The following is a 57,671-nucleotide window of genomic DNA, read 5'->3' as shown; positions in this document are numbered from 1 at the left end:
GTAGGCAGTTTATTTATACTACCTGCTTTGGGCTACTTATTTTACAGCTTCAGAGGGCATACAGATCACGACTAAAACCGAAATTATCAGTTTATCTTTTCATCTGTAACAACAACCGGTGTTGAAGCGGGAGGTACTTCGCAAGGGTAACCAAACAGGCACCGCTCCTTTATCATTACGGCAACCTCAGCTGGTACATAGTCTTCCCATCCTGATGCTCCTTGTTTAATCATCTGCAAAACTTTGTCCGTTTGCACATTAAGATTGCTTTCTCTGTAGTGCCTTATATCTTCAATCTTATTATTAGCTATAAGATAACGGTACAGGTCAATTAAATGTGGAGGCGGGTAAAAACGAAGACAATTCCATATAACGCCATCGCGTAAAGTCGGGTAAATAAACAATTTCACCTTACGGCTAAACAATGTTGCAAACGATTCTAAAATGCCACCTTGCAGATCCTGGTAATGCTCTTCTGCAAAAATATACTCCAGGTTAGGGTAACCTAACACCACTCCCAGCTTAAGCTTGGTGATTTTTGACATATAAGCCACCAGTTTGTAATACTCGTGGAAGTTAGATATCATTACAGTTTGCCCGAGTGAGCACAGGATGTCAACACGGTCAAGAAAGTCTTTTTCGTCAATTTCGGCAAGCGGATCAGCATCACGCTCCTTGAGCGACTGTAGGGTAAGTTCTGCAACAACCATCACATTCTCCTTATCTACATCCGCCTCCTGCAAAAACTGCTTCACACCAGTGTTCAACATGTCCATATGAACATTGATAACAGGTCTGAAGCGGCCTCTGATTACTACCGCGTGTTTTTTATAGAGCGCTTCCGAAGGTTGCAGGTTTTTACCGTCGGGACCAAACACGGCAGCATCTGAAAAACCATATTTCACCAGGTGTAAACTCATTAAACGATTATCAACTTTGGCAAAATCAGGTCCTTCAAACCTTACCATATCTATCTGTAAACGATCTCTGGAAAGATCGTCCATTAACGATTGAAGAAAAACGTTTGGATTTTCGTGGTAATAAAAAGATGCGTAAAGCAAGTTAACACCTAACACGCCTACAGCCTGCTGCTGCATAACGTTATCGTTATCTAACAAGTTAACATGTATCACAACTTCGTTATACTGCCCGTTGGGTTGTAGTTGAAAGCGTATGCCCATCCAGCCATGCCCTTCGTTGGTTTTATGGTAGTTAAGCGCTGAAATTGTATCGCATATTGCAAAAAATGTAGTGTTATCGCCGCGTTGACTGGCCAATCGTTCAACTATCAAACCATATTCATGATTAAGCATAGCTATTAAACGCGGTTCGCTTACATAACGCCTAACTTTCTGCGTACCGTAAATTGCATCAGAAACCACCATGTCATAAGCAGACATGGTTTTAGCTATAGTACCTGAAGATGCACCTGCTTTAAAAAAATTAGCAGCTACATCCTGCCCTGCCCCTATTTCCGCAAACGATCCATATATCTGAGGGTTAAGATTTATAGCGAGGGCTTTTTGTTTAGTCCCGAGGTCTTTGTTGTGGATAACAGCCATAGTATTAAACTTATTTAAGGGTGCCGTTACAGTATCTGCAAGTGGCATAAAAATACGGTTTTTTTAACAACCATCACCGTAATTTACTAAAAACGCAACAGGATAATTACTTTAATAATAAAATTATTACCCGGTAGAGATTGTTTAGCCCTTTAAAAAATTAGTCGCTTGTTTGACAACTAAACCAACAATAGGTTTATTTACAAATACTTAAAAACAGCACAAGCCGTGTTATTCAACACAGCTTGTGAAAAGAATATGAGCGGAAAATTATTTTACTTCAAAATATAAATAAGCCGAACCGCTTCGCCCATTGTTACTTATTCCCTGCAATACACCAACGTATTTACCGGGCATATCCGAAGTATAATATTCAAAGTTGGTTTTACCATCTGCCTGCGTAATTACCTTTGGATTCCAATAAAGCGCATTCCTGAAATCAGGCAATCTACTACCTTTCTGGTCTGCTGTATCATATACCGGCGAATAAAACTGCCGCTGTAACTGCAGTCCTTCGTAGTCAATTAATATTGCCTTGGGATTTAATTCAAACCCATTCATATCTCCTTTGTAGGTTACAAAACTTAGCACACCTTCAAAAATAGCCGGTCCATTGAACACTCTTTCCGGTTGCACATCCACCCTTTTTATTTTTAGCGGATCAAGTTCAAAAATTTTATTGTTATCAAACAAAGGCACGCCATCAACCATAATTAAAGGTTCATCATTAAGCACGCCTTGCTGATTGAACATTTTAACTGATAGTTTTTTATCTTTCTTTACAAGGAATATGTAAGAAACAAACTCGCGCAGCACCTCCTCCGTTGTTGTAAATCTGGTAAACTGATCAAGCACAAATGTTTTAGCAGGCTGTCCGTAAAAAGATATTGAATCAGTTTGAGGGCTATTGAACTGTCTCATGGCTGTAGCCTGATAATTATTTAACACCTGCATACTCAAGCTATAATCCGCAAGTAGTTGTTTTTGAGACGGTGTTATATTGAATGCTGAAAGTTTATTGTTAGTGTACTTGTCAAAGAAAGGACTCGCCAGATCAATTTTATAGCTTGTGCTGTCAATAGCATAATTAGTTTGCAAAACTGCCTCATTCGCACCATACACCAATCCGGAGTTAACAAAGAAACGACCCTGAGCGTCTGAGCGGGCTGCAAATAATCTGGCTTTAGCTCCAGGAACGGTTAGGTAAGCTAAAGCATTGGGCACTGCAGTTCCCGACTTACGATCTTTAACCGTGCCATATAACATCTCGCCCGCGTATTCAGGCAGAAACTGGAACGCCATTTTTTTTGATGATGTTGCATCAGCCCAATTAAAGGCTCTCCAACCCTGCGCCAGTAATAAGTTATCTAAAGCAGTATTTGTTTCGTGGTTGTTATTGTCAAAATAATACTCCGGAGACTCGATAAAGCCTTTTACATCCGCGGCTAGCCATAAATAGCTATTTATACCAGCGTTATCAATGTTTTGAAGCGAATCAACCTTGTATACAGACATTGACATTGTAGCGGCTTGAGGCTTTAAAGCTTCATCAGATGCGTTAATATCAACACTTACCTTCTGTCTCTTTTCATAAGCCGATGCATCCGTTTTGGCATTTATTTTTAACATTTGAACCGGCCGTTTAAATACCAGTCGCTCACAAACTGGTTGTCGCTGTGCATTAAATAAGGTAATTTGATTAACCCCGTCTGCCAGTTTACTTTTATCAATAGCATAATGACTGGCGTTTTCTGCCATTACAATCTCTGTAGCAAACTGCACGGCAGCGCTGTTATGCACAAGCAAATACAAACGTTCGTTAGTGCCAGTGTTTTTGCTGTTAACTGTTATATCCCAGGCCGCTCCTTTATCTTCTGCATGAAAAACATATCCTGATGTGTTTATCTTAGGGAGAGCATTGTTTACTGTTTTACCGTTCGTCTTTACAATTGCTTTATATGTTTTGCCGGTAGCAGGTGTAAAATTAAATGCTCCAATCCCCATTTTGTAAGGACTGAATCTGGCAACGGTGTCGTTGTTTTGATCAACTATTGCACCAGCATATAAAATTCCTTTGCCGTTTGAACCGGTTACCTTCACGGCAACCTTGTTATTCAAACCTTCAACTAAATTACCACCCTCCGGCATAAACTGAACGTCAAAATCAGTTGGTGTGGTTTGTAATTTTTCGGGCTGCTGAGCTATATTAACAATGGTTAAAGGTTTTTCAAAAAAAGTTTCCGGCCCAAAATTTTTCATCCAGGCAGTGTAGGCTCTGAATTTGTAACTTCCGTTAGTGACCGATGCCGGCAAAAATATTGAGCCATCTCCCTGCCCGTCTTTTAATTCCACTTTAGTTTGAAGCAGCGGCACATTATTGTTGTCTAATAGCTCAACATATGCAATTTTACTCAAGTTAAGCGGCACGTGCGAAGATGCTTCAACATTGTAAACCTTGAACCACAATATTTCCCCCGTCAAAAAAAACGTTTTGTTTAAATGCACGTAAAGTTTTTCCGTAACAACCTGTTTTTTATAATTGTTAACGTTTGCTTTTAGGTCATCAAGCATTTGTGCTTTTAGCGCGTTTGGCAAAGCAATTATTAGTGCTACCAAAGGAAGAAAATATATTTTTATCTTTTTCATTTTCAACTTTATAGTTTTTGTGATAGTGGTCAAATTATTTCGTTATAGTTTGTTATTACTTCCAATAAGAGGGTTTTTGAGTTGATCCGCCAAATAACCGGCAATCTGCACAAGATAATTTTTCTGTACCGCCACCAGCATCCAGGGGTATAAATTGCCTTCCTGTTGACCTAAGAAATGTTATTTTAGAAACTGCCTCTAAACACTCTGTTTTGTCTTCAACATTAAACCATGGACTTGGAAATTCTGAAACAATAAATAAAAGTCGTTTTTGCGTGACCGTTCCGGCGCTAACAAAACCAATAACGGTTTCATCCGCATTAGACGTTGACTTTATATTGCCGAACAATTGAGATGGCTGCGCGTCAAAAATGCTTCCCACTTTTTCGGTGTTATTTCTGAGTGTTTCCCAAAAAGCGAACGCTTCAGCAGTTAATACACTTTGTTTTACTAAAATACTATATTCAATATGCAGCTTTTGTGATTTACTTGGGATAGATAGAATTGGCCTGTCTGTAACCCGGCTTTCAGAAAGATTGGCTGTAGAGGTCAGCAAAATATTAGGCGAGGGTAAAACACGCCAACATGTATGGATATTCTCTGTTGATAGATTTCGTGGTAATATGTTACCATTCTCTATTTTAAACGACGAAAACAACTGACTTTCGTATTCCCAAGTTTCTTCATAATCATATTTATAATAAATGCTTTTCCCCGAGGCATCGTAAGTATCAAGGGTGAAATTTAACGCGTTATTATCAAAATTGTAATTAAGATTGAAGGGCGGTGATACTTTGCTTTCAACAAATTGAGAGACGTATTCCTTATTGTCTTTAGTGCGTATTCGTAATCTATATTTCTTAGCGGGGTCCAATCCCAAATTAGCGCCGTACTTGCCACCTTTAATCGTTTCGGGAAGCGCATAAACAGGTCCGTTTTCTGTTTCTACGCTAACAGTGGCTGTCTTTTCGGGCGTAACTATGGCTTTCCCGTCTAATTTAAATGTGTAGCTTAAATTAAATATGGTTGAATCAGCGCCTGTATTTATTAAACCCTCTACAACTAAAAAATTGGAATTTACATCTTTAACCGGCTGAACATATCTTTCTTTACAGCCGGACAGAGCAAAGCCCGTCAGCATTATTATAAAAAAAGAAATATGGTTAAACCTTGCCATGTTATCTCAAATAAAAATTTGTCTTTCCAGCTTTACGAACCTGTGGACGCGCTTCATCGAGACAGCACATTACGCTATTCTTAGCGCTATTTAATACCCCTAACTTCATATCTACTGTATCCAATAAGGAGGTGCTACATTAGTGCCACCCTGTAACCTGCAATCCACACAATAAAACTCAGGTGTAGCCGATATCCAAACCGGTTTGCCACGCGAGCTCGAATCGCCAACAGGTATTAATTGCGGCGGCACCGGATCAATTATGTATTTTTGCACTTCTCCTTTATTCACCCAAAACGTATCTAAACTTGCAATGCAATATTTATCATCAGCATTACCCTGATAATGAAAAGGAAAGTCTCTCGCTAATAGGGTTAAACGTTTTTGAGTTATTGTTCCTGCACTAACATAACCTATTACTACTTCGGCCGGATTAGAAACACTATGGATATTGCCGTACAACAAAGATGGCTGAGCATCAAAAATACTGCCCACGCTCTCTGTATTTTTTTTAAGATTAGATAAAAACTGAAAACCACCCTTCGTCAAGACATTTTGTTTCACCAATATACTGTACTGCTGACCTATTTTTTCTGAATTTTTTGGAATATTAACTAATTGAAAATCTGCAACCTTGTCATTTATAAGTGCATCGGTAGATGTAAGCACTATTTTACCGGATGTTAATGTATGATAACAGTAAAATATATTATCCTCAGGAAAGTGTCGTTGTCTGATTTCGCGGCCAACAACTTTCCAAAGCGATTTAAGTTTGGATTGATATTCCCATGTTTCAGTAAAAGTGTAATTGTAATATTTACTTTTACCGGATACATCTTCCGTATTGGCATAAATGTTTAATTGTTCGTGTCTGAAATCATAGGTAAGTTCAACAGGAGGTGAAACCTTACTCTCTACAAAATCAGATAGATACTGCTTACCTCCTTTAAGTATCACGCGCAACCTGTATTTTTTTGTATGATCCTGAGGAATAGCAGGTATGGCATAGCTACCCGGTTTTGCTGCAATTTCAGTTAAGGTGAAACTTGCTCCACCATCATTTTCCACCATAACAGTAGCTCCTTTTTCAACGGCCATAATCGCTTTACTTTCCAATTTGAAAGTTCTGCTTAAATTAATTATAGTAGAATCACCTCCGGTATTGATAAATCCGTCAATTACCAAATAATCAGGGTTTACATCGTTAGTTTGAGGAAAATATTTCTCTTTGCACGCATAAAACAAAAGGCATGCAAGTGACACACATGATATTAGCTTGAAATATTTAAATCTAAACACCATCATATTACTTTATAAAATAAGGGGGCATAGTGAGCGTTCCACCGCGCAAACGACAGTCTGCACATGGTTGCTGAGTCGCGTATAAATTAAACTGTTCGTCGTAGTATAAAGGCAAGTATTCAGGCGATGAGGGATTAGTTATCAAGTCCCTTATGTCTTGTCCTTGCAAAATATCTGCAGTACATCCGTATAAATTAACACCCTTAATAGAGAAAGGGAGTTCTTTAGCAAGCAACACTGTTCGTTTTTTTGTTACTGTACCGGCACTTACAAAGCCAATTACAGTTTCGTCGGGCGCGGTTGTGCAGTGGATGTTACCAAACAATTGCGATGGTTGACTATCAAAAATGCTACCTACCTGTTCGGTATTTTTTCTTAGTGTTTCAAAAAACTCAAAGCCGGCCTTAGTGAGTACTGTTTGCTCCACATAAATACTATACTGCCTTTGTATCTTTTCCGACGTCTCCGGTATAACTTCCAGGGTAAAATCAGCGACTTTATCCTCCGTTAATGATAGCGTACTCGCCAAGGCAATCCTTCCCGACTTTACATAGCGATAGCAATGGTAAATATCATCTTGCGGGTAAACCCTCGGCACTATAGCACGGTTTACTACCTTGTACTGAGAATTAAACGGCGCAACATACTCCCACGTTTCTTCATATGCAAATTTGTAATAACGGCTATTGCCGCCTGGGTCAGTTGAATTAGCGTACATGTTGAGATTACCATGCCTTACATCATAAGAGATACTAACCGGTTGAGCAACCTTACTTTCAACAAAATCAGAAAGATAAATTTTGCCATTATTCGTTCTTACCCGCAGCCTGTACTTCTTTGTATGATCTTGCACCAAAGACGGCACCGAATAGGTTCCGGGCTTTGAGGGCAGTTCCGGAAGCAAAACAGTTAAACCGCCATCACTCTCAACTGTAACAACTGCATTTCTTTCCGGTGACACGATAGCTTTACTATCAACTTTAAATGTACGGCTGATTTTGAAAATTGTAGAGTCGCCTCCTGTATTTATAAAACCGTCAATAACGAGATAGTTGGGATTAACATCCTTTAAAACAGGCACATACTTTTCTTTACAGGCACACAATAGCATGCCTATTAGTGTTATAGATGTTATCCAATTATTCGTTTTAACTCCCATTCTTGTCATATCACTGCCTCCAATAAGATGGTTTGGTGAGAATTCCACCACGCAATCGGCAATCTGCACATGGAGCAGCGGTTACAATTAAGCTATCATTATCATCATGGTCTTCGTATAGTGGCAGAAATTCAGGCGACGAGGGGTCAAGTATTAACTCTTTTACCAACCGTCCTTTTAATTTTCTTGTAACGCATCCATAGGTTAGAACAGGCTTGGGAGGAAAAGGAAGTTCTTTAGCCAATAATACTATTCTTTTTTTTGTTACTGTGCCGGCGCTTACAAAGCCTATAACGGTTTCGTTTGGCGCAGTTATACAACTTATATTGCCAAATAATTGCGAAGGTTGGCTATCGAATATACTGCCTACCTGCTCAGTGTTTTTTCTTAGCGCTTCAAAAAAATCAAAACCCGCTTTGGTAAGTACGTATTGCTCCACATATATGCTATACTGCATTCGTATCTTTTCAGATTCTTCCGGTATAACCTCCAAGGTATAGTCTGCGAGTTTATCTTCAGTTAAAGATTGTGTACTTGCCAAGGCAATTCTTCCTGATTTTACATAGCGGTAGCAATGATATATGTCATCCTGAGGGAAAACCCTATCGCGGAGTTGATGATCAACCACTTTAAGTGATGATAGAAATGGCGCTACATACTCCCACGTTTCCTCGTAGTTAAACCTGTAATAACGGCTTTTGCCGGTTGGATCAGATGAATTTGCATACATATTCAAAACATTGCCATGCCTTACTTCACAGGTAATATTCACCGGTTGTGATACCTTACTTTCCACAAAATCCGACAGATATTCTTTTCCTTCTTTAGTTTTTACCCTTAATCGGTACTTTTTTGTTTGGTCTTGTCCCAAAGATGGTATTGAATATGTTCCTGGCTTTGATGTTAACTCCGGAAGCATAACATTCAAACCGCCATCACTTTCAACTGTAACTATTGCACTCCGCTCAGGTGCGCTAACAGCCTTGTTATCAATCTTAAATGTGCGGCTAATCTTAAAAATCGTCGAGTCTCCGCCTGTATTTATAAAACCGTCAATAACCAAATAGTTGGGGTTAATATCTTTAAGTGTAGGAGTATACTTTTCCTTGCAAGCACATACCAATACCGTACAGGCAAGTGCGAAACTCGCTGACATTGATTTTATATGTGGCCTCAATACAATCACCTTAAAAACGGATATTATAATTTACAAATGGTATTGCAGCAGCAAAAATTGACAATTGATAACCGTTAACCTTGCCGCCCTCAGATACATAGTACGTTGAATATGGATTGTGTCGCCCGGTAAGGTTATAAACACCCAAGGTCCAAGAGCTATGGAAACGTTGGTTCACACGGTGGTTCGGCTCAAATGTTGCCGAAAGGTCAAACCGGAAATAATCAGGAATTCGGTATTGATTTCTGTCTGAATAATAGATACGCTCAGAGCCTGCATAATAAAAACGGGTAATAGGCAGGGTAATAGGTCTGCCTGTACTGTAAACACCATTAAAGGATATGCTGTAACGATGCGAGAACCGGTAATTACCAATTAAGTTAACCGAGTGGGGCTTATCATAATTAGCTGGATACCATTCGCCTCTGTTAATTAATTCACCTAAATTGGTATTGTTCTGTTGCAACAGAATGCGTGAGTAAGTGTAACTCAACCAGCCGTTCAATTTGCCGGTTGATTTTTTCAGAAAGAACTCAACACCATAAGACTTGCCTTTTACCGGTAACACATCATTTTCAATATTTTGATTTAATACCAGTTTAGCGCCGCTACGATAATCAAGATAATTATTTAGGGTTTTATAATACACTTCTACAGATGTTTCGATAGTATTGGATTTGAAGTTTCTATACAAACCAAGCGAAACCTGGCTGCCCATTTGCGGCTTAATGTTATTATCGCTCAGCTTCCATACATCTGTTGGCGATATTGCTGTTGTATTTGAAAGCAGGTGAATGTATTGACGCAGGGTGTTGAAACTTGCTTTAACTGAAAAATCTTCAGACAATATATACCGTATTGAAGTTCTGATCTCGGGCGCTCCGTAAGTTTTAATAACACTTCCGCTATTGTAGGTTTTGCTGCCAATAACATTAAATTCTGTAGTAGGCTGTCCGGGTGCATAAATATTAACTGTTTGCGGCCCCAAATAATTAAACATAGAAAACCTCATTCCTAAGCTCATGGATAGATTTTGCGTTACGTCCATCTTGTTGCCAATGTAAAGCGCGCTTTCTAAAGCTTGTTCTGCCGGCACAATGTCCGGTCTAACAAGTGATTTATCGCCCCATGGCAAATTGCTGCCCGGGTTGAGTTTATAAAGTATGCTGTTTAAACCTACATTGATTGTATTTTTAGGATTTAGGTAATAGGTAAAATCTGTACGGAAATTTAACTGCCTGATGTTGAAATTGAATTTGTAAGCATTGGTAGCACTCACATCGCTTTTAATACCATACTGATAATAATCATAGCCTCCTCCAAAAACACCATACAATTTATTATTGAAAGTGTGGCGCCATTTTAACGACAGGTTTGTATTTCCGTAATTATAACTGGTATCGCCATTGAGTTTAAAACCGTCGCTGCTGGTATATGCAGAAAGGTAAATCTGGTTCCTTTCATTAATTTGATGACTAATACCGAGGTTTAGATCATAAAATGAGGCACTGCTGTTTCTATACGAAGGCTGTTGAAGGCTTTTTAGTAACCAATCAGCATATGTAGTACGTCCGCCAAAAATAAATGAGGTTTTATTGGTGTCAATAGGGCCTTCTATGTAAAACCTGCTGGTAAGCAAACCTAATGAACCTGAACCTGTATATTTTTTTCGATTTCCCTCACGGTTGTTCACCTCAAGCACTGATGATAAACGGCCTCCGTATTTCTCCGGGATGGTGCTTTTATAGAGCTCTACATCCTTAACCAGATCCGGATCAAACGCAGAGAAGAAACCAAAAAAGTGTGCCGGATTATAAATGGTGGCGTCATTAAACAAAATAAGGTTTTGATCTGCAGCTCCTCCCCTAACGTTGAAACCTGTGCTGGCCTCACCCACACTTTGTACCCCTGGCAATGTTAACACAACACGCAAAACATCTGTTTCACCAAATACAGTAGGCACTTGTTTTATGCTTTTTATATCCAGTTTGGTTACCCCCATGTCTGTGCTACGTACATTAGCCACTTTTTCTGCAGATATTTTTACCTCCTTTAAGCTGGTTACCTGCTCCTGCATTTCAATATTGATGCGACCATCGCTAAAGACCATTAACTGCCTGCGGGTATCTTTCATACCCAATCCTTTAATTTGCAAAGTATTAGGCCCCTTAGGTAAACTAATTGAATAATAGCCAAACCCATCAGTTGCAACTCCTTGTTGGGTTGATGGTACGTAAATACTGGCACCAACAACAGGTTCTCCAGATTTTGCGTCTCTTACGTATCCGGCTACTGTGGCCTTGCCCGGCGTTATGGTGTTGGTAGGTATTCCTATATTATAGGTTTTATTTTCAGACAAAGCTTCAACAGCTTTGGGTTTTACCTCGTCGGTTACAGCAGCTGCAACAACCGGTGTAACATTGTTAACAGGCTGCGTGCCGGCTTGTACCGAACTAAAATATTGATCGGCCAGTTTTACATCAACCGCTCTACCTTTAGTTAAAAAAACCTGCCGGTTGTTAATTGCATATTTGTAAGGCGTATTTTTAAACGCCTCGTCTAATATTGCAGTTAGTGGTTTACGTTCAGCAACCATTGTTACGTGCAGGCTGTCAAACTGCAGTGCATCGTAATAAAAGTAATAGTCGCTTTGCGCCTCAATTGCCGTAACTACCTGTTTTACATTAGCTTGTTGAAAATTAACAGTAAGCAGTCTGTCCTGCGCAAAAGATGCAATGCTCAGTAGTAAAAAACCTGTGATAAGGTATAGTGATCTCATAAGGAAATTTGGTCATAATAGTTTGCCAGCTTAGCAAAAGCTTCTTCTTTTCCGGCACCGAAATTAAGTGCGGCTGATTTGATATATGCTTTGAGCGCATCCGCCTTGTTATTAAACAGTTTCAACATATCGCCGCGACTTTTAATTGGCATATACTGTCCATCCTTTTTTATATAAATGGCATCGTCGTTCTCGAAAGCTATTTTAAGACCTTCATCTTTCGTTAAAATCTCAGATCGTGTTTTTGACCGTTTAGCTATAACGCTGCTTTTTCCGGCGTATAGTTCTTCGTAAAATCTTTCTTTGGTGGCGTTTTTAACTTCAGAAGCAGATATGCGCACAAAATGATGGCTCCCTAAATGAAACGATGAAACTTTTTCCGGAATGATCACAAATTTTATGGGGCCATTTGGCCTTTTTGAAACAGTTAGGTCACTAAACGCATCATAAAGAAGTGGTACATTTTTGTACACATTTCCATTATATACCAGGGAGGCCATTGTCCATTCTTTGTTATCTTTAAAGAAAACACTTCCTATATTTACCCTTACCTCATGATATTCATAACCTGAAAACAACTCCGACTGCTCCCCTACTGATTCAGTGTAATAAGCTAACGTCGCGTTATATGCTGCGCTATCAGGCAATTGCTGAGCATTGCTGTAACTACACAATACAACTACAAAAAATGCAGTTAAAGGCAGATAAAATTTTGTCATAAAAGGTTTACATCAAAGATGGTATGCAGGAACTTTCTATCATAATAGTCGTTTCCTTGGTTTGAGGTTGCTAACACTAAGATACAAATCAACCCACTGTACCCTAAATTTTTAGGTAATTATTTTTAACTCATTAAAAAACACTTATTGACCGCCAGTTAATAAGCAATAACGTTTAACACCTGCGCATTAATCCATAATGTAGTTAGCTATTATGTTTTTTATCTATCATTGTGGCACTTCAATGAGTTACTTTAAAGAGCTTTTAAAATTACTATCAGCAGAGCGGGCCGCTGATGAGGCACAGTTTGAAACTATTACCAAAGGTACGGGCGCTGCACACCGCAGGTCTTTAGGCTTATGTTGGTATCCAATTGTAATAAGAAATACAGAGCCCACACGTGGCGATTACCTGAGTGTTGAGGTGGAGCGAACAACCCACAAAGAAATAACGCATCAGATACGTTTTGGCAGTTCAGTAGCGCTTTTTTCCAACCATGATAGTGCAGATAGAATTAACGGGACTGTAACGTATATAGGATCAGACCGGATGAGGATTACCGTACTTACCGAAGAACTTCCGGATTGGTCGCGGAATGGAAAATTAGGCGTTGATCTGCTATTTGACAGCCACAGCTACTCTGAAATGGAAGCTGCACTCAAACTGGCAGATAAAACAGAAAGCGATTTGATTAGCGTTTTAACAGGTGCTGCGGAAGCGGTTTCCATACCAGCTAAATATTTAGATAATGCGCTTAATCAATCACAACAGCATGCAGTAGCTAATGTATTAGGTGCCAAACAGCTGGCTATAATTCATGGCCCTCCGGGTACTGGCAAAACAACAACACTTGTAGCCGCCATTAAAGCAATGATACAACGAGGTGAGCCGCAAATACTGGTTGTTGCACCAAGCAACACCGCTGTTGATCTGCTAAGTGAAAAACTGGACGCGGTTGGTTTGAATGTGTTGCGAATAGGTAACCCCGTCAGGGTAAGTTCGCGGTTACAGCGTTTAACATTGGAAAGCCGCATGGCCGAACACAGTCAGATGAAAGATGCGAAGAAGCTAAAAAAGAATGCATCTGAGTTTAAAAACATGGCGCATAAATATAAGCGCAACTTTGGCAAGGCGGAACGCGAGCAGCGAAAGGCACTATTTAATGAGGCGCACAAAATAACCCGGGACGCCACTGCCATTGAAGATTTTATAGCCGAAGATATTATTATCAAAACCCAGGTAATAACCGCTACGCTGGTTGGAGCAAACCATTATACTGTTAAAAATTTAAAATACAATACGGTTATCATTGACGAGGCCGGACAGGCACTTGAGCCGGCCGCATGGATACCCATACTAAAAGCAAACCGCCTGATCATGGCGGGCGACCATTTGCAGTTGCCACCAACGGTAAAATCCAGTCAAAGGGAGTTGGCAGTAACATTGTTAGAAAAGTGTGTGAACCTGCAACCACAAACAGTTACTTTGCTTAATGAGCAATACCGTATGAATAGTGCCATAATGGGCTTTTCATCATTGAAGTTTTATAATAACAAACTAACAGCACACCCAAGCGTTGCCAACCGTGTATTAACAGATAAACACAAGCCTTTCACATTTATAGACACCGCCGGGGCAGGTTATGAAGAGCAAAGCGAAGGAACAAGTATTGCAAACCACGAAGAAGCGGCATTTATAGCCAAACATATAACATCCATGAATTATCCGGCTAACACCAGTTTGGCGGTGATTGCACCGTACAAAGAACAGGTAAATTTGCTTAAAAAAGTATTAGTTGATACTAATGCCGATGTAAATACCGTTGATGGATTTCAGGGCCAGGAGCGCGACGTTGTTTATATTTCACTAACGAGGAGTAATAATGACGGTAGCATAGGATTTTTGTCGGACTACCGGCGCATAAATGTTGCTCTTACAAGGGCTAAGCTTAAGCTGGTAATAATTGGCGATAGTGCTACATTAGCACAAACCCCCTTCTACGCTGAATTGATCAGTTATGCTGAAAATATTGATGGATATGAAAGTGTGTGGGATTATTAATGAAACAAAATTTATACCTTTAGGTTATAAACTATTCAAACAAAAATAATGGTTAAAATATTTTTTGGCGGTTTCCCGCTCGATATGACCGAGTTGGAAATTGTGCAACGGGTTGCCCTTTATGCAGATGTACAAACTATAAAAATTGTACGCGACAAAAAAACAAGGGTGTGTAAAGGATACGCCTTTTTAGAGGTTGCAGACAAAGCCGGCGCAGAGCAGGCTATTGAAGCATTGAGCGGTACTTATATTGCCGGCCGTGAATTATTATTAAATATTGTTCCTGACCAGCCTGCCGGAATGCGCCCAAAGCCTGCGCAAAAAACTTTTAGAAGGCCACGCTTACAGAGGAATTAACAGCCTATTTTCGTCTGCGTAAGCATTTCAGCAACATTCCAAATTAAAAAAGCTAAATAGTACGCAATAAAAAGAGCCGCTCTGTAAAACGGAGCGGCTCTTTAGTTATGAAAAGATTTAGTTGAGGTGAATGCCCGAGATGCTTTTCTCTAAAGCAATATCTTTAATGCCCGGTATAGCCGTACCTTCTACCCTGAATATGGTAACATCTGTCAGGCCAATATGGCCCAATACCGTTTTCAAGTATGGAGCTACAAAGTCATTAGCCTGCATTGGCCCTTCAGAGTAAATTCCACCGGTAGACTCGGCTATGTAAACCTTCTTGCGGTTATCTAATAAGCCATGTAACCCACTCTCGTCATATTTAAAAGTAACTCCTGCCCTTATAATATGGTCTAACCAGGCTTTCAAGCTTGAATGTATACTATAATTGTACATAGGTGCGCCTATAACAATTATGTCTGCATCGTTAATTGCCTGAATGGCTTCGTCTGAATGCTTCACTGCTTCCTGTAAAGCCGGGCTCCTATTTTCGGCAGGCGTAAAAAATGAGGTAATGTGAGCTTCCTCCAGATGCGGAAATTGTAGCTCAACTAAATTTACCTCGTTAACGGTGCTGCCCGGATAAGCCGTTCTCAACTTATCAATAATAGCATTACCCAGTTTTATGCTGAATGAAGCCTCACCACGTGGACTTGAAATAATATGCAATAGCTTTTTCATGGTTTCTATTTGTTTTTTTGTTACATCAAAATTAGGTACATTTACTTACAAAAGGTTAGCACTATACAAAAGGTAAGTACTTACCTTTTGTATAGTTAATTGATTATAAAATGGTTAAAGAGGAAAAGCATTTAACTGCTCAAGAATGTACAAAGCGCCTTACGGCTGTAGGCGACGCCTTATATGCAATAGGTGGTAAATGGAAGCTACGTGTTATAATTGCGCTGCGCGAGGGTAATAGTCGTTTTAATGAAATTCAACGTGCAATTGACGGTATCTCTGCCAAGGTGTTGGCAAGCGAGTTGAAAGACCTGGAGCTAAACGGCTTTATAAAACGCACTGTACACACCGGCACACCTGTTATAGTGGAATATGAACTTACGCCGTATGCAGATACCTTAAATGATGTACTTACAGCTTTATTTGCCTGGGGCGCGGCTCACCGTGAGCATATTAAAGCTGGTTTACGCTGATTACATTGTATGTGTCTTCAATTTTAAAAGAAGAAAAAATCAATTCATTTATAAGTGCGTCAATAATTTTTTAGGTAACAATTAAAAAAGCGTTGCTATTTTCAATACCGAGTATTAGATTTGTTAGGCAACGCCAGCCTTGTTACGTACAACGTATTCTTTAAAAAGGATATGTATTATTTGCTGTTACCAATATAACTTGGATGACCGTTTTCATCTAATCCCCTTAACAATGAAACGGATCTGATATAAATGTACCGTTAACGTTTTACGCTGAATGGTATACAACACCAATTTTTAAAACTATAATAAATTTAAAGCGGCTAAATAGTTTTAAGCCGTTTACCACCGCTTTTAAAATCTATGTCAGTAAAACAAAACGATATATCATCGGCTTTGGGAAAAACACTTGATGGCCAAATTTTCAAGCTGTTGGTAGCTAATATTGAAGATTACGGTATTTTTATGATTGATGCCAATGGTGTTATTCGTACCTGGAACCAGGGTGCCGGCTATATTTTCGGTTTTACCGATACCGAGATCATTGGCAAACATATATCTGCCTTTTATAAACCGGAAAGCGTTAACAACAACATTCCCAGGGAAAACCTTAATGAAGCGCTGAAAAACGGATCGTTTGAATGCGAAGGATGGCGGGTCCGTAAAAACGGAGATGTTTTTTGGGCAAACATAGTGCTCACTACGCTCTATAATGAAAAAGGGCATTTGATTGGTTTTGCCAAAATAGTAAAAGACATTACCGAACGTAAAAATGCGCAAGACAGGCAGCAAGCTGCAAGCGATGAATTGCAACAACAGGTTAAGGAAACAAAAGGAAAAGCAGCATCTACAGAAGTCAAGTTTCGTAAAATCATTGAGAATAGCTATGATGGCATAACACTGCTTGACGAAAAACTCAGTATTATCTACAGAAGTCTTTCTTCTGAACGCATAAATGGATACTCAACCGATGATTGGAGAAAACTTACTTTTGAAGATATTCTGCATCCAAATGACCTTGACAAATTCAATTCAACACTCAAAACGGTCTTTGCCAAGCCAGGCATTCCGGCATTGTTAACTTATCGAACCAAGCATAAGCAAGGGCATTACATCTGGCTGGAGTGTGCCTTTACCAATATGTTAGATAACATTAGTATTGGCGCCATTGTATGTAATTTCAGGGATGTTACGGAACGTAAAAATGCGCAGGACGAAATTGAACGCAAAACCGAACAGATCACCAATATTTTAGAAAGTATAGGCGAGGGTTTTATAGCGCTTGACAGAAATTTTAACTACACATACGCCAACAAACGGCTTGGACAAATGCTTGAACGGAACCCTGCTGATCTGTTGGGAAAAAACATTTGGGACGTATATCCGGATATAGTTAATTCAAAAACATATGATGCTCTTGTTAAAGCAATGACCGAGCGAACACATGTAACGAATGAAGACTATTATGCTCCGTTAAATCTGTGGCATGAAGTTGACATTTATCCTGCTGCCGAGGGTCTTTCAATTTTTATAAGAGATATATCTGAACGTAAGCTGGCCGAAATTGAGATCCAGGTACTCAACGAAACACTCGAAAAAAAGGTGGCAGAGCGTACTGCTCAATTTCAGGCTGCCAATAAAGAATTAGAATCATTCTCTTACTCCGTATCGCATGATCTACGTACTCCTCTACGCGCGGTAAACGGTTATGCCATGATGTTGAAAGAAGATTTTGAAGACCTTTTAGGTGGAGAAGGCAATCGAATTGTTGACACCATTATTAATAATGGAAAGTTGATGGGACAGCTGATTGACGACTTACTTGCTTTTTCGCGTATGGGCCGTAAAGAGGTAAATCTTCAACACACCGATGTGCATGCATTGATTAAAACCTGTTGGTTGCAGCTGACTGACCAAATGAAACAACAATACCGTTTGATATTACATGAACTCCCCCCCTGCTATGCCGACCCCAGTTTATTGAAACAGGTGTTCTTAAATATCTTGGGCAATGCAATAAAATACTGCGGCAAAAAGGGTAATCCTGTTATCGAGGTGGGTTTTACACAGGAAAAAATGCAATACATTTATTATGTTAAAGACAATGGCGCAGGGTTTGATATGAAATACAGCGATAAGCTGTTTGGTGTATTTCAGCGCTTGCATAGTAATGAAGAGTTTGAAGGGACAGGTGTTGGACTGGCCCTAACTAAACGTATTATTGACAAACACGGAGGAAAAATATGGGCAGAGGCCAAACCCGGTGAAGGAGCAACATTTTATTTGAGTATACCCGTTAAGAGTAAGGTGCCGAAACTGTAACTTTTGTTTTTTATGGAAATTGAATTACTATTAGTTGAAGACAACATATCTGATGCCGAACTCACTATCAGATCTTTAAAAAAAGTGGGATTGGCAAATACAATGCTTCATGTTAAAGATGGTGCAGAGGCACTTGATTATATTTTTAGTAAGGGCGAATATGTTGATCGGAACTCAATTAAAAATCCTAAACTTATTTTACTTGATATTAAAATGCCCAAGGTTGATGGAATTGAGGTTTTGCGGCAAATAAAAAACAACGAGGCTACACGAAACATCCCTGTAGTTATCATGACCTCGTCAAAAGAAGAGCAAGACATCATAACCAGTTATAGCTTAGGTGCGAATAGTTACATAGTTAAACCGGTAAATTTTGAAGGCTTTTGTAAAGCCGTAGCAGATCTTGGTTCATATTGGCTAATAAATAATCAGCCTCCTATCTCGTAGCACTTGAATAAATTGAGCATGTTTAACACAAAAAAGTTAAAAATACTGCATCTGGAGGATTTACCTACTGATGCTGAACTGATCAACCGAACACTACAGCGCTCGGGCTTGGTGTACGATAGACTTTTGGTAGACAATAAAGTTGATTACGTTAGAGCGCTTTCGGATTTCAACCCTGATATCATATTATCAGATCACTCTCTTCCATCATTCAATTCTTTTGAAGCGCTTTCATTGTTAAAAGAGAGCAGGCTTAATGTTCCTTTCATTCTAATAACTGCTACCATATCTGAAGAATTTGCGGTTGATGTAATGAAAGCCGGAGCCACAGATTATATACTGAAAGACCGCACGCAACGTTTGCCAAGTGCCATTACCAACGCGTTGGAGAAGTTTCAGTTAGAGAGCGAACATCATAAAGCCATTGCCCAGCAAACCGCTATCCTTAATGCGCTTGCTCCAAACATCACCTTACTTAATGAGCAGGGTAAAATAGTGGCTGTTAATGAATCGTGGCGGAAGTCGGCGTTACTTAACAACCTGGGAATGCCTAATTATGGTGTAGGTTACAGCTATATTGCTATTGCCGAGAAAGCTAATGCTGTTGATAAAGAAACCGCTTCAACAATTGCTGAAGGCATCAAAGATGTAATAAGCGGCAAAAAGAGCGAATTTACACTTGAGTTTAAAAGCAATTTACCCAATAACAAGAAATGGTTCCAGCTGGTGGTGGCTCAGCTTATTAACAGCGAAGAAAAAGGAGCAGTTATTTTACACATTGATATAACCGACCGTAAGCTGGCCGAACAGTCACTGGTAAAATCAGAAGCCAATTTACGCTCGGTTTTTGAAAATACAGACCTCGGCATTGTATTACTTGATGAACAGGGAAAAGTAATCTCATTTAATACCAACGCTAAGTTTTCCATGCAAAATCATTTTGGTAAAAAGCTTAAAGTTGGCGCTAATGGCGTTAACTATTTCCCGCAGAACCGCAGAGCGGATATAAAAAGAGCTATTGAGCGAGCAAACCATGGAGAAGTAGTGAACTACGAAACCGTTTACGAACTTGCTGATGGCAACACCGAGTGGTATGAAGTACGCTGGCGCAAGGTTTTTGATGAAAGTGTGCAAAGTCCGGGCGTTATACTCACGTTTAAAAATATCACCGAGAAAAAGAACCAGGAAAAGCAGAATAACAAGATCACCGCCGACCTGGTACAACGCAATAAGGACCTGGAGCAATTTGCTTATATAGTATCTCACAACCTGCGAGCGCCCGTAGCTAACATAAAAGGTTTACTTAATCTGAACGCCATAAATCCTGATGACAGCGATGGAATAGAAACGTTAAACGCGCTGAAAACTTCTGTTAATAACCTTGACAGGGTAATAGCCGATCTTAATCAGGTATTGCAGGTAAGCAGTCAGTTTAACCAAAAGCGCGAATTGGTTGTGCTTAGCGAGTTGGTTGAGGAAATAAAATCAAGCATTAGTCAAACGGTTTTGAAAACACGTGTGCGCATAAGTTGTAATTTTTCTAAGATAGATAGCATTTTTACGCTAAAGAGCTATATGCACAGCATATTTCAAAATTTAATAATCAACAGTATAAAGTACAGCAAGCCGGATGTTGATCCGGTGATCAATATTCACAGCGAAGTTGATGGAAAAACCATTTCAATGGTATTTGCCGATAATGGGAAAGGCATAGATCTGAACAAACATGGTCAATCTATTTTTGGTTTGTATAAACGCTTCGACAGCAGCGTTGAAGGCAAAGGAATGGGACTGTTCATGGTCAAATCTCAGGTGGAGAGTTTACGCGGAACCATACGCGTGCAAAGCGAAGTTAACAACGGCACACACTTCATTATCAATTTACCGCTGGGAGAATAAGATACATTAAAAACAATAAGGCTGAGAAATTTTCTCAGCCTTATTGTTTCAGCTTATTTTTTGGCAGGTGCCAAACTGAACACCCAATTCACTATTTGTTTAGCCTGTTCGGGCTTAAGTGCCGAGTGGGCAGGCATAATAACATCGCCCCAAACACCGCCGCCTCCGTTAATAATTTTTTGAGATAGCTTGGTTGTGTTGGTTGCATTGTGTTCATATTTCTTAGCAACTTCAACAAAAGCAGGGCCTATTGATTTCTCATCAACCTTATGGCATGAAGGACAATCCAAACTCATCATTAAAACACGGCCCGGATCATTTGCCTTAGCAGCATTCGCAGCAGCTACCGAAGCCTGACTTGCGCCGGCAACCAACGCAACAGTTTTGCTTTTGCCGGTACCTTTTGCATCGCTTGCTGTTACTGATGCTGTAAAGTTACCTTTGGCTGTATAGGTGTAAGTTAAAGTCGGCGTTGTTGTTACCTTTTTAACACCGTTGCCTAAGTTCCAGTTGTAACGTACAATCTTATCGTTTTCGGCATCTGTAGCTTTAGCCGTTAGCGTTACTGTAAACGGTGTAACTCCAGCAGTTTTATTGGCAGCAACTGACGTAACCTGAGGTGGAAGATTACCTTCACTGTAGTCTATTCTTGATAAAGCGGCATCGGGGTTTTTCGCAAACCATCCATTACCATACTCTAACACATATAATTTACCGTCCGGTCCTACTTCCATATCAACTGGCGAGTTAAATTTAGTGTTCTCCATAAATGGTTCCATGTTATCATAATCACCTTCAGGAGTTAATGTTACAGCTTTGATCCAACCTCTTATCCACTCGTAAATCAATAACTTACCGTTATAATAAGCCGGTAAGCCTGGCGTTTTGTACATATCGCCATGATAAACCGGGCCAGCCATAGCTGTACGGCCGCCTGTACCTACCTGAGGAAAATCAGGAGAAGCATCATACGGATACCAGATAAAAGCAGGTTGCCCTGGCGGCAGCTCTTTTAAACCTGTATTGTTACGCGAGTTATTAACCGGTTTAAGCGGATCAAACGCAGCGCCCGATGTGCCTGTAGCATAATTGTATTCGTGGTATGCCAAATTTGGACCTATTAAGTAAGGCCAGCCAAAATTGCCTGCTTTACGTGCCTGGTTCACCTCATCATAACCTTTAGGACCACGGGTTGCCATACTATCGGCACGGGCATCGGGACCAACCTCACCCCAATATAAGTATTGAGTTTTAGGGTCGATAGTGATGCGGTAAGGGTTACGGTTACCCATTACATAAATTTCAGGACGGGTACCTGCGGTGCCTTTGGCAAAAAGATTGCCTTCAGGTATTTCGTAAGTCCCGTCTGGTTTAATTTTTATACGTAATATCTTACCGCGAAGGTCATTTGAGTTACCGGCAGCACGGCGGTCATCATTAGTTTCAAAACCCGGACGATCATCCAGCGGTGCAAACGAGTTGGTGTTAGGCGCACCTTTTGGGACATTTTCCTCATCAAATGGCGACGTATTGTCGCCGGTTGAAAGGAAAAGTTCGTGGTCTTTACCAAACGCTATTGAACCACCTGTGTGGCAGCAGGTTTCGCGATCAGTTTTAACTTCTAAAATGCGTTTCTCGCTTTTAAGGTCAAACACATCGTTTTTAAAAGTAAAACGCGATAAGTAATTTACCGGCTTATTGTCCGGACTTGCAGGACTGTAATAAACGTAAACATAGTTATTGGTTTTGTAATCAGGATCGGCCTGAATGCCCAGCAAACCATCTTCAATTGGATGGGTAGCTTTTTTGAGCTCTTTAAAATATACATCCAGTTTGGCTACCTGTTTTAAAGTTTTGGTGGCCTGTGTATATTTTAATATCTCTCCCCTACGCTGAACGATCAGTATATCCAGATTAGGCAATATGGTCATTTCTGTAGGCTCGGTGAATTTACCAACTGCAAGCACACTTTTAGTAAAGCGGTTTTCATCAGGAGCGTGCTGCGCTTTTGCCTTGCTATAATTAAGCGCCGGGTGATCCATAGCGTATTTTATACCGCCTAAAATATGCTTAACCACCAGATCTTCACTGTATGATTCTTTGGTGTGACCCAAACCGGTATAGAATACTTTACCACCATCAAAGTCATGGTACCAGGCTATAGGGTGGTTAGGCCCCATTTTAAACCTGTCGGGATTGCCGCGATAAGTAAGGCTTGACTCCTCCAGGTTGATCAGCACCTTAACACTCTTGTTAAAATTCTTAAAATGATACCACTCATCAGTGCGTTTCCATTCAGTTGGTAACATGCTGGTTGAGGGGTGGTTCTTGTCAACAACCGTCATGGTAGCCGGTTGCGGCGTTGGGTGGTAAGCAAAGTACCCGCCTATCATTCTCCCGTACCATTTCCAGTCGTACAAGGCATCAGCGGCGGCATGAATACCTACAAAACCACCTCCGGCTTGCAGGTATCTTTGCAGATCTACACGTTGGTAAGGCGTAAGTAAGTCACCCGTTGTGCTTACAAAAATTACCGCGTCATAACGTTTTAAGTTATTTTCGGCAATCTTAGTAGCATCAGATGTGGTATCTACGCCAAAATTGTTCTCCTTCCCCATTTTCATAATGGCCTGTGCTGCTGCCGGTCGCGAATCATGAGGAAAAGCAGCTACCTTGGTAAAAACCAGCACACGTTTTTGTGCGGAGGCTGTAAATGCTGCACACAGCATACAGACCAGCGTGGCCCTGGCCACGCCAAAAAAGTTAATTCTCATACGTTTATTTCAGATATAATTCGGGTTGCAGCAAACAAATGCCGGAAGCAAATATAAACTTTCCAACATCTTTTTTACAAAGCAATACTACTAACTCAAGTATTAGTAAAAAGTTTACATCAAATTAAAAGTGGCATATTTGCACTATGATAATTAGCATTTTAGGCTGTGGTTGGTACGGTAAAGCGTTGGGCATAGCACTTTTAAACAGTAGCTATGATGTAAAAGGATCAACTACAAGCGCAGATAAAATTGATATTTTACGAGCTGAAGGGATAAAGCCTTACCTGATAGATCTGTCGCACGAAAAACAAGTTATTGACAATGATTTTTTTGCCTGCGATGTTTTATGGATATGCATTCCGCCAAGAGCAAGGGCAGGCAAAGGCGCCGAATATTTATTGCAGATCAATCAGCTTATCCCACTCATAAAACAAAATCAAATTAAACATGTAGTATTGATCAGCTCGACTGGTGTTTATGGCGATAATAACGCTACTGTAAACGAGTTAAATCATCCTGAACCTGACAGCGAAGCAGGTAAAATTTTGCTTGAGGCCGAACAGTTATTATCGGCGGAGACCGCATTTACAACAACCATCATCCGCTTTGGCGGTTTATTTGGCCCCGGTCGTGACCCGGGCAGATTTTTTGCCGGAAAGACAGACATTCCTAACGGCGATGCACCTGTTAACATGATCGACTTAACAGATTGCATTGGTGTAAGCTTATCATTGTTAGAAAAGAAAGCTTTTGGTAATATATTTAATGCAGTGAGTCCGCAGCACCCTACCCGCGCAGAATTTTATACGCAAGCTGCAAAAAGATCGGGCCTTGCGATGCCTCAGTTTATAGCAGAAAAGAAAAACTGGAAGATTGTTGAAAGTGTAAACGTGCCGACGCTGTTGCAGTACGCCTTCAGATGGATATAAGGGTTTAGTGGTCGGCTATCCAACCACTAAACCCATTTTAAATTTATCTGCTTGCGTTAACAATATTGATAGCCTCAATAGTAGCCTTTGTTAGTTCGGCATACTTTTTATCTTCCATCACTTCTTTGCTAACCAACTGGCTGCCCATACCTACGGCGCATACACCTGCTTTGAACCAGCCGCCAATGCTTGTTTTATTTAGCTCCACACCACCTGTCGGCATAAATAACAAATCAGGAAACAAAACTTTAACAGCATTTAAAAATGACGGACCTAATATATTGCCCGGAAACAATTTTACCAGCTTAGCGCCCATGTTTTCGGCTTTTATTATTTCCGAAGGCGTCATAGCGCCGGGCACCCACAGCAAACCGTTTTTATCAGACACTTCCACAACTTCCTCTACCAGTCCAGGGCTTATAATGTAATCAGCTCCGGCATCAGCAAAAGCCTGTGCCGCCCCGGCCGTTTTTATTGTACCTACGCCTAAGTACATGCCGCCCAGCTCCTTATCGCAAACCTCGCGCAGTTTAGCAAAGTTTCTTAAAGCGGCCTCGCCCCTGTTAGTATACTCAATGGTTTTTACACCCGCGGCATAAAGTGCACGTAAAACATTCACGCTCACTTCTTCATCCTGATGGAAATATAAAGGTAAAATACCTTGCTCCTGTATCAGGTTCAATATGGTGGTTTTCTTCTCCATAATTAGTTAAATTGATAATGTAAAATTAGCAAAAGATTACGTCGATACCTGCATAACGGCACATAAATGACAATTATCATTTACGCAAACGTTGGCGAAATTTTTAAAAAATGGAACTCCGTTTTTTGGCTTTAAAATGTAGCTTTGGCAAGCTTATCAATTACATTCTAAACAAAAAATACTCAATACCTGATGTCGAAAAAAGTGGTTACGCTTGGGGAGATCATGATGCGTTTGTCAACTCCTGATTATAAACGATTTGTACAGGCCGAAAGCTTAGATATTACCTACGGCGGCGGCGAGGCCAACGTATCCGCGGCGCTTTGCAATTATGGTTTGGAGAGCTCATTTGTATCAAAAGTACCCGATAATCCACTTGGCCAGGCTGCTATTAACCACTTACGCAGGTTTGGCGTTGACACACAGTTTGTTGCGCGTGGCGGTAACCGTTTGGGCCTTTATTTTTTAGAACCCGGTGCATCTATGCGTGCATCACAAGTAGTGTACGACCGTGCGGGCTCTTCAATTACCGAGGCTGAAGTAGATGAATTTGACTTCGACAAAATTTTTGAAGGGGCCGATTGGTTCCATACCAGCGGCATTACTCCTGCTATTAGTGACAAAGGCCTTGCGTTAACCGAAGCAGCGCTTAAAGCTGCAAAAGCCAAAGGCATAACCATCAGCATTGACGTTAATTACCGCAAAAAACTTTGGAGCTCGGAAAAAGCGCAGGAAGTAATGACCCGCCTGTGTGAGAACGCTGATGTTTGCATTGGCGCTGAAACCACTTTAGGCTTTAAGAGCGTTGAAAACAAGTATATTGACGGCAAGCGCGACCTGAGCGAATATCAAACCGCGTTTGAACAAATGACCGAGAAATTCGGCTTTAAATATATTGCCACTAATTTACGGGAGAGTCACAGCGCGTCTGACAATAGTTTTAGCGTGCTGGTATACGGCGAGAACAGAATGTATCAAACTAAGGAATATGATATCCGTATTGTTGACCGGGTAGGTACAGGCGACTCGTTTGCCAGCGGTTTTATTTACGGCCTGATAACCGGCATGTCTATGGATGATGCTGCCGAATTTGGCGCGGCAGCGGCAGCTTTAAAGCACACCATTCCCGGTGATCTGAACCACGCTACGGTAGCCGAAATAAAAACGCTTGTTGACGGCGATGGATCGGGCAAAGTGCAGCGGTAGGTTTTTAAGCCCATGGTCCATAGTCGATAGTCCATGTTCCATAGCCCGCAGTTTGTGAGTAGTATAATAACAAAGTCAACACAATTAATAACCATCATCTATGGTCTATTGACCATCGACTATCGACAAAAAAACAATGATAATAGACACCTTAAATAACGCCACCACATACCAAAGCCTGCATCCCGGCTTTAAAACCGCTTTTGATTACTTAAGGGCAACAGATTTAAACTCACTTGAAACCGGCATTATTGAGGTTGCCGAGGGTGTAAAAATTATTGTTGCTGAAGGCGAGGCGCGCAGCGCCGAAGCTGCGCTTAAAACATTTGAGTGCCACAACAAAAACATTGATATTCAACTATTGATAGGCGGCGTTGAAACAATGGGCTGGAAACCGCGCAAGGATTGCAGCAATGTACAGGGCGACGGTTACAGCGACGAGAACGACATATTGTTTTTTGAAGAAGAGGCCGACACCTTTTTTACCCTGCACCCAATGCAATTTGTTATTTTTTATCCGGAAGATGTACATGCGCCAATGATTGGTGAAGGCCTGATCAAAAAACTGGTTGTTAAAGTGGCTATCTAATCTCGGTTCACAACCGCACTTGTTTACATAGACCTGTTTAACTACATTTACCTGAACCAAAATTAGATCTATGAAGGAATTTGCCAACTTACTGCTGGCTGTATGTGCATTTGCAGTTGCCGCTTGTAATCAACCTGTTAAAGAAGGATCATCCGCCGCGGCTGTAGATACAACCGCTGAGAGAGTTGTTATTGAAAAACAGGTAAGCGACCTAACCGCTGCCCTGCTATCGGGTAGTCGCGACTCATTAAATAATCTTACATCAGATAATTTAAGTTATGGTCACTCCAACGGCGATATGCAGACCAAAAGCGGCTTTGTTGACTCATTGGCAACGGGCAACTGGGGATTTAATCAAATTAACATTGCCGACCAACAAGTTGTAAACATTGATGGCAATACAGCTATTGTTCGCCAAAAGCTATATGGCGAGGCTCAGAATAAAGGCAAAGACCCGGCAAAGCTTGCGCTGGGTGTTTTAATGGTTTGGAAAAAAGAAGGCGATAAATGGCTGCTGTATGCAAGGCAGGCGTTTAAGCTGCTGTCGCCAAATGATGTGCCGTCGGTGAAATAGTATCAGAATTTAAACCTGCTATAATAAACTCTCTTTTCAAGCAAATTTTATAATGGTACAAGACATTGCTAACTTCCAATTTCATTTGCAGTGTCCCACAGTTAACGGGGTTATTTTTCCTGATGGAAAGATTCAATTATTTGATATAACGGTAAATTATTGTACCCCTATCAATTATAAGATTTCAAAAGACACAGAAACTTCCATTAATTCGCTTAACGAGCAAGGTGAATTAAACTGGAATTCATGCACGGCTTTGGTGAGCATTACTAATGAGAACAATTCCTTTAAAGTTACAGCCGGAGAAGGAAATTGGGGTGATGATGGTTTTGTTAGTGTAATTGATTTAACTACCAATAGAATATTGTGGATAGCTTTTTTTACATGCTCTACCCCCTTTTACCAAGTAAAAATAGTTGACGGCCAAGTTTATGCTAAAAGCACGCTTGACTATATCTGGAAATTTGATGTGCAAAATCCTGTTAATTTTTCAGTTGACCATTTACATTCAAGCTTGTAGTCTAACAATTAGCATCTCCCTGCCGTTGGTAATGGGCCCCTCAGGGTATCCCGAAAGGGACCCCTGAGGAACTCATTACCAACCAAATTCAAGGCTTTAGCAGATAACGTTTTAAGGCCTTCTCCCAAATTGCGTAGCCCTCGGGTTTCATGTGTAAGCGATCTTCTATAAACAGTTCGGGGCGCAACTTACCATCTTTTAACATAAGGTTATAAACATCAACAAACACTACATTTTTCTCCTTATTCAAAAACGCCTGTATTTTTTGGTTCGCCTCAATTGTTTTATCCAGATACTTTTCACGGCTTGGGCTCGGCTTAAGCGAAATGTAAACAATCGGAACATCCGGCAGCTTTTCTCTTATCAAGGTGTACAGCTTAACGGTTTTATTTACTATTGAATCTGCCGTATTTTTCGCAATAGGTATATCGTTCTCTCCAACATATATTACTACCTGCCTCGGCTTATAAGCAAAAACCATATCGTCAAGGTAATATATAGCATCGTCAATTACCTCTCCCCCTACTCCCCGGTTCAATACATTGTATTTTCCAAATGCCTGTTGTAAACCCGTCCATCTGCGTATAGATGAACTTCCCATAAAAACAATTGGATGCTCTGCAGGCGCGTATATTTTATCGTATGCTTTTATTGTTTGCACGTCATCCCAAAAGGCATGTTTGGTTTGAGCCAGCAACGCGTCAACAGAAAGACAGATCAGGCTGCAAAGGATAATAATTTTTTTCATTACAACTGAATAAAAGGTTTACATAAGTAATTATAACTATTTATTGTCAATAAAATTTTAAAAAATCGGTTCACTCGTTTCATTTTCGTTTCACTTATTTTTATTAAAAAATTAACTATCAGCAACTTATAAAAAATGTCGTTTCAAGTCGTCTCACATACGCAGTGAGACGATGAGACGAAACCGCAATCTTGACCGCCTGCAATCCACATTTATGTAACTTTTCAACAATGCCGCTAAAGCAAAGGCAATGCATTAACTTTACGGGTTCAGTAAAAAAGGAGTAACCGCTTGGCTAAAGACGCTACCAAAGAAACGCCCTTAATGCAGCAGTATAATGCCATTAAGATCAAATATCCCGGCGCATTGCTGTTGTTTCGCGTAGGCGACTTCTACGAAACCTTTGGCGAAGATGCCATTAAGGCCTCGGGTATATTGGGCATTACCCTCACCCGTAGGGCAAACGGCTCGGCTTCGCATATTGAGCTGGCAGGCTTTCCTCACCACTCATTAGACACGTATCTGCCTAAGTTGGTACGTGCCGGTCAGCGGGTAGCCATCTGCGACCAGTTAGAAGACCCAAAAGCAACTAAAAGTATTGTAAAACGCGGCGTTACCGAGTTGGTAACACCTGGCGTATCCACTAATGATAATATACTTCAGCAAAAAAGCAATAACTACCTGGCTTCCTTATACTTTGAGAAGAACAGCATAGGCGTTGCATTTATTGATATATCTACCGGCGAGTTCCTCACCGCGCAAGGCAACAGCGACTATATTGACAAGTTGCTGCAAGGCTTTAGTCCGAGTGAGGTGATCTTCCCTAAAACCCGTCAGGCCGAATTCAAGGAAAACTACGGCGACCGCTACTACACCTACATGCTTGACGAGTGGCCCTACAGCGGTGACTATGCCTACGAGACCATGCTTAAACACTTTGGTGTAAAATCGCTTAAAGGGTATGGTATTGAAAAACTTAACCTGGGCATTGTTGCAGCTGGCGTAGCCTTACACTATCTCAATGAGACGGAACACCGTAACCTGCAGCATATATCGTCGATCAGTCGTATTGAGGAAGACCGCTATTTATGGTTGGACAGGTTCAGTGTACGTAACCTGGAGTTGATAGGCTCCAACAGCGAAAATGCCCGCACGCTGGTTGACGTATTGGATAATACCTGCTCACCTATGGGCGCCAGACTGCTGCGCCGTTGGATAGTAATGCCGTTAAAGGAACTGAAACCTATCAATGATCGCCTTGGCGTAGTTGAATACCTGATAAGCAACGAAGAAGTACGCGAAACCCTCCAACAGCACATCAGGCAGATCGGTGACCTGGAGCGGCTAATATCAAAGATTGGTCTGCAAAAAGCCAACCCACGCGAGGTATGCCAGCTTAAGAAAGCGCTTACTGCCATATCCGACATTAAAAAGATGTGCGAGGGATCAGAGAGCTTGCCGCTGAGGTCTATTGGTGAGCAGCTTAACCCCTGCGGCCTCATCTGTGAGCGCATTAATCGAGAATTGCACCCCGAGCCTCCGGTAATGCTGGTAAAAGGCTCGGTAATGAATGATGGCATTGATGAGGAATTGGACAGGCTGCGCAAAATAGCCTTTGGTGGCAAAGGATACCTGTTGGAGATACAGAAACGGGAAGCGGAACTAACAGGGATCCCCTCTTTGAAAGTATCATTCAATAACGTTTTTGGGTACTATTTAGAAGTAACCCATGTCCATCGCGATAAGGTGCCCTCCGAGTGGATACGCAAGCAAACGCTGGTAAACGCCGAGCGCTATGTAACCCCTGAGCTAAAGGAATACGAGGAGCAGATATTAGGTGCAGAAGAGAAAATACTCGCGCTTGAAACTCGTCTTTATAACGAATTGCTCTATGCCGTTGCCGAGTTTATTAAACCGGTACAGCTCAACGCTCAACTAATAGCACACCTGGATGTGTTGTTAAACTTTGCCGACATCTCCATCAAAAACTACTACGTAAAACCGCAGCTGAACGACAGCCGCGTTATAGATATTAAAGGCGGCCGCCACCCGGTTATTGAGAAAACCCTACCGGTTGGTGAAGACTACATAACCAATGATGTTTTCCTGGATTCGGAAAGCCAGCAGATCATTATCATAACAGGTCCGAATATGGCGGGTAAATCGGCATTGTTACGCCAAACCGGGCTAATTGTATTGATGGCCCAGATGGGTTGCTTTGTTCCGGCAAAGTCGGCTACGCTGGGTATTATAGATAAGATATTTACCCGCGTGGGTGCGTCAGACAATCTATCGTCAGGCGAGTCAACGTTCATGGTAGAGATGAACGAAACGGCAAGCATCCTCAACAACATCTCCGACAGAAGTTTGATACTACTGGATGAGATCGGTCGGGGTACATCTACGTATGATGGTATATCCATAGCCTGGTCAATAGCTGAGTTTTTGCACAATCATCCATCAGCAAAAGCTAAAACACTTTTTGCTACCCACTACCACGAGTTAAATGAACTGAGCAACAGCTTTAACCGCGTTAAAAATTACAATGTGAGTGTGAAGGAAGTTGGCAACCAGATCATCTTTTTGCGCAAGCTGGTACCCGGCGGCAGTGAGCACAGTTTCGGTATACATGTAGCCAAACTGGCTGGGATGCCGCCAAAAGTATTGAGTCGTGCTAATGAGATATTGAAAAAACTGGAGAACGAGCGCACCGGCGGCGAACATATAAAAGAAAGCATACGCAAGGTGCAAAAGCAAGCTGTACAAATGCAAATGTTCAGTATTGACGACCCGGTACTGGTTAAAATACGCGACACTCTTAATAACCTCGATGTTAATACCCTTACCCCTGTTGAGGCTTTGATGAAACTTGACGAAATACAGCGTTTAATAAAAAGCTGATTGGATTTAAGTGTCACGGTTTTACGGGATGTTAATATGTTAAAAATATCGACATCCTTGCTTTATATTTAGGCACTACATTTATGGCATGAAGTTGCGCATCTACATTAAATACGTCCTGATACTATTTTTTGGCATTCTTGTCTTGTCTTCCTGCCACACCAGCAAAGTAGCCATGAAAGGGAAACCTGGCCAAATTGTGGAACCTCAGGCTGATGTTGCCGAGAAATATGCTGCTGTGATGGGTGTCAAAAACCGAGACATTCAAAATGGCAGGCTTTACGCTTTTATTGAACAATGGGCCGGTACACCTTATAAATTTGGCGGCCAAGATAAAGATGGTATAGATTGCTCGGGGCTTACTCAACTTTTGCAGCAGGAGGTTTATGGCATTAAAGTGCCACGCATGACATCTCAACAGGTAACCATCATTAAACGAAAATACGAGGAAGAACTGAAAGAAGGCGACCTGGTTTTCTTTGACTTTGATGGTAAGCAATTCAGCCATGTTGGCGTTTATCTGCAAAACGGATATTTCGTACATGCAAGCACCCGCAAAGGTGTTATGGTAGCCAGACTGCGCGATAACGGCATTTATAAATTCTTTTCCCGGGCGGGTTCTATTAACATAGATCAGGCTATTACATCTTTACCCAATTGATGATTGATATAGCAAATCGCTTATGTGAAGCGGTAGAAGAATTTATTAAGTTACACTCCAAGGAAGTAAACTGGAAACACAGGTCAGCACCAGGAAAATGGTCGGCTATTGAAATCATAGGCCATTTAACAGATAGTGCGGTTGTTAATTTACATCGTTTTGTTCGTTGTAACTATGATGATGACTTCACCCTAAATTACCTGCAAAACGATTGGGTTAAAGCACAGCACTATCATGAGGCAGACATTGATGAATTGCTCTCTTTATGGCAACTTCTTAACCACCGGATAATAATTGTATGGCGCAAATTTCCTGTAGAAAGACTTCAAGCTAAATGCAATGGACAGACAGTTGAAAATTTAGGAAAAGACTATCTGGCCCACCTTCGTCATCATCTTAATCAGATTGTGCATTTAAAAGCTGGCAATTAGTACCTTTGCGTTGTTATGAGTAAGCAAAAAGAAGACTATTCTTTCTGGACAAAATATAAGCGCTTCGCTGTAAATGAGATAATGCTTTATGTAATTATGATAGTTGGCATTGCGCTGGGTATCTGGATATTCAGCTGATCATTTTTTGCTGAGCACGGCGCTGTAAGCATCTGCATCTGCAACCCTGCGATAAAAGTCAACAAAGTCATTATATAGTGCTTTATCGTAAGTCCCGGCTAAAAGCGTAATTTTTCTATGATACACTAATTGCTGTCCTTTAAGTTCCATTGTAGCATTATAACTACCAAAAGGCCTGGTTATAGAAACATTCAAAGGCATTTTCTCGCTACGATAATTATCAGCAGGCAATGTGTAAACTATTTCATCCTCATCTGCATACCCATCATTAATATATAAATTTGTTAACCGTGTGCGCAGCTCAGCCGGCGCCCTCCCGGTACGATTAATAGCATTGATCAAAAAAATCAGCTTATCCTCAACAGTTGAAGCATAAGACGGTGCAGAAAAGCTCAATACCTCTTTAGTAAGTGGCTTATCTGTTTTACTTTGTGTTAAACCATATTTATTTACAGCGAGGTTATTAATTGCATAAATGCGCGGCACAAGTTTAAGACGCTCGGTCTCTGATTTTTCCATCAGTTCTTCCCTGTTCTCATATTGCGTTCCGCTGAATGAGGTTTCAATACTGCCCGACAGTTCTCCCTCCCCTTCTATCTTGAATGCGGCTGTACGAACCTGCAAATTAGCTATGCTGTTATATTTAGGAGTATGCAACAACTTTCCTCCTTGCGGAGTACATGCCAACACATTCCTGTCGTCAGTGAAGTTACTCAAAAAACCGAATGGGATTTTCTGACTGGTGCACTCCAGCCAGGTTGTATCATTAGCAAACGGGATACACAAAATAACGTGATTGGCTTGGCCCATGCTGGCAAAGTCAGGTAATAAGCTTGTTTTATAACTATATCCGGCAGCTACAGCACAATACCATGATTCTATATCGGCAACCTTTAAAAGTGCCTGCATGTAATTAACAAGCGCTTTACAATCACCATAGTTTAGCCTATCAACATCGGATGCCAGCATTGGCTGATAACCTCCAATGCCAATTTGAATACTAACGTAATGCGTTTTCCTCTGCATGTAATCATAGATCCTTCTCGCTTTTTCTTTTGGATCAGTTACTCCGGCAATTAGTGTTTTTACAGCGCCAATAGTTTCAGGAGATAAATTCTGCCTGCCATTAATAAGTTTATCGTAATTCCATTTCCCTAAATCGCTCCAGTTAGCGTAAGTGCCACTTATCCCACCATAAGAAAACTTCTCCAAGGCAATTTTTACGCCTGGCCGGTAAAGGTCCGGATCAGGGCTGTAGGGTTCACTACGCATAGCCTTTATGTTTGATGCCTTCCAGTTATATACTTTAGCGCCACCCTCACCGCTTGTGATTGTAACAGCATCTGTTAAATTGCTCTCCTTGTACGTTATTTTAAAATCAGACCTGGCAATAACAGTAAATGAACTTTTTTGTACAGCCACGCCAGTGGATTGAACAGGCTGCCAGTCGTGTAAATTGAGCGACTGTTTGGAGCGTACCTCATATTCATAACTTATTGTGTATGGATAAGCAACAGCTTGAGGCTGATAATATTTGATGCGCGAATCTTCAAACAATGAATAGTTAGATACAGCACTGCGGTCCTGAAAATTGCCTGTAGAGAACTTACTTATTTGCTTTCCAAATTCATCATATACAACACCGCGTATGTCTTTAATGGAATTAGCCTTGTCATGAAAAATTGTTATTTCAGCCTCATCATCTCCATTATTGTTCAATATTGTAATGGTGCGTCTCACATTATAAATTACGTTATCAACCGCTTTAATATCTGTTGTAACAATTTCTTCTCTAACCACAGCGCTGGCGTAAGGCAGCATCTCCTTGGGTATAGTCGATGCTGTGTAGACGTCCTGCCCATAAGTAGTAAGAAAGAAAAAGCAAAAAACGCTCAGTAGAAAAAAACGCCTCATATTTTCTTTTTGAATATCATTTCGCTTTTTTCAGACAGGATGATCTTATTATATAACTCTTTTAGGTAGGGGTACTCTTGAGGCATATAAATTGATTTTCTGAACTGTGTTACGTGCGACAAAGAAAATGTGTTGTCAACTGCCGAGTACACAACAGCAAACAATCCTCCCTGATTAGGCAACGCTACTGTGGTATTTTGAGGCGGGTTTTCTATTGTATATCCATCAGGCAACTTTACATTTAATATAAATCTCTCGTCTGACGGCATTCCCCAGTCAACCGGGTAACTACGCTCATTGAGTTTGAAAGGGTTGGTGGTAATTTGTCCGAATATAAACGGATTAAAGCTCAACTTTTCATGGTTCATGCTTTCATAGGCGTCAATCTCTACTTCGTATACTTCGCTTATTGTTGCATCAAGCGTGTCTACCCCACTGACAGTGAAATTTTTGATCTTTATTTTAGGGAGCTTCTCATCCATATTCTCTACATACTCATCAACAGAGTTAAATTTTTTTATAGCCTGTCTTTTTTGATAGCCTGAATATCCTTTTGAGTAGAACGTTATTTTACCTTTGAGCTTACCGTCTGTATTAAGAGCCAGATCAAGCACGCGTGTAATGCTTTGCGAATTTGGTGTTTTTATATCGATCCAGTACGACGGCTTATCAAGACTCATTACCCTACCCTGGTCGTTTAAACAACGCATAGGTAACATCCCGAACGCTAATAACGGATCTGTAGCATCCAGCAAATAACTTTTGCCGTCAATATTAGCTTTAGCCAATACGTAGTTAAATTCTGTAATAACCGGATATAGCTTATTAACTTCGCCGTGGCTACGGGTAGAGATCAACACGGCTTCCACATTTATATTGGCTGAGGCCAGCGCGGCAACCAATGCCAGGTTAATATCTCCGGATGTGCCGGTGTGGGCGTCAAATGCTTTCCGTACACTTTCGCTACCAAAACCTATAAAATCGTTCCACTTCATATTTTTTTGTATGAAGGCATAAACAGCTTTTGCCCTACCCAATTCATCTGGTTGCCCTGCAATTATAGCGGCTATTTTATCTTTGAAAATGTCTTTCTTTTTTATCTGCAGCCCAAAATATTCATCTCTCTTAAGTTGGTTATCAACATCCTTCCATTCTTTAGCTAATCTTGTTTTCACGCCATCATACGGATTTGAATACTCATAGAGCTCAAAATAAATTGCGGATATGAAATTTTTTGGCGCCGTCATGTAGTCCTCCTCTATAAAAGCAGGGATGTCTTTCATACCGTAAACAAAATGGGCACAATCAGCCTTTGATCCACGTACCGAAAAACACTCTCTATCTATAGATGATTGATTAGTTGTTAGTTCTAAGTAACCACGCTTTAAAGCGTTAAATTGCCAGAACCCCGGTATATGTGCTTCATATTGTGATTTCACTTTCGGTATATCACTTTGAAATTGCCAATCATGAAAGTCTTCAAAATATGGTGTTGTTACCGTGTATCTGTACTCTATTATACTGCCGGCAACCAAAGCCGGCATTGCAAATCTTACAGCTTTATACGTTTTATTGAGGTCAACAGTAAAAATTTGTGCTTTTTTTAATTCCTGCGTTTTTACAGCACCAGAAGCATCAGTTGATATAGTTATCCCTTCAATGTCATCAACCTCCTCCCACACCTGCTTTCCAATATAAAGTGGTATTTCAACCGTACCGTGCTTTAAACCCTCATTATCGAATATTTTTATTCTTACATGGTATTTATAAACCAGCCTTATATCATCATTGCTGGTCATGGTTATGCGGGCATCGCCAAATTCATTCAACACCACTGCATGTGCCGAGGTGTCTTTGGCGTATTTTTTCATATTAAACTCGTCCTGGTTGGAATTGCCAAATTGAAAATCCTGAGCGTTAAGCGCTAATGAACTGATTAGAAACAGGATAAATGTAAAGAGAGCAGACTTCATTAATACTACAATTGTGATACTTGTTTTAAGCGGGATGAATATAGCTCATTTAGCATAAATAATACACTTGCGTGAGGCATTTTTGAGGATTTTTCGTGACTTTTGCATAATTACTACCAAAGAAAAATATGAAATTAAACCTTATACGCCCACTTGCCTTTTTTGACCTTGAAGCTACGGGTATAAATATTGGTGCCGACCGGATAGTTGAAATATCGGTTATAAAACTATACCCAGACGGATCAGAAGAAGCTAAAATCTGGCGCGTTAATCCGGGTATACCAATGCCGTTAGAGGCATCGCTTATTCATGGTATTTATGATGAGCATATTAAAGATGAACCTTTTTTTGAAGCGTTAGCTGTCGACATAAGCGAGTTTATTGGCGATAGCGACCTTGCAGGTTATAACTCTAACAAGTTTGATATACCCATGCTAATGGAAGAGTTTTTACGCTGTGGTGTTGCCTTTGACCTTGATAACAGGCATTTTATTGATGTGCAAAACATTTTCCATCAAATGGAGCAACGCACCTTAAAGGCCGCGTATAAGTTTTATTGCGAAAAAGAAATTATCAACGCCCACTCTGCCGAGGCTGATACACGCGCTACTATGGAAGTTTTACTTGCGCAGTTAGAACGCTACGCCAATGTAGAATGGGAAGATAAAAAAGGCAATAAAAGTGTTCCGGTTGTTAATGATGTAGCCGCGCTACATAAATTTACCAACCTGCATCGCCCGGTTGATTTTGCAGGACGTTTAGCTTATAACGATGCCGGCGAAGAGGTTTTTAACTTCGGCAAACATAAAGGCAAAAAGGTAGAAGACATTTTTAATATTGAACCAAGTTACTATTCATGGATGATGCAGGGCGATTTCCCGCTTTACACCAAACGTAAACTGGAAGAAATTTATGCCCGCATGAATGCTAAGAAACAGGCGGAACGCCAGCAAAAACATATTCAGCCCAAACCGGCACAAACAACGCCTAACGGTAACGTGCATCAAAATACGGGTCAAGCTTTTAAAAAACCAGACAATCAGCATACTAACTACAATCAACCTTACAAGAAAAAGGATGAGCCGGCCAAGCCCGTTGATGATGATATGTTAAAGTTGCTGGCTAACAAATTTAAAAAGGGTTAAGAGCCATAAGTTATGTGGTATTATAAGAAGTGAAAATCATTACTTACTTTCACTTCTTATAATTTGATATGGCATTAAACTACATCTGGGTATCGTTTTTTATTATAGCTTTTATTATCGCTTTAGTAAAGTTGTTTTTTTTAGGCGATACGGATGCTTTCAGCTTGCTGGTTGACGGAATGTTTAATTCGTCGAAATCATCCGTGATGGATATTGCCCTTCCACTTGTAGGCAATATGGCGCTTTGGCTGGGCATAATGAACATCGGCGAAAAAGCTGGTGCTATCAATCTGATGTCTCGAATTGTTGGGCCTTTCTTATCCAGGCTTTTTCCTGAAGTCCCGAAAGAGCATCCGGCAACAGGGCAAATGATGATGAACTTTTCTGCTAACATGCTGGGTTTAGATAACGCAGCCACCCCGTTAGGTTTAAGGGCTATGGACAGCCTACAAACTTTAAATCCCAACAAAGAAACAGCATCTAATGCTCAAATAATGTTTTTGGTATTACATACCTCGGGCTTGCAATTATTACCGGTTACAATTATAGCGCAACGTTTCATTTTAAATGCCAAAGACCCTGCGGATGTATTTTTGCCATGTGTTATTGCAACTTATGTAGCTACGGTTGTTGGTATGATAGCGGTAGCCATAAAGCAAAAAATAAACCTGTTTGATAGGGTAATTATGGCCTGGCTTGGCGGCTTAACCGGATTTATTTTTTTACTGGTTTGGTATTTCAACACCTTTTTAACTAAAGACGAAATTAGCCTTGTATCTAAAATTATAAGCAATACTTTACTTTATGCAATACCTGTAATATTTATATTAGGAGGATTAAGAAAAAAAATAAATGTATTTGAAGCTTTTATAGACGGCGCTAAAAACGCTTTCGACGTTTCGGTAAAGATCATTCCCTACCTTGTTGCTATGTTAGTCGCAATAAGCGTTTTCAGAGCCAGCGGAGCATTAGATTATTTAAACGATGGTTTGAGGTGGATGGTTGCGGGCTTAGGATTAGATACACGTTTTGTTGATGCTATGCCTGTTGCTTACATGAAACCCCTAAGTGGATCAGGGTCTAAGGCTATGATGATAGATACTATGAAAACTTTTGGCCCTGATAGTTTTGCCGGACGTTTGGGAAGTATTTTTAACGGATCGGCGGATACAACCTTTTATATAGTGGCATTATATTTCGGGTCAGTTGGGATAAAAAACTCACGATATGCCATACCGGCGGGGCTAATTGCTGACCTGGCTGGTGTGATAGCCGCAATTTTTGTTGCTTACCTCTTTTTTGCGTAATAAGTTTAACGCAAATATCTTTTGCTTGATTAGGTATTTTTAGAATTATTTTTAATTTTAACGAATATTATTTACCCTAATTAATGCCTGAGAATAAATTCCTGAACGAAAAAGCCGATAAAAAGAAAAGGGCTGGTAAGGCTGTTTGGCTTTTACTTTTCTTTTCGGCAATTGCCATAGCAATGGTAGTAAAAATTGCAGTAACAGGTTCTTTAAAACCCGATTTTCACAAAGGTCTCCCCTCCCGGGAAGAAGCTTATGAAATTGCAAAAGAGTTTGTAAGACCAACACTAAAGTCACCAAGCGTAAACTTTTCTGATGAAGGGTTTCAAGCCGGCAAGACATCCGATTCGGTTTATGTTATTAAATCAAGTTTGGAGACAGAGGGCACTACCATGGATTTTAAGATAACGCTGCAATACAAAGGCGGAGAGCCAAACAAACAAAAAAACTGGTCGGTTATTGACTTGAGCAACTATTAAAGAAAAAAAGCAGGCCGATCAATAAATTGATCAACCTGCTAATCACTCTAAAACAATCACCTCTTAACTTTAGAAGTATCTTTATATAAGCTAACAATGGTTAGCATTTATATTACAGTACAAATATAGCCATCATCTATGTGTTTAAACACACTTGAGGCTTTTTTTACTGAAACCTGACAGTGTAAATATTTGCTAATTAAGCCCTTTAATAAATATTTCAGCTAACAATAATCGCTTACTTCTTATCTCTTCCAGGTGCTCTTTTTTGGGAAAGGTATTTTTCTTATATGATGCTGATCTTACCCTTACACCATGCAACGCATCCAATAAAAGGTCAATAACAGCTTCAGGATTTTCAACAGGCTTTATTCTACCCTTTTCTACTTCAGCCCTTATAGCTGATGTGAGCAGGTCCGTTTCCGCGTTGTGTATCTCTCCTATTATATCCCAAATGGTCTCGGGTAAATTTTGTTCATTCACCCTGAAGTAGTCAAAGAAGTTATAGTTATCAACTATAAAATTATGTTGAATATTTATTTGATAAACAAAAGCGCTTTTCAGATCATCAAATCCGTGGATTTGGCTCGCAAGCTTGTCTAAATAGTCAGTTGCCAGCTTGCGCATAACGGCTATATATAGCTGGCTTTTGTCGGGAAAGTAATAATATAACAGTGCTTTTGAAAAAGAAAGATCACCCGCAATTTCATTCATGGTTGTTTTAGCGTAACCATAATGCAAAAATCGTTGATAAGCTGCTTCTAATATCTTTTCCCGCTTTATATCCTGCTGATCAATTGCTGAACTCATTCAATACCTTTTACTTAAACTGACTTTTTAAACAAAAGTATCAAATATTCTGTGGCATATAACAAAATGCGCGTTATAACTCATAAATATTACACACAAATTATGCAGACTGAGCCAACTTAATGCCTGCGCTTACAACAAAAGCATCTTCAACTATACCTGATATAAAATTTCCGGCACCTGTGCGAGAAAGAGCTTTTCGTAAATAAAAACTACTAAAAGTAGAGAGTCCGGCTGCTACACAACCTAAAACGGCTCCTGTTAAGGCCTTTTTACCCGCGGCTTCAAAGATGCCTGCACCAGCCAGCGCGCCCGACAAGCAGCGAACAGCAACCGACACTGGTTTTGTACGTTTGGGTGTAAAAGGCAATTTATCAACTAAAAACTCTCCTAAAGCCATAATCTTCAAAACGTCGGCAATAGCTATAGAAGAGAAAGATCCGACAGGGTGCTGTCTGAATCTCCTTCCCCTGTGTTCGCTCAATATGTGTCCGGCTATCGCCGGCGCAGCTGCCGAACGCATGCCTGCCAATATACCTATACCGAATACCTGTTTTAACGGTTTAATTGTACTGTGTTTTGCCATGGTTAATGCTTTGGCGAGTAGTTGCAATAATCATTCCTAAAACAAAAGAACCATCTTCTGATATGGAAGATGGTTCTTTTTAATTGCTATTACTTATGTCAGCCTAAACTGCTAACTCTGCTTTGGTAACTTCTTTCTTTTTACCGAACAGTCTTTGTTTAAGCCTGTAGTGAAGTATATACAAACATGGTACAAGTATTAATGTGATGAGGGTGGCAAAACCCAAACCAAATATCATTGTCCATGATAACGGCCCCCAGAATGCAACGTTATCACCACCAAAGTGAATGTGCGGTTGAAAATGAGTAAACAAACCGGCAAAATCAATATTAAAACCGACAGCCAACGGTATTAAACCCAATATAGCAGCGGTTGCGGTAAGTATTACAGGGGTCATACGTGTACGGCCGGCTTCTACTACAGCATCATGTAGGTTTTGTCCCTGTGACATTAACAGATCTGTAAACTCAACAAGTAATATACCATTACGCACAACCACACCGGCCAGCGCCACTATACCAACACCGGTCATCAATACAGAGATGGTCATACCAAAAATACTTACGCCTAACAACACCCCAATAATACTGAACAAAATCTCGCTGATGATGATGAACGTTTTACCTACGGAGTTGAACTGCATCATCAAAATTATCAGGATGAGCATAAATGATACACCCAAAGCTGACAGTAAGAATACTGCTGCTTCTGTTTGATCTTCCTGACCGCCGCCCATGCGTAACGTAACACCGGCAGGAGTCTTGAAGTTCTTCATAGCAGTAGCTATCTGCGCATTTACATCATTTGCATTGTAACCACCTGTTTTTAAAACGTTTGATCCGAGCGTAATTACACGAATTTGCTGTTTGTGTTTAATATTGCTGAATGTATTGGCATAACGTACATCACTAAATGCAGATATAGGTACTTGCCTAACAGCGCCACCTGTCGCCATGTCGCGATACGTAATTTTAAGGTTACGTATTGCGTCCAGATCATAGCGTTGCTCTTCGCGGGCACGAACGTTTATTTCATAATCGTCCTCAGTAGTGTTTCTAAAATCCGCTGCTTTCCAGCCATAAAGCGTTGTAGCTAATGCCTGACTTATTTGAGCACTACTTATACCCTCGCGATTTGCACGTTCGCGGTTAATATCAAATACTATCTGTGGTTTATCATCCTGTACATCTGCAGAAAGCTCTTCAATACCGCCGATGTTTTGTTTTTCAATATATTTTTTAAGATTGTTGGCAGTTCTTACCAAAGTATCAAGGTTGTCGCCGGCAATTTCAATACTGATATCCTTCTGCGTTGGCGGGCCACCGCTCTCCTGGTCAACAGTTATTTTTGCACCCGGTACAATACCCACTACCGCTTTCCGGATATTCTGCATTATTATCTTGGTATCTTTGCCTTTACGCTCACCAAACTTCACAAACGCCACAGCAATTTTACCCTTGTTTGGATAGTTGCCCTGATCCTCATCCTGAGGGTCGGTAACACTCACCGTTACGTTGGATATGATTGATGACACCACGTCTTTATCAGGTTCAACAGCGGCGGCTACCTTTTTCTCCAAAATTTTGGTAACCTCGTTGGTATAAGCCTGATCAGTACCCTTTGGCAATGTAATGTATACAAACGCAAAGTTAGGATCGGCTTGAGGGAAGAACTCCACCTTAGGGCTACGTACTACAGTAAAGAATATACTGAATATAAATAAGCCTATGGTACCAACCAGCACCCATCCGGGTACTTTAACCGCTTTTTCAAGCAAATTGGCGTATCCGGTTTGAATTTTGGGCCATGCTTTGTTTTGGAAAGCATCAATCCATTTTACAAACACAAAATGGTTAAGCAGATACAAAACAGCCGCAAATACTACAAAGTTACCCATGCCAAAATTCACCAGGTATGCGATTACAGCCACTATACCAAAGCCTATCATTGCACGTTTAACCGACTTGTCGAATTTAGGGTGATCGTGCTCACCTTTAACGTGAGGCTTCATAAAATCAACTGCGAAAACCGGGTTAATGATATAAGCTACCACCAGCGACGCTAATAACGTAATGATCAACGTTATTGGTAGGAAGAACATGAACTTACCTATCAAGCTATTCCAGAATGCCAACGGCACAAATGGTGCAAGGGTGGTCATGGTACCTGATAACACAGGTAAGAACACCTCTCCGGCTGCCATCTTAGCTGCTTTTTGAATAGGCACTTTACCATTATCAAAAATACGGTGGGTGTTTTCTATTACCACAATAGCATCATCCACCACTATACCCAAAGCCAGCAGGAACGAGAACAGAACGATCATGTTCAGCGTAAAGCCAATGGCAGGCATCACTAAAAATGCTATAAAGCATGATAATGGTACAGAAAGCGCCACAAACAAAGCGTTAGTAGTCCCCATAAAGAACATCAGAATGATGGTTACCAATACGAAACCAATAATAATGGTATTAACCAAGTCATCAACAGTTGTACGGGTTTTATCACTCTGGTCACCTGTAACGGTTACATCTAATCCTTTAGGAAACTCATTAGCTTTTTTCTCTTTGATCAATTCAAATATCTTATCGGATGCACCGATAAGGTTTTCCCCGGTACGTTTACTTACGTTAAGTGTAATTACGTTTTTAAACTCTGTATCCTTATTTGTTTTTAAACGGGCGTAGCTCTCCTGTTCGTGAAAAGCGTCTTTCACCTCTGCAATATCGCGCAGGTAAACCGCTTTACCAGTAGGATTACGTATCACCATCGCGGCAACTTCATCAGCAGTTTTAAAATCCTGACGAATGTCTAAACTACGGCGCATACCGTCAACCTTCAAACCACCGGCAGATGTAATGATATTTTCATACCCTATTGCGTTGGTAATATCAGTATAGCTTATTTGGGCTGCTCCCATTTTATTCAGGTCAACATTGATCTGAATTTCCGGTTTAAGTGCACCAACCATATCTACCTTTGAAATTTCTTTCATGCTTTCAATGGCATCCTTCAGGTTATCGGCATACTCTTTCAATTTCTTCAGGTCGTAGTTGCCTGATATATTAACATAAAGAATAGGCAGGTCGGCTACGTTAATATCAGAGACGGTTGGTTCCTTCAGGTTGTTATCATTTTGAGGCAGATCGGGCTTTGCCTTATCAACCGCTTCTTTAACATCATCCTTAGCATCTTCAATTTTAACGTTACCGTTAAATTCGGCTGTAATAATTGAAATGTTATCACGCGAATCTGAAGTTACCTTTTTTAAACCTTTTAGAGATTTCAGTCGTTTCTCTATCTGGCGTGTAACCAATATTTCAATATTCTGCGGAGATTGTCCGATGTATTGCGTCTGCACATACACTTTTGATTGAGCTATATCCGGGAAGTTCTCTTTCGGCAGATTGTTATAGCTTACCAAACCTAAGATGGTAAGCAGCACAACCAGCGCATATATAGCCGTCTTATTGTCTATAGACCAACTTGATGGCTTAAATTCTTTTTCAATATCTTTCATAAAGGGATTTCTTTAAAATGCCACTTATTTAATTCCTTGTAATACACGCACTTTATCACCCTCTTCAATATCTGCAGCACCATCAACTATTACCTGGTCGCCAGCTTTTAGGCCCGATTTGATCTCAGCCATACCGCCTGAAATAGAACCCTCGGTTACAACCGCGCGTTTAGCTACTCCGTTCTCGTTCAGAAAAACATAATCGCCTGTTTCTGACTGCTGGATGGCTTTAAGCGGTATTGCGATTGCTTTATTGTTAGTGTAGTCGGCTATTTTCAATACTGCAGTCATGTTAGGACGTAACGAAGCACGGGTGGGCAACTTCACTTCAACCGGGAAGCTACGTGAAACCGGATCTATCGCTTTAGCAGCAAAGTTGATAGTTGTTGTAACTGAATCTTTAGCATCAGGTACAACAACCTTAACACTGTTTCCTGTACGAACGCTTGCCGCGTATGATTCAGGAACGTTTGCTTTAACTTTTAAGCTGTTATCATTCACTATGTTGATACCTGTGATACCAGGGCCGGCAACCTGACCTAACTTTAGATCCATAGTTTCTACCGAACCATTAATTGGCGACTTAATACTGTAAAGTGCAGCCTGTTGCTTAAGCGCGTCTAACTGTTTTTGTGTGGTTTGCAGGTTTGTTTTAGCTTGCAAGAACTGCACCTCGGTACCGATTTTTTGATCCCACAGGTTTTTCTGACGCTGATAAAGTGTGTTCGTTAATTCAACCTGTGCCTCAGCTTGCGCCAATTGTTGTTTTAGCACGCTGTTGTCTAACTGAACCAACGTTTGGCCTTTGCTAACACGCTGTCCGGCTTTTACATAAATAGCAGTAATTGTGCCCTGAGCCTGCGGATAAGCGGTAACGTTCTCTTCAGCGTCAATTTTGCCTTGTACTTCTACATAATTGCTGAATTTACCTGCCTCAACTTTAAATACAGATACATCAGAAGTTTTCACAGAATCTGTTGAACCTACTTCGGCTTGTAATTTCGCAACCTTCTCGTTTAATTCAGCCTGTTGCTTTTTTAGTTCAGCAAGCTCGGTTTTTTTGTCTTTTTGCTGTGAGCAGGCAGCCAAAAGCAATAATGCGGGTATGTATAATGTTTTTTTCATTGTATGTTGTGTAAGTGTGATTTAGTTTAATTAATACGTGCGTAAGCTTTATCGGCATCAACCTTGCTGATCAGAGCTGTGTACAAAGCTTGAATATATTGGTTGTCGGCATTTTCCAATTCTGTTTGCGCCTGAGTCACCTCAACACTTGAGCCAACACCTTGCTCATACTTTATCTTTGCAACCCTCAGCACTTCCTGCGCCAATTCGCGGCTACGTTTTTGATTGTTAAGCGACTGCAAGCTATTAAGGTAAGTAACATTGGCAGCATTAGCCATTAATTTAAATCCGTTTGCAGCATTACTCAAATCGTTTTTTGCTTTGAGCACACTAATTTGTGTTTGACGCAACCGGTTTAAACGTTGGCCTCCACTAAAGATCGGGATATTTAAGCTTAGGCCTATATAACTATTGTAGTAAACGTTATCATACAGAAACTTGGTTTGATTTTCCTGAAACACACCGGCAATACCTGCGTTAAAAGCAAACGTAGGTAAAAACTCAGCTTTACGGCTTTTTACATCCAACTCATTTAACGTAATGTTGGTTTGCAATAACTTATACTCTATACGATTACGATAAAATGTTGTGTCAACTGTGTTAGGCCCTACCTGTGCAGCAATGTTGATACTTTCAAGTTTGTCTGTCAACAATAGCTCATCTTCTACAGGCATTCCCATTTGAAACTTGAGCATCTGATTATACAGAACCAACGCCCTAACCACATTTTCTCTATTGGTAACCAAATTGTTGTACTGCACATCTAAACGATCAACATCAATTTTTTCAACAAAACCTTGCTTGTTGCGTTGGGCAGTCTGCTCAAATTGTTGTTTAAGTTGGGCTATGTTTGCATCGAGTAATTTGATCTGCTCGCCACTTACCAAAACCTGATAGTATGCTTTAGTTACGTTAACATTAGTTTCGATTTTTGAACGGATTAAACTACGTTCTGACAGTTCCTTAAAAGTTTTAACAGCCTGCAAACCCACTATGAAGGTGCCGCTGAACAACAATTGAGTTGCTTGCAAAGAGTAAGTGTTATTATATTTAATTGGTCCGAAAGGAAAAGTTACTAACCTTGCTTTAGGATCAATAGGTTGCCCGCTAAGGAAGTTAGGCCCTACAGATACGGGAGGTTTGATAAAGTCCTGAAATGTAGCTGAACCATTAATCTGTGGCAATCCGATCCCAATAGTTTCTTTAACTTTATACTCTGCGCTTTGTACATCTAACTGCGCGTTTTTCACAGAATCCTGATGCTGATAAGCATAGTTAATGCAGTCCGCCAGCGAAAAACTGTGCGTTTGCGGTGCCTGCTGCGCATAGCCAGTATAACCCAGACCGAGCGCTAAAGACATTATAATAAGTAAATGTTTCATGTATATATGTTGTGTGTGATTATGTTTTAGTTTCAAAATAACTTGTGATAGGTGACAGCCCTATGTCAGCAGCCATTATTCTTCTTCGATATTTTTGTATTTATTTAAAAGTTTATATCCTTTTAGTGTACAAATACCATAATTGAAATGCTCTAAAAACTGGCTTTGCACCTTCCATGGATTAAACTCGGCCATGGGGAAAATTTGCGTATTGAAACCTGTCTCTACCTGGCTTACCCGCATGCGAGCTATTATCTTTACATCAATATCCGGGCGTATATATCCTTGTTTAACACCTTTGCTTAATAATTCTTCCAATGTGTGGATGATCACATCTGCTTTAAAATTCTGAAATACGTCCCACGCCCCGGGATGATACTTTTGCATATCATGTATAACTATTGGATTGATGCGCGAAAACACTTCTTCTGAGCATTTCATCATGTTGATCATTTCTTCTATAACATTGGTTGACTTTGCAATAATATCTTTGATCATGAACTCATCTTCTTCCAGCTTTTTCCTCACCAATGCTATTACCAGTTCGTTTTTGTCTTTAAAAAACTGGTAGATGGTTTTTTTTGACATACCAACCTGCCTGGCAATGTCATCCATGGTAACGCTTTTAATTCCTGCTTTTAAAAACAGTTCCTCTCCGCCCTGTAAAATTCTATCTATTTGAACCATTTGTTTGATTGGTCAAAACTATGGAAACATTTTTAGACTCCAAAGTTTCCTGATAAAATATTTATCCACTTATGTCAGCCGCTCGTCAAAAAGGAATTTTGGGTGGGTTAAAAAATGTTACCTTTGCACCAAAATTTAAAAATCAATGAATCTTACTGCACTTTCAGCTATATCACCTATTGACGGACGCTATCGTAATACCACAGCTAAACTGGCTGAATATTTTTCGGAGTTTGCCTTAATTAAGTATCGTGTATATGTTGAAATTGAGTACTTTATAGCTTTATCCCAGCATCCGCTACCCCAGCTTCAAGGTTTAGATAAAAACACACCCGAAAAGTTACGCGGTGTTTATCTGGACTTTAATGAGGCTGATGCGCAAAGCATTAAGGATATTGAGAAGGTAACTAATCATGATGTTAAAGCGGTAGAATATTTTATCAAGCAAAAATTTGATGAACTGGGTTTACAAGCACATAAAGAGTTTATTCACTTCGGGCTTACGTCTCAGGATATCAATAACACGGCTGTCCCGTTTTCATTTAAGCTTGCTTTGGAAGAGGTTTACTATCCAGCGTTGGATGAGTTGCTGACTATATTAAAAAGTTACGCAGCCGACTGGGCCAATATACCAATGCTGGCACACACCCATGGTCAGCCGGCCTCTCCTACCCGTTTAGGCAAAGAGATACAGGTATTTGTTGAGCGTCTTGAAAAACAATTATCGCTATTGAAGCAGGTGCCGCATGCCGCTAAATTTGGTGGAGCTACCGGCAACTTTAATGCCCACAATGTGGCTTACCCCGTAATTAACTGGATAGACTTTGGAAACAACTTTGTTAACCAAACACTTGGCCTAAGCCGTTCGCAGTACACTACACAAATTGAGCACTATGATAATTTTGCCGCCCAGTTAGATGCCTTAAAACGCATCAATAACATCATAATGGATCTAGATAGGGATATGTGGACCTACATATCAATGAACTACTTCAAGCAAAAAATAAAAGCCGGAGAAGTTGGTTCATCTGCCATGCCGCACAAGGTTAACCCGATTGATTTTGAAAATTCTGAAGGCAACCTGGGTATCGCCAACGCTTTGTTTGAGCACCTGGCGGCTAAGTTACCGGTATCACGCTTACAACGCGACTTAACGGATTCAACCGTATTGCGTAATATTGGTGTACCTGTAGCGCATTCGTTAATAGCAATCAAATCAACCATAAAAGGTTTGAATAAATTATTGCTTAACCTAGACGCTCTAAATAATCATTTAGAAGCTAATTGGGCGGTTGTTGCAGAGGCTATTCAAACTATACTGCGCCGTGAAGCGTACCCTAATCCATACGAAGCACTCAAAGAGTTAACCCGTACTAATACTCAGGTCAACGCGCAAACCATTGCTGAATTTGTAGATACCCTACAAGTTACTGACGAGGTTAAAGCGGAGATAAAAGCTATTACACCGTCTAATTATACTGGTGTTTAAGATTGGGCAATAAAGATTAAAGATTGGTTGCCTTGCATTGCCTGCTAATCTTTAATCTTCAATAACTAATCTTATAAAAGCCCGTCATTTATCAGTCATATCAAAACTGTGGGGTACAATTAACCAAAAACCTGTTTAACTTTGTTTATTCAATTTAAATAAGATTAAGATGACCATCAACGTATATACCGAAAGCACGCCCAACCCGGCAACCATGAAGTTTATAGTTAACAAACTACTTATAAACGGAAGTGTTGACTACGCAACTAAAGAAAGTGCAGAAAAATCGCCGTTTGCCAAGGAGTTGTACAAATTTTCGTTTGTAAATGGTGTTTTCTTCGCCAGCAACTTTGTTACTGTTACTAAAACTGATGATGCTGACTGGAACGATATTGAGCCGATATTAAAAGAATTTGTAAAAGGCGCGGTTGAATCTGAATACAAAGTTCAGTTAGAGGAGCAGGAAGATGTGGCTTTTGAGGGCACTGATACCGAAATTAAAATACAACAGATATTAAATGACTACGTGCGCCCGGCTGTTGAGCAGGATGGCGGAGCAATTACTTACCGCTCGTTTGACGAGGGTGTAGTAACTGTTGAGTTACGCGGATCATGCAGCGGCTGCCCATCATCAACTGTTACACTTAAAGCAGGTATTGAAAACTTGCTTAAACGCATGGTGCCTGAAGTTACCGAAGTAGTATCGGAGGCGCTGTAATAGTTGATTACAGATTAGTTAATTAGAGATTGGTTTTACATTACATTAATCAATGCTAATTAACTAATCTCTAATCACAATTCAACTAATTTTGAAGTACTCCTCTATCACTCCCAACATTTCTTCTGTTAGCTTGCCGTTAGTAGCCAGCAACTCCCTCGAGTTTAATATTTCATTGCCACCACTGTAATTAACCACATGCCCACCAGCCTGGCGCACTATTACTATACCGGCAGCAACATCCCATGGGTTTAAATTATATTCGTAATAAGCGTCAAAACGCCCGCAGGCTGTGTAAGCCAGATCAACCGCAGCCGAACCTAACCTGCGTAAGCCGTGACAGCTTTTCATCAAGTGCGTAAATAAAGCAATATATTGCGGCTGCTTGCTAAAATCATAATAAGGAAAACCGGTAGCCAGTAAGCTATCAGAAATTTTTGAAGCCGCGCTTACTTTAATTTCCTTTCCGTTCAGATACGCCGCCGAGTCTTTCCAGGCGTAGAAGCATTCATCCAAATTCACTTCATACACCACTCCCATAACCAGTTCCTCATGTTCTTTCAACGCGATGCTTACGGAAAAAACCGGCAGGCCGTGAATGAAATTAGTGGTACCATCTAACGGATCTATTATCCAGTTATAACGCTCGCTAACGATAGTGTTGGTTTGTTCTTCGGTAATGAAGCCTGCCTCGGGCAGTATGGTTTGTAAGCCTTTCACAATAATTTGTTCGGCGGTTTTATCAACGTACGATACAAGGTCATTTAAGCCTTTATATTCTATTTTATCAGCGCCAAACGTTTCGCGCTCTTTTCTAATGAAAGCCCCAGCTTCCTTTGCAACCTCAATTACTTGTTGAGTTATCTTCTCCAGCATGATGACGTAATGATAAACTAAATGAAAAAATTTTATGTACAAAAAAGCTTGTGAAGAATAAGCTTAAAGCGGCTGTTATACGCGCCACAGGCGGATACATATCAAGCGTTTGAACGAAAAAGTCAAGCAAAGCCAAATTGGCAAAAAAGCCAACGACAGCCACAGCACTAAAACGAATAAATTGCTTTAAAGGTGTTGATGCTGACTTGTTAAAAACAAAATAGCGCGTGATCAAAAAATTAACAATCACTCCCATAAAGAATGATACACCTAAAGACAGCTTGTAATTATTAAGCGCGTATCCAAATACAGAGTAAAACGGACGCTCAAAAAAGTTATGGTATAACAGGTAAAAAGCACAAATATCCACTACAAACCCTGCCCCTGCAGATAGTATAAATCTAACAACCTGATTTTTAAAAAATTTATTTGCCGTTACTGCACTACCCATGCTTTAACTTAGGGTTTGTTTGTTGGTTTTTTGATGTAACAATTAATGCCGTACCGCCTATAACCAATATAATAGAGATCAACTCGGCTTGCGTAAATGGAATACCAAATAGATTATACTTCGTATTCACGCGTATTAATTCAACAAGGAAACGCTCAACGCCGGCCATTATCATGTAAATGCCGAACATCATGCCCGGTAGTTTGATTTTGTGACGTATGCTCCATAAAACGGCGAATAATATTAAACAAATTACACACTCATAAAATGGCGTAGGATAAACTGGCGGAATCAATTCAAAACAATATTTACCCTCGCAACCCGGAATGCGTACGCCTTCTGAGCTTACATTATGTGGGTAACCGAATGACCACACCCAATCTGGCGCCCAACTTAACCATGAAGGTTTTGGTGCAGTATTAACAATTCCCCAATCGCCATCGCCGGCCATTTGGCAGCCTATGCGGCCAGCGCCATACGCAAGCATCATACCCGGACCGCCAATATCTAACATGTTACGCCAGTGTATCCCGTGTTTATTAGCGATATAAAGAACCGCGCCCCCCCCGCAAATCAATCCGCCATAAAAAGTTAAACCGCTAAAGCCAATTAACATCTCTACAGGATTAGCCATAAAGGCATCCCAATTTTCTAAGGCGTTAAATAGCTTTGCACCGGCAAAACCGAAAACAGCAGCCCACAATAATAGTGTGCCCATTAATTCATGCGGTTGTACCTTAACTCTTTTTGTTATTGGTTTAGATAAAACCTGCTTTTTATTTTCGGCATAAGCCCAGTAAATAAATGCTGCTGCTGCGATAATACCACCTGCCCAGTTACCACGGCCTGATATTAAAAATGCCTGCGTATCATCAACAAAAGCCTGGTAGTTGAATATCATATCAACCACCTTAAAGCCAAAGATGAAACCAAATATACCGTTACCTACAAATTCGGCTGTGGAAATTGGCTTACCAACGGTTATCTGTTTTTCAAAAGGATGTATTACGCCTAATTTTTCTTTACGTTTAAATTCTGCCAGGAAAGCCTGGTAAGCAACTAAAAAAGCAAGGGCTACAAAAAAACCAAATGTTTGTATGGGTAAAGCAATACTCCAACCAAAGAGGTATTCAATAAGCGAACTTAGGCTTGGGAACATAGATATTTATTTGAAGCGAATATATGCTTTTAATGTACTAAAACTTCTTCGCTTTCGGTTATTTCCACATCACCATCGGGTGAAACTTGCGTTAACTGTATGGTTTTTAACTCATTAATCAAAACCGGATCATACTTGGTTTTTACTTTAACATAGTTTCGGGTAAAGCCGTGCATAAAGCCATCCTTTATATCGCCTTCAAATAAAACCTCGGCAGTTTTACCTAACTGTGTATCATAAAATGCGCGGCGTTTCTTGTCCGATAATATATGGAGCATTTTGCTTCTTTCAGCTCGCATTGAGCCGGGCACTACGCCGCTCATTTCGGCAGCAAGTGTATTTTCACGCTCAGAGTAGGTGAACACATGCAGATATGAAACATTCAATTCGTTAAGGAAATTGTAGGTATCTATAAAATCTTCTCTCGTTTCGCCGGGAAAGCCTACAATAACATCAACGCCGATGCAGCAATCAGGCATTATTTGTTTGATCTTCTCCACCCTGTCAACATAGAGTTCGCGCTTATAACGGCGACGCATCAAACCCAATATTTTATTGGAGCCTGACTGTAGAGGAATATGAAAATGAGGTACAAACTTTTTGGAGGTGGCAACAAACTCAATTATCTCGTCGGTTAAAAGATTAGGCTCTATAGATGATATGCGTATACGGTCAATACCTTCAACATCGTCTAAAGCTTGCACCATATCAAAGAATTTATTTTCGCGCCGGCCATTTATTATGCCAAAATCGCCCAGGTTTACACCTGTTAAAACAATCTCACGCACACCCGATTGGGCTATTTTTTTAGCTTGTTTCAATACACTTTCAATGGTATCACTCCTACTGGCTCCGCGTGCTAATGGTATTGTACAGAAAGTACACGAATAATCACAACCATCCTGTACCTTCAAAAAAGTACGGGTACGATCTCCGATGGAAAACGCGGACACAAATTCATTAGCCTCAGAAACGGGCTGATTTAAAACAAGGGCTTTTTCTTTCTTGGTAAGATCTGTTATGTGATCAACTATCTGGAATTTTTCAGCGGCACCTAAAACCATGTCAACTCCCGGTATTTCTGCAATCTCTTTAGGTTTTAATTGAGCATAACAACCAACAATGGTAATGTAGGCGTTAGGTGATATTTTGAGTGCCTCCTTAACTACCTTTTTGCATTTTTTATCGGCATTATCAGTTACCGAGCAGGTGTTGATCACGTATACATCCGGCGTTGCTGTAAAGTCAACCGTTTCAAAACCGGCCTGATTAAACAGACGGCCAATTGTTGACGTTTCCGAATAATTGAGTTTACAACCCAGTGTATAAAAAGCAACTTTCTTGTTCATTTCCAATCTGCAAAGATAGTATTTTTTGACCCAGCTAAAAATTTAGAGTTATATGTTGTATGGCATCGTAATTGTTTTGACAGAAGCGTGGTAATATTCATTTCATTCATTTTTACAACTAAAAAGAATTGCTTTATACAGAACTTACCTTTCATTGGATCCGTTCTTTATTCTGACTATCACTAATCCTCTGCGTTTGAAAAACATATCACTCTTTGCTTATGATACCCCGCATTAAACTAAAAATTCCTGTGATGAGATATGCCCTTGTCGCATTGTTATTTGTAGTTCTTTTTGTTAGTACCGAATATCTTTTATTGCACTACCAGCGAGCCGACGTTCTAAAACACAATATTGACAAATTAATTTCCGCACGAGAAAACTCTGCCCTGATAGATAGTTGTGTTATCAAACTTAACAGCGCCGACAATTACGCACGCCTATATACTGTAACCGGCAACAAAAAATATCTCAACCAATCATCTGCAGCTATTAATGATGTTTTAAGTATCAGCGAAAAATTAAAATTGCGTGCAGCAAATGACGGAAAAAGTAAAATTGCTATTGAAAACTTAAGTAAGCTGATAAAACAAAAACAAGTTAAAAGTAATGAATATATAAAGCTAAAGCTGCTAAATGACAGTTTGATCAATAAATCTAAATTGCTGGCCAACTCATTAAATAAGGTTCAAAAACAAATAGAAAAACCGGTAGTAAAAGTTGAACACGTTACAAAATTTGATACTGTACGGGTAGCTCAGCCAGAACAGGCAATCCCAACTCCTATAGCACAGCCTAAAAAGAAGTTTTTTGGCAGACTTATTTCTTCTCTCAATCCCAAAAACAGATCGAAGACAAATGAAAAAGTTGACGTTGCAACAGCACCTGCCGACAAAGAGGTGATTGTTAAGAAGGACACCGTTGTATACAAGCAGTTGGTTAACAAAGCAGCAATAGTTGATCATAAAAATAAATACAAAGCATATTCCAAAAAACTAAATACAGTTAATAACAAACTGCGTAATAATGAAGAAGATTTACTTTTACTGAACAACAGTTTAACCTCACAGATAATAGTTGGCTTAAAAACCTATAGTTCAGCAGAATCCTCATACGCAGAAAACAGCAAAAACTATCTGCAAAAAAACGTTGCCGGCATATTCTGGGAGTTTAAGAAGGTATCGGTAGTAAACTTTTTGTTTGTGATATTTTTACTGGGCTTGGTGTTTTTTAATATCTGGAAAATATTCAGAAATGAACAGCAGATCATTGAGTACAGTGAAAAGGCAGAAGAGTATGCTCAAGCTAAAAGTAGCTTTTTGGCAGGTATGAGTCATGAAATCAGAACTCCCCTAAACTCTGTTATTGGCTTTTCGGAACAATTAACCAAGAGCGACCTAAACAAATCTCAAAAAGAGCAGGTAATAGCCATACGAAATTCATCAGAAATGTTATTGGATCTGGTAAACGAGATACTTGATTTCTCAAAGTATGAAACCGGAAAAATGAGCTTTGACAATCAGCCTTTTTTGCCGGCTAAGGCTATTGAAGAGGTGTTTACCACAATGCACATACATGCAAAAAAGAAGGGTATTGGTTTTGAAAACAATAACATGATTGGCGACAATTTTTGCTGCGACGGTGATAAAACACGTTTAAAGCAGGTAGTTATGAACCTGGTTGGTAACGCTATCAAATTTACGGTTAAAGGCAAAGTTTCCGTTAATTCATATGTTGACCGCTCGAATGTTGCTTACCCCCTACTAAAAGTTAGCGTAACAGATACAGGCTTAGGTATTGCTAAAGAAGATCTACCAGCTATTTTTGAAGAATTTTCGCAGGTTAAAAACGCACAAAAGGCTACCCGCCATAAAGGCACCGGACTTGGTTTGGCTATTTGCAAAAAGATAGTTGAATTACAAGGTGGGCGTATTAACGTAACAAGCGAACCGGGCGTAGGATCAACTTTTAGTTTTGAAGTACCCCTAACCATATCTGAGGAAAATGAATGTGTGAAAGAAATACCATTGAGTAACGTGTATATGGCAGATATAGTAAGGGGTAAACACGTGCTTATTGCTGATGATAACAGGTTTAACATTATGTTGTCAACAACCATTTTGGATAAGTGGAAAATAACGCATGATGTAGCGTATAATGGATTAGAGGCCGCAAAGTTGATTGAAAAGCGCGATTATGATATGATACTTACAGATATAGAAATGCCAGAGATGGATGGTATGGAATTAATGGAACATGTTCGTTCACATAGTGATGCGGCAAAATCAAATACCTTGCTAATAGCATTAACTGCCAATGTACTAAAAGAAGATAGGGATAAATATATAAAAGCCGGTGCTAATGACGTTATTGTAAAGCCTTTTTTAGAGCATGACCTGATAGAAAAGATGGCGCTTAATTTTCAAAATAATATAAGCATACTTAAATTCATTGCGTAAATAAGCTTATTGCCCCCACCGGAAGCTTTGATTCTTTAATCCGGCCAGATCTATTATCCTGTCAACAACGGTAGCTGCAACCTCTTGAATTGTTTGCGGTTTGCTATAGTAAGAAGGCATTGCCGGACATATGATACCTCCTGCTTCTGTTATAGTAACCATATTTCTAAGGTGAATGAGATTTAACGGCGTGTCTCTTGCAACCAGGATCAGCTTCCGTCTTTCTTTTAACACAACGTCAGCAGCGCGGGCAATCAGATCATCAGAAGTGCCTGCGGCTATACGGCCAAGCGTGCCCATAGAACAAGGCACAATAATCATTGTATCAAATCTTGCCGACCCTGAAGCAAAAGGTGCAGTAAAATCTGTTTTAGCGTAAAATTTATAGGGTATATTTTTATAATTGTCATTATCAAGTTCAAAGCGCCAAACATCTTTGGCATTATCACTCATAACAATTCCAACTTCTTCAATCTGTTCATTAAGTTGCACCAATTTCTTTAAAAGTAAATCAGCATAAACAGATCCGCTTGCGCCGGTTATAGCAACAACAATCTTTTTTTTCTCCATATGTTAAGTAGAATACACGGGCAAAGATGAGGAAAGTTAAGGGCATAAAAAAGGGTCGAATACTAGTACCCGACCCTACATCTACCTATGAAAAACATGCCCTTTGGAAGGGCATTACAAATATAATAAGAGTTTTATTTTTTTAAACAATAATTTTAAATAATTTTTACCGTTGTGTTAAATTTTTATCTATAAGTGTTTGTATTATACCATCAACCATTCCTACACTTGGCACATAAATGTGTTTAATGCCCCCCCATTTCATAACAGCAAGATATATCTCACTTGCCGGAATAATAACGTCTGCCCTGTCTTGATTTAAGCCCAAAACATTTATACGGTCTTTAAGTGAAAAAGACTCCAGATAGTTGTACAATGACTTTAATTTAGCAAATGTAAGTGGCTGTTTATCTTTTTCTTCCGATAGTCTATATAACTTATTAATATTTCCGCCTGTACCTATGCCTGATATGGCTTTATAATGTTTTGTATTGTCTCGCAAGAACTCCCGCATATCGTTCCAGGTATCTTCGCTATCCTGGTTATCCAAAATCCTGATAGTACCGATGTTGAATGATTTAGAGGCAACTAACTCGCCTGCGGCAAAAAGAGATAATTCGGTGCTGCCGCCACCCACATCTATATAAAGGTAATTTTTGGTACGATCTATCTCCTGCTCGGCATGGCT

General features: G+C 40.2%; 48 protein-coding genes (2 of these 48 cut by a window edge). 22 read left to right on the top strand and 26 right to left on the bottom strand.

What is annotated here, in order from left to right:
• On the top strand, positions 1 to 75 hold the end of the coding sequence (locus CLV57_RS09515) for a cytochrome d ubiquinol oxidase subunit II (protein WP_100341066.1). 939 nt of this gene lie to the left of the window's left edge; 75 of the gene's 1,014 nt are visible here — the last part of the coding sequence; the start codon falls outside the window, past its left edge; the stop codon is at positions 73 to 75.
• Positions 76 to 86: 11 nt separating this feature from the next.
• Here CLV57_RS09515 and CLV57_RS09510 read toward each other — a convergent pair whose 3' ends face one another.
• The 8 genes from CLV57_RS09510 to CLV57_RS09475 all read right to left on the bottom strand — a co-directional run bounded on the left by CLV57_RS09510 (position 87) and on the right by CLV57_RS09475 (position 12,521).
• Complete coding sequence (locus CLV57_RS09510; RefSeq protein ID WP_100341360.1) at positions 87 to 1,562, bottom strand: nicotinate-nucleotide adenylyltransferase; 1,476 nt, start codon at positions 1,560 to 1,562, stop codon at positions 87 to 89.
• Between the two features lie 270 nt (positions 1,563 to 1,832).
• On the bottom strand, positions 1,833 to 4,208 hold the full coding sequence (locus CLV57_RS09505; protein ID WP_100341065.1) for a porin family protein: 2,376 nt from the start codon (positions 4,206 to 4,208) through the stop codon (positions 1,833 to 1,835).
• A gap of 55 nt (positions 4,209 to 4,263) precedes the next feature.
• A complete protein-coding gene (locus CLV57_RS09500; RefSeq protein WP_100341064.1) occupies positions 4,264 to 5,385 on the bottom strand; it encodes a DUF4249 domain-containing protein in 1,122 nt (373 codons plus the stop codon).
• Between the two features lie 111 nt (positions 5,386 to 5,496).
• The gene (locus CLV57_RS09495) at positions 5,497 to 6,690 is read right to left on the bottom strand and encodes a DUF4249 domain-containing protein (protein WP_100341063.1); all 1,194 of its coding nucleotides are present in this window, start codon (positions 6,688 to 6,690) and stop codon (positions 5,497 to 5,499) included.
• Between the two features lies 1 nt (position 6,691).
• Complete coding sequence (locus CLV57_RS09490) at positions 6,692 to 7,855, bottom strand: DUF4249 domain-containing protein (RefSeq protein ID WP_100341062.1); 1,164 nt, start codon at positions 7,853 to 7,855, stop codon at positions 6,692 to 6,694.
• A 1-nt stretch (position 7,856) separates the two neighbouring features.
• On the bottom strand, positions 7,857 to 9,002 hold the full coding sequence (locus CLV57_RS09485; RefSeq protein WP_100341061.1) for a DUF4249 domain-containing protein: 1,146 nt from the start codon (positions 9,000 to 9,002) through the stop codon (positions 7,857 to 7,859).
• 31 nt (positions 9,003 to 9,033) lie between these two features.
• Positions 9,034 to 11,802 carry a TonB-dependent receptor gene (locus tag CLV57_RS09480; protein ID WP_100341060.1) on the bottom strand — a complete coding sequence of 923 codons (2,769 nt, stop codon included), beginning with the start codon at positions 11,800 to 11,802 and terminating at the stop codon, positions 9,034 to 9,036.
• Positions 11,799 to 12,521 carry a hypothetical protein gene (locus CLV57_RS09475; RefSeq protein WP_100341059.1) on the bottom strand — a complete coding sequence of 241 codons (723 nt, stop codon included), beginning with the start codon at positions 12,519 to 12,521 and terminating at the stop codon, positions 11,799 to 11,801. The genes CLV57_RS09480 and CLV57_RS09475 overlap by 4 nt, the downstream gene beginning before the upstream one ends.
• A 244-nt stretch (positions 12,522 to 12,765) precedes the next feature.
• Between CLV57_RS09475 and CLV57_RS09470 the strand changes: the two genes are divergently transcribed.
• Together CLV57_RS09470 and CLV57_RS09465 are read left to right on the top strand one after the other, a co-directional pair.
• Positions 12,766 to 14,583: an AAA domain-containing protein gene (locus tag CLV57_RS09470; protein ID WP_100341058.1), complete on the top strand. Its 1,818-nt coding sequence runs from the start codon at positions 12,766 to 12,768 to the stop codon at positions 14,581 to 14,583.
• 48 nt (positions 14,584 to 14,631) lie between these two features.
• Positions 14,632 to 14,940 carry an RNA recognition motif domain-containing protein gene (locus CLV57_RS09465; RefSeq protein WP_100341057.1) on the top strand — a complete coding sequence of 103 codons (309 nt, stop codon included), beginning with the start codon at positions 14,632 to 14,634 and terminating at the stop codon, positions 14,938 to 14,940.
• A gap of 117 nt (positions 14,941 to 15,057) precedes the next feature.
• On the opposite strand, the gene CLV57_RS09460 is transcribed toward CLV57_RS09465, so the two are convergent.
• A complete protein-coding gene (locus CLV57_RS09460; RefSeq protein WP_100341056.1) occupies positions 15,058 to 15,663 on the bottom strand; it encodes an FMN-dependent NADH-azoreductase in 606 nt (201 codons plus the stop codon).
• Positions 15,664 to 15,773: 110 nt separating this feature from the next.
• Between CLV57_RS09460 and CLV57_RS09455 the strand changes: the two genes are divergently transcribed.
• From CLV57_RS09455 to CLV57_RS09440, 4 genes are all read left to right on the top strand, one after another.
• Entirely contained in the window at positions 15,774 to 16,136 is a 363-nt protein-coding gene (locus CLV57_RS09455; protein ID WP_100341055.1) for a winged helix-turn-helix transcriptional regulator, read from the top strand.
• Between the two features lie 363 nt (positions 16,137 to 16,499).
• Entirely contained in the window at positions 16,500 to 18,458 is a 1,959-nt protein-coding gene (locus CLV57_RS09450; RefSeq protein ID WP_100341054.1) for a PAS domain-containing sensor histidine kinase, read from the top strand.
• Positions 18,459 to 18,470: 12 nt separating this feature from the next.
• Entirely contained in the window at positions 18,471 to 18,905 is a 435-nt protein-coding gene (locus CLV57_RS09445) for a response regulator (protein ID WP_100341053.1), read from the top strand.
• 18 nt (positions 18,906 to 18,923) lie between these two features.
• A complete protein-coding gene (locus CLV57_RS09440) occupies positions 18,924 to 20,804 on the top strand; it encodes a PAS domain S-box protein (protein ID WP_100341052.1) in 1,881 nt (626 codons plus the stop codon).
• Positions 20,805 to 20,857: 53 nt separating this feature from the next.
• Here CLV57_RS09440 and CLV57_RS09435 read toward each other — a convergent pair whose 3' ends face one another.
• The gene (locus CLV57_RS09435; protein WP_100341051.1) at positions 20,858 to 23,578 is read right to left on the bottom strand and encodes a ThuA domain-containing protein; all 2,721 of its coding nucleotides are present in this window, start codon (positions 23,576 to 23,578) and stop codon (positions 20,858 to 20,860) included.
• Between the two features lie 146 nt (positions 23,579 to 23,724).
• Here CLV57_RS09435 and CLV57_RS09430 point away from each other — a divergent pair, with 146 nt between their 5' ends.
• Complete coding sequence (locus CLV57_RS09430) at positions 23,725 to 24,510, top strand: SDR family oxidoreductase (RefSeq protein WP_100341050.1); 786 nt, start codon at positions 23,725 to 23,727, stop codon at positions 24,508 to 24,510.
• A gap of 43 nt (positions 24,511 to 24,553) precedes the next feature.
• Here the strand turns inward: CLV57_RS09430 and CLV57_RS09425 are convergent, their stop codons facing one another.
• The gene (locus CLV57_RS09425; protein WP_100341049.1) at positions 24,554 to 25,213 is read right to left on the bottom strand and encodes a bifunctional 4-hydroxy-2-oxoglutarate aldolase/2-dehydro-3-deoxy-phosphogluconate aldolase; all 660 of its coding nucleotides are present in this window, start codon (positions 25,211 to 25,213) and stop codon (positions 24,554 to 24,556) included.
• Positions 25,214 to 25,405: 192 nt separating this feature from the next.
• Here CLV57_RS09425 and CLV57_RS09420 point away from each other — a divergent pair, with 192 nt between their 5' ends.
• The 4 genes from CLV57_RS09420 to CLV57_RS09405 all read left to right on the top strand — a co-directional run bounded on the left by CLV57_RS09420 (position 25,406) and on the right by CLV57_RS09405 (position 28,102).
• On the top strand, positions 25,406 to 26,419 hold the full coding sequence (locus tag CLV57_RS09420) for a sugar kinase (RefSeq protein WP_100341048.1): 1,014 nt from the start codon (positions 25,406 to 25,408) through the stop codon (positions 26,417 to 26,419).
• 136 nt (positions 26,420 to 26,555) lie between these two features.
• On the top strand, positions 26,556 to 27,008 hold the full coding sequence (locus CLV57_RS09415; RefSeq protein ID WP_100341047.1) for a YhcH/YjgK/YiaL family protein: 453 nt from the start codon (positions 26,556 to 26,558) through the stop codon (positions 27,006 to 27,008).
• A 70-nt stretch (positions 27,009 to 27,078) separates the two neighbouring features.
• Positions 27,079 to 27,582: a nuclear transport factor 2 family protein gene (locus CLV57_RS09410; RefSeq protein WP_100341046.1), complete on the top strand. Its 504-nt coding sequence runs from the start codon at positions 27,079 to 27,081 to the stop codon at positions 27,580 to 27,582.
• 52 nt (positions 27,583 to 27,634) lie between these two features.
• Positions 27,635 to 28,102, top strand: a complete 468-nt coding sequence (locus CLV57_RS09405; RefSeq protein ID WP_100341045.1) for a hypothetical protein — start codon at positions 27,635 to 27,637, stop codon at positions 28,100 to 28,102.
• Between the two features lie 88 nt (positions 28,103 to 28,190).
• Here the strand turns inward: CLV57_RS09405 and CLV57_RS09400 are convergent, their stop codons facing one another.
• The gene (locus CLV57_RS09400) at positions 28,191 to 28,850 is read right to left on the bottom strand and encodes a GDSL-type esterase/lipase family protein (RefSeq protein WP_100341044.1); all 660 of its coding nucleotides are present in this window, start codon (positions 28,848 to 28,850) and stop codon (positions 28,191 to 28,193) included.
• A 291-nt stretch (positions 28,851 to 29,141) separates the two neighbouring features.
• Here CLV57_RS09400 and mutS point away from each other — a divergent pair, with 291 nt between their 5' ends.
• From mutS to CLV57_RS18690, 4 genes are all read left to right on the top strand, one after another.
• On the top strand, positions 29,142 to 31,751 hold the full coding sequence (gene mutS, locus CLV57_RS09395) for a DNA mismatch repair protein MutS (protein WP_100341043.1): 2,610 nt from the start codon (positions 29,142 to 29,144) through the stop codon (positions 31,749 to 31,751).
• A gap of 88 nt (positions 31,752 to 31,839) precedes the next feature.
• Positions 31,840 to 32,412 carry a C40 family peptidase gene (locus tag CLV57_RS09390; protein WP_100341042.1) on the top strand — a complete coding sequence of 191 codons (573 nt, stop codon included), beginning with the start codon at positions 31,840 to 31,842 and terminating at the stop codon, positions 32,410 to 32,412.
• A complete protein-coding gene (locus tag CLV57_RS09385) occupies positions 32,412 to 32,843 on the top strand; it encodes a DinB family protein (protein ID WP_100341041.1) in 432 nt (143 codons plus the stop codon). The genes CLV57_RS09390 and CLV57_RS09385 overlap by 1 nt, the downstream gene beginning before the upstream one ends.
• Positions 32,844 to 32,858: 15 nt before the next feature.
• A complete protein-coding gene (locus CLV57_RS18690) occupies positions 32,859 to 32,981 on the top strand; it encodes a hypothetical protein (protein ID WP_262497419.1) in 123 nt (40 codons plus the stop codon).
• On the opposite strand, the gene CLV57_RS09380 is transcribed toward CLV57_RS18690, so the two are convergent.
• A complete protein-coding gene (locus tag CLV57_RS09380) occupies positions 32,982 to 34,895 on the bottom strand; it encodes a DUF3857 domain-containing protein (protein WP_100341040.1) in 1,914 nt (637 codons plus the stop codon).
• Complete coding sequence (locus CLV57_RS09375; RefSeq protein ID WP_100341039.1) at positions 34,892 to 36,868, bottom strand: DUF3857 domain-containing protein; 1,977 nt, start codon at positions 36,866 to 36,868, stop codon at positions 34,892 to 34,894. Before CLV57_RS09375 ends, CLV57_RS09380 begins: the two co-directional genes overlap by 4 nt.
• A gap of 128 nt (positions 36,869 to 36,996) precedes the next feature.
• Here CLV57_RS09375 and CLV57_RS09370 point away from each other — a divergent pair, with 128 nt between their 5' ends.
• The 3 genes from CLV57_RS09370 (at position 36,997) to CLV57_RS09360 (ending at position 39,802) form a co-directional block, all read left to right on the top strand.
• Positions 36,997 to 38,013: a 3'-5' exonuclease gene (locus CLV57_RS09370; RefSeq protein ID WP_100341038.1), complete on the top strand. Its 1,017-nt coding sequence runs from the start codon at positions 36,997 to 36,999 to the stop codon at positions 38,011 to 38,013.
• 68 nt (positions 38,014 to 38,081) lie between these two features.
• Positions 38,082 to 39,320: a nucleoside recognition domain-containing protein gene (locus CLV57_RS09365; RefSeq protein WP_100341037.1), complete on the top strand. Its 1,239-nt coding sequence runs from the start codon at positions 38,082 to 38,084 to the stop codon at positions 39,318 to 39,320.
• Between the two features lie 83 nt (positions 39,321 to 39,403).
• Positions 39,404 to 39,802, top strand: a complete 399-nt coding sequence (locus tag CLV57_RS09360; RefSeq protein ID WP_100341036.1) for a hypothetical protein — start codon at positions 39,404 to 39,406, stop codon at positions 39,800 to 39,802.
• A 195-nt stretch (positions 39,803 to 39,997) separates the two neighbouring features.
• Here the strand turns inward: CLV57_RS09360 and CLV57_RS09355 are convergent, their stop codons facing one another.
• The 6 genes from CLV57_RS09355 to CLV57_RS09330 all read right to left on the bottom strand — a co-directional run bounded on the left by CLV57_RS09355 (position 39,998) and on the right by CLV57_RS09330 (position 47,912).
• Positions 39,998 to 40,612, bottom strand: a complete 615-nt coding sequence (locus CLV57_RS09355) for a TetR/AcrR family transcriptional regulator (protein WP_100341035.1) — start codon at positions 40,610 to 40,612, stop codon at positions 39,998 to 40,000.
• 100 nt (positions 40,613 to 40,712) lie between these two features.
• Positions 40,713 to 41,198, bottom strand: coding sequence for a DUF4126 family protein (locus CLV57_RS09350; protein WP_100341034.1), 486 nt, complete (start codon positions 41,196 to 41,198; stop codon positions 40,713 to 40,715).
• A gap of 103 nt (positions 41,199 to 41,301) precedes the next feature.
• Positions 41,302 to 44,718, bottom strand: a complete 3,417-nt coding sequence (locus CLV57_RS09345; protein WP_100341033.1) for an efflux RND transporter permease subunit — start codon at positions 44,716 to 44,718, stop codon at positions 41,302 to 41,304.
• Positions 44,719 to 44,742: 24 nt separating this feature from the next.
• Complete coding sequence (locus CLV57_RS09340) at positions 44,743 to 45,843, bottom strand: efflux RND transporter periplasmic adaptor subunit (protein ID WP_100341032.1); 1,101 nt, start codon at positions 45,841 to 45,843, stop codon at positions 44,743 to 44,745.
• 26 nt (positions 45,844 to 45,869) lie between these two features.
• The gene (locus tag CLV57_RS09335) at positions 45,870 to 47,225 is read right to left on the bottom strand and encodes a TolC family protein (protein ID WP_100341031.1); all 1,356 of its coding nucleotides are present in this window, start codon (positions 47,223 to 47,225) and stop codon (positions 45,870 to 45,872) included.
• Positions 47,226 to 47,300: 75 nt separating this feature from the next.
• Positions 47,301 to 47,912: a TetR/AcrR family transcriptional regulator gene (locus CLV57_RS09330; protein ID WP_100341030.1), complete on the bottom strand. Its 612-nt coding sequence runs from the start codon at positions 47,910 to 47,912 to the stop codon at positions 47,301 to 47,303.
• Between the two features lie 145 nt (positions 47,913 to 48,057).
• Here CLV57_RS09330 and purB point away from each other — a divergent pair, with 145 nt between their 5' ends.
• Together purB and CLV57_RS09320 are read left to right on the top strand one after the other, a co-directional pair.
• Positions 48,058 to 49,401, top strand: a complete 1,344-nt coding sequence (gene purB / locus CLV57_RS09325) for an adenylosuccinate lyase (RefSeq protein ID WP_100341029.1) — start codon at positions 48,058 to 48,060, stop codon at positions 49,399 to 49,401.
• A gap of 169 nt (positions 49,402 to 49,570) precedes the next feature.
• Positions 49,571 to 50,119, top strand: coding sequence for a NifU family protein (locus tag CLV57_RS09320; RefSeq protein WP_100341028.1), 549 nt, complete (start codon positions 49,571 to 49,573; stop codon positions 50,117 to 50,119).
• 81 nt (positions 50,120 to 50,200) lie between these two features.
• Here CLV57_RS09320 and CLV57_RS09315 read toward each other — a convergent pair whose 3' ends face one another.
• From CLV57_RS09315 to mtaB, 4 genes are read right to left on the bottom strand one after another with little or no spacing between them, the layout of a single operon-like run.
• Positions 50,201 to 50,995, bottom strand: coding sequence for an inositol monophosphatase family protein (locus CLV57_RS09315; protein WP_100341027.1), 795 nt, complete (start codon positions 50,993 to 50,995; stop codon positions 50,201 to 50,203).
• On the bottom strand, positions 50,964 to 51,446 hold the full coding sequence (locus tag CLV57_RS09310) for a GtrA family protein (RefSeq protein ID WP_100341026.1): 483 nt from the start codon (positions 51,444 to 51,446) through the stop codon (positions 50,964 to 50,966). Before CLV57_RS09310 ends, CLV57_RS09315 begins: the two co-directional genes overlap by 32 nt.
• On the bottom strand, positions 51,439 to 52,605 hold the full coding sequence (locus tag CLV57_RS09305) for a prolipoprotein diacylglyceryl transferase (RefSeq protein WP_100341025.1): 1,167 nt from the start codon (positions 52,603 to 52,605) through the stop codon (positions 51,439 to 51,441). The genes CLV57_RS09310 and CLV57_RS09305 overlap by 8 nt, the downstream gene beginning before the upstream one ends.
• Positions 52,606 to 52,634: 29 nt before the next feature.
• A complete protein-coding gene (gene mtaB, locus CLV57_RS09300) occupies positions 52,635 to 53,954 on the bottom strand; it encodes a tRNA (N(6)-L-threonylcarbamoyladenosine(37)-C(2))-methylthiotransferase MtaB (RefSeq protein WP_100341024.1) in 1,320 nt (439 codons plus the stop codon).
• 254 nt (positions 53,955 to 54,208) lie between these two features.
• On the opposite strand from mtaB, the gene CLV57_RS09295 reads away from it, so the two are divergent.
• On the top strand, positions 54,209 to 56,413 hold the full coding sequence (locus CLV57_RS09295; protein ID WP_169927071.1) for an ATP-binding protein: 2,205 nt from the start codon (positions 54,209 to 54,211) through the stop codon (positions 56,411 to 56,413).
• Positions 56,414 to 56,419: 6 nt separating this feature from the next.
• Here CLV57_RS09295 and CLV57_RS09290 read toward each other — a convergent pair whose 3' ends face one another.
• Both CLV57_RS09290 and CLV57_RS09285 read right to left on the bottom strand, forming a co-directional pair.
• Positions 56,420 to 56,983 carry a UbiX family flavin prenyltransferase gene (locus CLV57_RS09290; protein WP_100341022.1) on the bottom strand — a complete coding sequence of 188 codons (564 nt, stop codon included), beginning with the start codon at positions 56,981 to 56,983 and terminating at the stop codon, positions 56,420 to 56,422.
• Positions 56,984 to 57,149: 166 nt separating this feature from the next.
• Positions 57,150 to 57,671 carry the 3' portion of a Ppx/GppA phosphatase family protein gene (locus CLV57_RS09285; RefSeq protein ID WP_100341021.1) on the bottom strand. 363 nt of this gene lie beyond the right edge of the window, so only the last 522 of its 885 coding nucleotides appear in the window; its start codon lies beyond the right edge, outside the window; it ends in the stop codon at positions 57,150 to 57,152.

Origin of the sequence: Mucilaginibacter auburnensis (assembly GCF_002797815.1) — a bacterium.
Classification (GTDB): Bacteria; Bacteroidota; Bacteroidia; order Sphingobacteriales; family Sphingobacteriaceae; genus Mucilaginibacter; species Mucilaginibacter auburnensis.
This window is presented reverse-complemented; position numbering and strand designations above follow the sequence as displayed.

What these genes read in the sequence shown, in the direction of transcription:
- CLV57_RS09490 (WP_100341062.1), bottom strand. Translation starts at nt 7,855, where the DNA reads ATGACAAGAATGGGAGTTAAAACGAATAATTGGATAACATCTATAACA.
- CLV57_RS09445 (WP_100341053.1), top strand. Translation starts at nt 18,471, where the DNA reads ATGGAAATTGAATTACTATTAGTTGAAGACAACATATCTGATGCCGAA.
- CLV57_RS09310 (WP_100341026.1), bottom strand. Translation starts at nt 51,446, where the DNA reads ATGGGTAGTGCAGTAACGGCAAATAAATTTTTTAAAAATCAGGTTGTT.
- CLV57_RS18690 (WP_262497419.1), top strand. Translation starts at nt 32,859, where the DNA reads ATGAGTAAGCAAAAAGAAGACTATTCTTTCTGGACAAAATATAAGCGC.
- CLV57_RS09420 (WP_100341048.1), top strand. Translation starts at nt 25,406, where the DNA reads ATGTCGAAAAAAGTGGTTACGCTTGGGGAGATCATGATGCGTTTGTCA.
- CLV57_RS09385 (WP_100341041.1), top strand. Translation starts at nt 32,412, where the DNA reads ATGATTGATATAGCAAATCGCTTATGTGAAGCGGTAGAAGAATTTATT.
- CLV57_RS09345 (WP_100341033.1), bottom strand. Translation starts at nt 44,718, where the DNA reads ATGAAAGATATTGAAAAAGAATTTAAGCCATCAAGTTGGTCTATAGAC.
- CLV57_RS09315 (WP_100341027.1), bottom strand. Translation starts at nt 50,995, where the DNA reads ATGCTGGAGAAGATAACTCAACAAGTAATTGAGGTTGCAAAGGAAGCT.
- CLV57_RS09435 (WP_100341051.1), bottom strand. Translation starts at nt 23,578, where the DNA reads ATGAGAATTAACTTTTTTGGCGTGGCCAGGGCCACGCTGGTCTGTATG.
- CLV57_RS09305 (WP_100341025.1), bottom strand. Translation starts at nt 52,605, where the DNA reads ATGTTCCCAAGCCTAAGTTCGCTTATTGAATACCTCTTTGGTTGGAGT.
- CLV57_RS09465 (WP_100341057.1), top strand. Translation starts at nt 14,632, where the DNA reads ATGGTTAAAATATTTTTTGGCGGTTTCCCGCTCGATATGACCGAGTTG.
- CLV57_RS09335 (WP_100341031.1), bottom strand. Translation starts at nt 47,225, where the DNA reads ATGAAACATTTACTTATTATAATGTCTTTAGCGCTCGGTCTGGGTTAT.
- CLV57_RS09360 (WP_100341036.1), top strand. Translation starts at nt 39,404, where the DNA reads ATGCCTGAGAATAAATTCCTGAACGAAAAAGCCGATAAAAAGAAAAGG.
- CLV57_RS09375 (WP_100341039.1), bottom strand. Translation starts at nt 36,868, where the DNA reads ATGAAGTCTGCTCTCTTTACATTTATCCTGTTTCTAATCAGTTCATTA.
- CLV57_RS09295 (WP_169927071.1), top strand. Translation starts at nt 54,209, where the DNA reads ATGAGATATGCCCTTGTCGCATTGTTATTTGTAGTTCTTTTTGTTAGT.
- mtaB (WP_100341024.1), bottom strand. Translation starts at nt 53,954, where the DNA reads ATGAACAAGAAAGTTGCTTTTTATACACTGGGTTGTAAACTCAATTAT.
- CLV57_RS09400 (WP_100341044.1), bottom strand. Translation starts at nt 28,850, where the DNA reads ATGAAAAAAATTATTATCCTTTGCAGCCTGATCTGTCTTTCTGTTGAC.
- CLV57_RS09320 (WP_100341028.1), top strand. Translation starts at nt 49,571, where the DNA reads ATGACCATCAACGTATATACCGAAAGCACGCCCAACCCGGCAACCATG.
- CLV57_RS09355 (WP_100341035.1), bottom strand. Translation starts at nt 40,612, where the DNA reads ATGAGTTCAGCAATTGATCAGCAGGATATAAAGCGGGAAAAGATATTA.
- CLV57_RS09430 (WP_100341050.1), top strand. Translation starts at nt 23,725, where the DNA reads ATGATAATTAGCATTTTAGGCTGTGGTTGGTACGGTAAAGCGTTGGGC.
- CLV57_RS09370 (WP_100341038.1), top strand. Translation starts at nt 36,997, where the DNA reads ATGAAATTAAACCTTATACGCCCACTTGCCTTTTTTGACCTTGAAGCT.
- CLV57_RS09290 (WP_100341022.1), bottom strand. Translation starts at nt 56,983, where the DNA reads ATGGAGAAAAAAAAGATTGTTGTTGCTATAACCGGCGCAAGCGGATCT.
- CLV57_RS09495 (WP_100341063.1), bottom strand. Translation starts at nt 6,690, where the DNA reads ATGATGGTGTTTAGATTTAAATATTTCAAGCTAATATCATGTGTGTCA.
- CLV57_RS09500 (WP_100341064.1), bottom strand. Translation starts at nt 5,385, where the DNA reads ATGGCAAGGTTTAACCATATTTCTTTTTTTATAATAATGCTGACGGGC.
- CLV57_RS09350 (WP_100341034.1), bottom strand. Translation starts at nt 41,198, where the DNA reads ATGGCAAAACACAGTACAATTAAACCGTTAAAACAGGTATTCGGTATA.
- CLV57_RS09505 (WP_100341065.1), bottom strand. Translation starts at nt 4,208, where the DNA reads ATGAAAAAGATAAAAATATATTTTCTTCCTTTGGTAGCACTAATAATT.
- CLV57_RS09440 (WP_100341052.1), top strand. Translation starts at nt 18,924, where the DNA reads ATGTTTAACACAAAAAAGTTAAAAATACTGCATCTGGAGGATTTACCT.
- CLV57_RS09510 (WP_100341360.1), bottom strand. Translation starts at nt 1,562, where the DNA reads ATGGCTGTTATCCACAACAAAGACCTCGGGACTAAACAAAAAGCCCTC.
- CLV57_RS09450 (WP_100341054.1), top strand. Translation starts at nt 16,500, where the DNA reads ATGTCAGTAAAACAAAACGATATATCATCGGCTTTGGGAAAAACACTT.
- CLV57_RS09460 (WP_100341056.1), bottom strand. Translation starts at nt 15,663, where the DNA reads ATGAAAAAGCTATTGCATATTATTTCAAGTCCACGTGGTGAGGCTTCA.
- CLV57_RS09415 (WP_100341047.1), top strand. Translation starts at nt 26,556, where the DNA reads ATGATAATAGACACCTTAAATAACGCCACCACATACCAAAGCCTGCAT.
- CLV57_RS09425 (WP_100341049.1), bottom strand. Translation starts at nt 25,213, where the DNA reads ATGGAGAAGAAAACCACCATATTGAACCTGATACAGGAGCAAGGTATT.
- CLV57_RS09475 (WP_100341059.1), bottom strand. Translation starts at nt 12,521, where the DNA reads ATGACAAAATTTTATCTGCCTTTAACTGCATTTTTTGTAGTTGTATTG.
- CLV57_RS09405 (WP_100341045.1), top strand. Translation starts at nt 27,635, where the DNA reads ATGGTACAAGACATTGCTAACTTCCAATTTCATTTGCAGTGTCCCACA.
- CLV57_RS09470 (WP_100341058.1), top strand. Translation starts at nt 12,766, where the DNA reads ATGAGTTACTTTAAAGAGCTTTTAAAATTACTATCAGCAGAGCGGGCC.
- CLV57_RS09390 (WP_100341042.1), top strand. Translation starts at nt 31,840, where the DNA reads ATGAAGTTGCGCATCTACATTAAATACGTCCTGATACTATTTTTTGGC.
- CLV57_RS09480 (WP_100341060.1), bottom strand. Translation starts at nt 11,802, where the DNA reads ATGAGATCACTATACCTTATCACAGGTTTTTTACTACTGAGCATTGCA.
- CLV57_RS09455 (WP_100341055.1), top strand. Translation starts at nt 15,774, where the DNA reads ATGGTTAAAGAGGAAAAGCATTTAACTGCTCAAGAATGTACAAAGCGC.
- CLV57_RS09340 (WP_100341032.1), bottom strand. Translation starts at nt 45,843, where the DNA reads ATGAAAAAAACATTATACATACCCGCATTATTGCTTTTGGCTGCCTGC.
- CLV57_RS09410 (WP_100341046.1), top strand. Translation starts at nt 27,079, where the DNA reads ATGAAGGAATTTGCCAACTTACTGCTGGCTGTATGTGCATTTGCAGTT.
- CLV57_RS09365 (WP_100341037.1), top strand. Translation starts at nt 38,082, where the DNA reads ATGGCATTAAACTACATCTGGGTATCGTTTTTTATTATAGCTTTTATT.
- purB (WP_100341029.1), top strand. Translation starts at nt 48,058, where the DNA reads ATGAATCTTACTGCACTTTCAGCTATATCACCTATTGACGGACGCTAT.
- CLV57_RS09380 (WP_100341040.1), bottom strand. Translation starts at nt 34,895, where the DNA reads ATGAGGCGTTTTTTTCTACTGAGCGTTTTTTGCTTTTTCTTTCTTACT.
- CLV57_RS09330 (WP_100341030.1), bottom strand. Translation starts at nt 47,912, where the DNA reads ATGGTTCAAATAGATAGAATTTTACAGGGCGGAGAGGAACTGTTTTTA.
- CLV57_RS09485 (WP_100341061.1), bottom strand. Translation starts at nt 9,002, where the DNA reads ATGTCAGCGAGTTTCGCACTTGCCTGTACGGTATTGGTATGTGCTTGC.